Raw genomic sequence first — 56,134 nt, forward strand, 5'->3', positions numbered from 1 at the left:
CCGCCGGCGCTGCTTCAACCGCCGCCGGTGCCGCGCCGGATGGGGCGGGCATGCGCAGCACCTGCTGCGTGCTGCCGGATGGGCAGGGTGTGCGCTGCAGGGTAGGGACGTCGCTGCTGCTGGAGGTGCAGCGGTAGATCACGCCTTCTTCGGCCAGTGCCGCGCCGGGCAGCAACGCCAGGGCCAGCCAGATCAATCGGTTCATGCGCACAGCGTACAGGCTGCGCCGGCACGCCGCGCTCAGCGCTGGCAATCACGCGACAGGCGCGCGTCGATGCCGCGCTGCTCCTTGCTGATGGCGGTGCGCTCGCTCTGCAGTGCGCTGTTGTAGCGACGGTCCAGCTCCCAGCGGCGGTCGCGCAGCCGCGCGCAGACGTCCTGGGGCGGCAGCGCGGTGCAGCTGTCGCGGACCAGCACGTTGCCGGCCGGGACCTGCACGCCCACGCCGACCGACGGCGGCCGATAACCGGCGCCTTCACCCACCGGCGTGCCGATGGCCGGGCGAGGGCCGGGTGGCATCGGGCCGTGATGCCGGTGCGGCAGCCAGACACTGGTCCACAACGGTACCCAGCGTGGATTGCCCTCGTTGTTGTCGCTGGTATAGCGCTGGCCGTCGTCGCTCACGCACTCGTACATCGGCTGCGGCGGCTGGATGTAGACGTGGCGGACTTCGCGTTCACGGAGGGCGGGTACGTCGCTGGGCGGCGGCGGTGTGGCATCGCTGCGCACCACGCGCGGAGCCGGGTCGCGCGGGCGCTGCAGGTCGCGCACTTGCTGGCGTCCACCGTTGCAGGGCGTGTCCTGCAGTGCGACGGCGCCGTTGCTGGCGACGCAGCGGTACACGCGCACGTCTTCGGGCTCGGCGGCGGATGCCACCAACGGCAGCAGCAGGCTCAGGCTCAGGACGGCACGCAGCAGGCTCATGGCGGCAGGGTGCGGGATTGTCCGCGGCAGCGCAATCGTGGGCTCAGGAGCGCAGCACGTTGCCGCTGAGTGCGTCGCGGATCGGGGTGGGCTGGGCCAGGCCGCCGGTCTGGCCATCGAGGATGCCGTCGAGCAGGCGCAGCAGGCGGGGATCCAGCTCTTCGCGGCTGCGTGCCGGCGGCTCACCGGCCAGGTTGGCGCTGGTGGAGACCAGCGGGCCGCCCCAGGCGCGGCACAGCGCGGCCACCAGCGGGTGCGCGCTGATGCGCACGGCAATGCCGCTGTGCTCGCCGGTGACCCAGGGCTGCGCGCGGGGGCCGGCCGGCAGGATCCAGGTGTTGGCGCCGGGCCAGCTGGCCAGCACGGCGCGCTGGCGGGCGTCGGGCAGCGCCTGCAGGCGCACCCAGCCCTCCAGCTGCGGCAGTTCCGCGGCCACCAGGATCATGCCCTTCTCGATCGGGCGCTGTTTCAGCCGCAGCACCATGTGCACTGCTGCTTCATGCGAAGGGTCGCAGCCCAGGCCCCAGACCGCTTCGGTCGGGTAGGCGATCACGCCGCCGGAGCGGAGCGTGGTGACAGCAGAGTCCAGGGTGAGTTCTTTCATGGCGGCGACCGGCCCGGCGTGGGCCTTCATTATCCCCCCACTGCGTGCACAGCGGGTGGAGCGGTGGGTGCGTACCGTTGGTCCGCACACCCCGGCAGATCATCCACGCATGGCGTGGATCTACTTCGCGGCCTTCTTGACCGCCTTCTTGACTGCTTTCTTGGCAGGTGCCTTCTTCGCCGCTGCCTTCTTCGCCGGGGCCTTCTTGGCTGCGGCTTTCTTCGGCGCCGCTTCCTTCTTCACCGCCGCCTTCTTGGCCGGTGCCTTCTTCGCGGCGGCCTTCTTGGCGCCGAAGCCCTTGCGCACCGGCTTGCCGGTTTCTTCCATCAGCTGCTGCACTTCGGCCAGGGTCAGCGATGCCGGTTCACGATCCTTGGGGATCTTGCCGTTCATTTTGCCGTCGCTGATATACGGGCCGAAACGGCCGTTCAGCACCTGGATGTCGCTGCCCTCGAACTCCTTGATGATCCGGTTGCGCGCGATCTCTTCCTTTTCTTCGATCAGGAATACGGCGCGGGCCAGGTCGATGGTGTAAGGGTCGTCTTCCTTCTTCAGCGAGGCATAGGTGCTGCCACGCTTGGCGAACGGGCCGAAACGGCCGATGCCGACGCTGACCGGCTCGCCGTTGTCCTCACCCAGCGCGCGCGGCATCAGGAACAGTTCCAGCGCGTCTTCCAGGGTGATGGTGTGCATCGACTGGCCCGGCCGCAGCGAGGCGAACTTGGGCTTCTCCTCGGCGTCCTCGGCGGTGCTGCCGATGGCCGCGTACGGCCCGAAGCGGCCCAGGCGCACGCTGACCGGCTTGCCGGTCTTCGGGTCGGTACCGAGCTCGCGCGCGCCACTGGCCTCGGCACGGTCGACTGATTCCTTCTTGTCCTCGACCAGTTCCTTGAACGGTTCCCAGAAGCGCGACATCAGCGGGATCCACTCTTCCTCTCCACGCGAGACGGCATCGAGCTCGTCCTCGAGCTTGGCGGTGAAGTCGTAGTCCACGTACTGGGTGAAGTGGCTGGACAGGAACTTGGACACCGCGCGGCCGACATCGGACGGGCGGAAGCTGCGGCCTTCCATTTCCACGTACTTGCGGAACAGCAGGGTCTGGATGATCGAGGCGTAGGTCGAGGGACGGCCGATGCCGTACTCTTCCAGTGCCTTCACCAGCGCCGCTTCGGTGTAGCGCGGCGGCGGCTGGGTGAAGTGCTGCTCGGCCTGGATGCGTTCCAGCGGCACGCGGTCGCCGGGCTTCATCGCCGGCAACTTGCGGCCTTCATCCTCGTCCTCGGCGCTCTTGCTGTCCTTGCCTTCCTCGTAGACGGCCAGGAAGCCGGGCACGACCACGGTGGTGCCGCTGGCGCGGAACACATGCTCGCTGCCAGCGGACAGATCGACGCTGACGGTATTGAGCGTGGCCGGAATCATCTGGCAGGCCACCGCACGCTTCCAGATCAGTTCGTACAGGCGGCGTTCGTCGTCGGTCAGGAAGCGCGCCACCTGGGCCGGGGTGCGCAGGGCCGAGGTCGGGCGCACCGCTTCGTGCGCTTCCTGGGCGTTCTTCGACTTGGTCTGGTAGGTGTTCGGCTGGTCCGGCAGCGAGGCAATGCCGTAGTCGCGGGCGATCACGTCGCGGATCTCGGCCAGCGCGTCCTGCGACAGGTTCACCGAGTCGGTACGCATATAGGAAATCAGGCCGACGGTGCCCTCGTCGCCGATCGCCACGCCTTCATACAGCTTCTGCGCCACCTGCATGGTCTTGCGGGTGGTGAAGCCGAGCTTGCGCGAGGCCTCCTGCTGCAGGGTGGAGGTGGTGAACGGCGGAGCCGGTCGGCGCTTGCGTTCCTTGCTGGCCACGTCGGTGACGTGCAGCGAGCCCTGCGCGGCCTGCTGGATGCGCAGGCGGGCGGCCTCGGCAGTGTCGCCATCGGTGATGGTGAACTGCTCGAACTTCTGCCCGTCCAGCTTGATCAGCTTGGCGTTGAAGTGCTGCGACGGGTGCGCGCACTCGGCGGCGATCGACCAGTACTCGCGGGCGATGAAGGCTTCGATCTCTTCCTCGCGCTCGACGATCATGCGCAGCGCCGGGCTCTGCACACGGCCCGCGGACAGGCCGCGCTGGACCTTGCGCCACAGCACCGGCGACAGGTTGAAGCCCACCAGATAGTCCAGCGCGCGGCGCGCCTGCTGGGCATCGACGAGGTCGCTGGCAATCGCGCGCGGCTGGCTGATCGCTTCCTTGATGGCGCGCGGGGTGATCTCGGTGAACACTACGCGCTGCATCGGCTTGTCCTTGACCAGCCCGCGTTCCTTCAGGATCTCGGCGATATGCCAGCTGATCGCCTCACCTTCGCGATCCGGGTCGGTCGCCAGCAGGATGTCGTCGGCGCCCTTGGCGGCCTTGGCGATCGCATCGACGTGCTTCTCGTTCTTGTCGATCACGTCGTAGTGCATGGCGAACCCGTTGTCCGGGTCGACCGCGCCTTCCTTCGGAATCAGGTCACGCACATGCCCATACGAGGCCAGGACGGTGTAGTCCTTGCCGAGGTATTTGTTGATCGTCTTGGCCTTGGCCGGCGATTCGACGATGAGCAGGTGCTTGGGCATGGCAGCAGGTCTGTGGGGCGAACCGTGGGGAAGGGGCCGCTAGGGTGGAGCAAACGGCCGCATTAGTGAAGCGGCCACGGGCAAATCCATAAACTGAACGCCCGGTAATGTGCCGGGCGTTCAGGTTTCACCTTATTAGAGGAATCACGGCCGGCCAGCCCCTGTCAAGCAGCCAGGCGTGATGATGGCCGTTCAGGAGGCCATCTTGGCGATGAATCCGACCGCGAAGACCAGCATCACCAGGCCCGCCAGCGACAGCAGCGCGGTCAGCACCAGCACCAGCAGGGCGACCGTGCCCAGCTCGCGGCGCTGCAGCTGCGGCTGGTCGGTGTAGGCCCAGCGGTCGACCACCAGGGTGTCGCAGATCATGTCGTGCAGGCCCTGCTTGCGCTCGGTGAAGGCCGCCATCAGGAAGCCGATGCCGAGCGTCAGGCTGCTCAGCAGCATCGCCCAATAGCGACCGAATGCGCGACCCTTGGTCAGGCGCTCGCCATTGCTACGCACGACCTTGATGCCGACCGCCATCTTGCCCAGCGTGGCGCCGCCCTTGGAGGCATGGAACCAGGTGTAGTAGGTCAGGCCGATGGCGAAGTTGATCAGCGCGCTGGACAGCTGGGCGACCACTTCGATGGCCGATTCACCGCTGCCCACCGCGCCCATGCTGGCGCCAAGCACCACGCCGATGATCGCGCCGATGATGCTGCCGGGAATGACCAGCACGAGGTAGTCGATCATGTAGGCCGCCACGCGCTTCCAGAAGCCCGCGTAGACCACTTCGCCGCCCATTACCGGCTGCGCATGGCTGCCGCCGGCCAGTGCCGCCGGCGCGCTGTAGGGCGAACTGCTGAGGGCACCGGTGCCGGGCAGCGGTGCGCTGCCATTGTCGATCGCGGCATAGTCGCCGCGCAGGTCGAAGCCACCGCTGGCGGTGGTCGCGCTGGCGTCGGCCAGGGTCTGCAGGCCGAGCTCGTCGACCACCTGGCGCAACGCCGCCCACTGCGCCATGCCTTCGCGCCAGACCAGGGTGTCCAGGTTCAGTTGGCCGCGCTGGAAGCGCTGGCGGATCTCCAGGACCGGCAGCGGGCCCTGGCGTTGCTGTCCTTCGGCGTAGTACCACTCAGTCATTGCATGTTCCCTGTTGGATCGTCCTTGGAAGTGCCGGTACGTGCGCGGCTCAGCCGCGGCACGACGGCGGCAGGTACTTGTCGTCGCTTTCGCCGCTGCATTCCCAGCGGCCACTGTCGCGGTCGTACTCCAGCCACAGCAGGTCGCCGTCGATGCTCTTGCCGGGCACGGCCAGCGTGGCTTCGATGCCGCAGTGGCCGTTGTTGAAGCGGCCGATGTTCACCGCCGACAGGCCGGCGTGGGCGAAATCGCCCGGTGCCGGGAAGCCGGCGTCATTGGCGCCCGGGCAGCGGCCTTCGTCATCGGCGAAATGCTGCACCTGGTCCTTCAGCGGCTGCAGCACCGCCACCGCACCGGCGACTTTGCTGCGCAGGGTGTATTCGTTGTAGGCCGGGAACGCGATCGCGGCCAGGATCGCCAGGATCGGCACCAGCACCAGCAGCAGGCCTCCGCCGATGATGGCGGTGAGCGCGCAGCCGGACAGCTTCTTCTTCGGCGGCAGCGCAGTGGCCGATGCGGCGGCGGTGTAGGGCGTGGATGGCGGCAGCACCGGCGGCTGCGGCGGAGGCGGTACCACCGGTTCCGGTTCGGGCTCGGCTTCGAGCGGCGGCGTGGCGGCATCCAGTGCCGGCACGATCAGGCCGAGTTCGTCGACGACGGTGCGCAACGGCTGCCATTGCGGCAGGCCGTCACGCCAGACCAGGGTGTCCAGGGAGATCTGATTGTTGCGGAACAACTCGACCAACTGTTCCGCCGGCAGCGGGCCTTGCTGCCGGTTGCCTTCTGCATGGAACCACTCGCTCACGGGGACGCTCCTGAATGCGCTATGCCCCCAAGTGTACGGTCAGTGCAGGGGTTCTGGCTCGTCCATGAACATCTGCGTCTCCATCCAGGCATAGGCCGCTTCGGAGCCGGGCTGGTTGAACAGCACCATCAGCACGACCCACTTCAGGTCGTCCAGGTCCAGTTCGTCCTGGTCCAGCGCCATCGCCCGGTCCAGGACCAGCTCGCGCTGGTCGGCATCGAGGATGCCGTGCTGTTCCAGGTACAGCAGGAAGCCGCGGCACTCCACATCCAGCTTGTCCAGCTCGGGGCCGTGGTAGACGCGCACGGGGCCATCGACCCGGGCCTGGGACATGCTCGGCCGCTGCGCGGCCAGGGCGTCGAGCCAGTCGAACGCCTTGTTGATCTCGGTTGGGCTGAAACCGGCCTGGATCAGGCCGTTCTGGAGCGAATCGCGGTCACGGATCAGGTCCGCATCTTCGCTGAAATAGTGTTCAAACAGGTACAGCAGTACGTCCAGGATGCTCTCTTTCATTGCCCCTCGGCCTGCGTCGCGCGACGCTGTGGAGGTGAAGAAACTAGGGAGTTCGACAGTAGCGGCCGTGTACGCACACCACGATTCCCGCCAGTTCCATGGCCAGCAGCATGGAGGACACCTCGGGCGCCGTCAATCCACAGCGCGTGATCAGTGAATCCATACTGCTTGGGTTGTGCTCCAGCGCCCGCCACAAGCACTGGTAGTCAGGGTCGTCGGCCCAGCGTGCCGGCAGGAACGCCGGCGGTGCCTGTTCAGTGGGGGTGGCCAACCGTGATTGCAAGCCCGGCAGCTGCTGGCGGAGCGCGGGGGCCAGCAGTTCCAGGACGTCCTCCGGGCGTTCGACCAGCGCCGCGCCTTCACGGATCAGCCGATGGCAGCCCGCCGCGCGTGGATTGAGCACCGAGCCGGGCAGGGCACACACCTCGCGGCCGGCCTCGGCGGCCAGGCGCGCGGTGATCAGGGCGCCCGAGCGCTGCGCGGCCTCGATCACCACCGTTGCCAGCGCCAGGCCGGCCACCAGCCGGTTGCGCGCCGGGAAATGGCCGGGGCGCGCCGGCGTACCCGGCAGGTATTCACTGAGCACCACGCCCTCGGCCGCGATCTTCGCCTGCAGCCGGGCATGGCTGTCCGGAAAGGCCCGGTCCGGTCCGGTACCGATCACTGCCACGGTGCAGCCGCCCGCCTCCAGCGTGGCCAGGTGGGCCGCCGCGTCGATGCCGGCGGCCAGTCCACTGGTCACCGCCAGCCCGGCCTCGACGAAGGCACTGGCAAAGCGGGCGGCCAGCGCCCGCCCACCCGGCGTCGGCGAGCGGCTGCCGACCACCGCTACCGAGGGGCGCCAGGCCAGGCCGGGATCACCGTCGACGAACAGCGCCAGCGGTGGGTTGGGGGTGTCCAGCAGGGAGGGCGGGAAGGCCGGGTCGGTGAACGCCAGCAGGGCGCGGTTGTCCTGCTGCAGCCAGTGCAGGGCGGCGGCCCGGGTCCGGGTATCGGGGCGTTGCAGTGCCGCGCACTGTTCTGCCGTGCAGCCGTGTGCGCGCCATTCGCCCGCGCCCCGTGCCAGAGCCGCTTCGGCGGTCCCCGCGCTGTGCAGCAATGCCCGCCGTGGTGCCAGCGCGCCTGCCGCCATTACCAGGCGCAGCAGCGCCTCATCCGTGTGATTGGCCATGGCCCACTATTGAACGCAGACAACAAAGGCGCCCTAGGGCGCCTTCGCGTGTAGCGGTCAGGATTTCCCGCAGGTGGCCCCGGGCAATGGAGGCCGACCTGCCGTCGGTGCTGCCTATCGGGCGTCGGGATGCAGTGCGCTGTAACCCACGCGCACCGGCTTCACGCCCTGCATCACCAGGGCATAGCTGACGTTGTCGAAGGTGCGGAACACCATCGCGTGCGCGGCGTATTCCTCCGGCAGGGCCACCCGGCCGACGCTGCCGCCGAGCGCATCGTCCATGCGCGAGGAGGACGGGTACTTCAGGCGGTTGGCCACATGACGGCCCGGACGCCATAGCGAGAACACGGTGCCGTTGTCCACGCCCTGGCTGCGGCCGGCCGAGATCGCGACCACGTCGCGCGGACCGCCGGCGCTGAACATGTCGGTCACCGCCAGCACGCGCACGTCGAGGCCCTCGATACTGGCGGCCGGCACGTGCGGAACGAACTGCAGGTCGTACGGCCTGGCCTCGACCGGGACCAGGCGATCACCGACGCGGACTTCGCGGCCGCCCAGGTTCTTGTCCAGCACCAGCGTGGAGGTTTCGGCCTTGCCGTCGGCGACCCGGGTGATGGTGCCGGTGGCGAGCTGGGCCAGCTCGTACCCCAGCACGCCGCGGCGTGCGTTGGGCGCGTTGTAGGCCTTCCACAGGTTGCCGCTGCCGGGGGTGATGTCGCCGTTGGCGGCCAGGTCCTCGCTCGGCTTGGGCTGTGCGTAGCGCACGGTCGGGCGGACCACGGCCCAGCGCTGGCCCAGCTCGGACCCGGCCAGGCGGACATAGACGGTGTCGCCACCGGACACGCGCAGGCGGTTGTCTTCCAGCCCGACCACCTGCGGCAGCGGGTCGATGCTGTCGACCACGCTCAGCTGCTTCAGGAACGGCTCGACCTGGGCCAGCGGAATGGCATCGATCGGGGCCTCCTGGCGCGGGCCGGGCTGCGCCGCCACGGTCACCCGGTCCAGATAGGCCAGGCTGAGCACGTCACCGGGATAGATCAGGTGCGGATTGGCGATCTGCGGATTGGCCTGCCAGATCTCCGGCCACAGCCACGGCTTCTGCAGGAAACGTGCGGCGATATCCCACAACGTATCCCCTTTTCGGACCACATAGGTGTCCGGGTGCCCGCCATTCACTTCCACGGCGGTAGCATAGGCAGCCACGGTCAGCATCGCCGCGGCGACGACCGTACGAAAACGAAGCAACATAGGTGTGAAGCCCTGATTCCCCAACAGGTTCGCGCACTATAGTCCAGAAACCGGGGCGCAAGGCAAGCGTTGGAGCTAGAATCTGCGACGTATGCCGGCGTGCCGGCCCCCTATCCGGAAACAGCCATGGCCCTTCTCCCCATCCTCGAGTTCCCCGATCCGCGCCTGCGTACCAAGGCCGCGTTGATCGACGCCGCCGAAGTCACCACGCCGGCCTTCCAGGAACTGATCGACAACATGTTCCTGACCATGTACGACGCTCCGGGCATCGGCCTGGCCGCCACCCAGGTGGACGTGCACAAGCGCTTCATGGTCATTGACGTCAGCGAAGAAAAGAATGAACCGCATGTGTTCATCAACCCGGAAATCGTCGCCAAGGACGGGGGCCGGGTGTACCAGGAAGGCTGCCTGTCGGTTCCGGGCATCTTTGCCGACGTGACCCGTGCCGACACCATCACCGTGAAGTACCTGGACCGCAATGGCCAGCAGCAGCAGCTGGAAGCCGGCGAAGTGCTGGCCACCTGCATCCAGCACGAGATGGATCACCTGGACGGCAAGCTGTTCATCGACTATCTGTCGCCGCTCAAGCGCGAGATGGTGCGCAAGAAGCTGGCCAAGCAGCGCAAGCACGTGGCGTGACCGCCCATCCGGGCCGCCCTTCGGGTGGCCCGTGCCTGCGCACCACGCGCGGGCTGTACGGCGCCGGCCGACGGCGCCGTTTTCTTTCCTGCACGAATCCATCCTGCAAGTGGGGTAGCCATGAGGATTGTCTTTGCCGGTACGCCGGAGTTCGCGGTGTCATCGCTGCGCGCAGCTGCGCGCCACCATGAGGTCGTGGCCGTCTACACCCAGCCCGACCGCCCGGCCGGGCGTGGCCGCGGCCTGGCGCCGTCGCCGGTCAAGCTTGAAGCGGTTGCCCGCGGCATTCCGGTCTACCAGCCCGAATCGCTGAAGGACGAGGCAGCCCAGCGCCAGCTGCGTGACCTGCAGCCGGACCTGATGGTGGTGGTGGCCTACGGCCTGATCCTGCCCAAGGCGGTGCTGGCGATCCCGACCCACGGTTGCTGGAACGTGCATGCCTCGCTGCTGCCGCGCTGGCGCGGCGCGGCACCGATCCAGCGCGCGATCCAGGCTGGCGACGCCACCACCGGCGTCTGCCTGATGCAGATGGAGGCGGGGCTGGATACCGGCCCGGTACTGCTGCACCAGGAGCTGCCGATCGCTGCCACCGATACCGGTGGCCAGCTGCACGACAAGCTGGCCGAACTGGGCGCACAGGTGCTGTCCGATGGCCTGGGCCTGCTGCGTGCCGGCCTCAAGCCGATCGCGCGGCCGCAGCCGGAGCAGGGGGTCACCTACGCGCACAAGCTGGACAAGGCCGAAGCGAAGCTGGACTGGGCACGGGATGCAGGCGCGCTGGCGCGTACCGTGCGTGCGTTCAATCCGTGGCCGATCGCCGAGGCGGCGCTGGCCGGTGAGCGCGTGCGCATCCACGGCGCGGTGGCGCTGGAAGTGGACCACGGGCAGGCACCGGGGACGGTGCTGGCCGCCGGCCGCGACGGCATCGACATCGCCTGCGGCCAGGGTGCGTTGCGACTGCGCGTGCTGCAGCGGGAAGGCGGCAAGGCGATCACCGCGGCCGACTACCTCAATGCCCGCCGCGACCTGCGCGCAGGAGCATAAGCGGTGTCGAAGCAGAACGATTTTTCCGTCGCCAAGGCGGCGCCGGGCGCAGCCACGCGCATGCTGGCCGCGCGCGTGCTGGCGCAGGTGTTCACGCGTGGCCGTTCGCTGAAGGCGGAACTGGCCTGGGCGCTGCCGAAGCTGGCCGACAGCCGTGACCGCGCGCTGCTGGAAGCCCTGTGCTTCGCCGTCCTGCGCCGTCGCAGCACCTATGACGCGGCGCTGCAGTCGTGGATGCAGAAGCCGCTGTCGGCGCGTGACGCCGACCTGCGCACGCTGCTGATGGTCGGCTTCGCCCAGCTCGATGTGCTGGAACTGCCGGCGCACGCCGCGCTGTCGGCCACGGTCGATGCCGCGCGTGCGCTGGGCCGCGAGCGCCAGGCGGGCCTGGTCAATGCGATCCTGCGCCGTGCACAGCGCGAAGGCTTCCCCGATCAGCCCGCGCGTGATGCCTTCCCGGAATGGCTGGCCGAGGCGATCGAGCGTGACTGGCCGGCACAGGCCGAGGCGGTGTTCAGTGCAAGCCTGCAGCCGGCGCCGCTGTGGCTGCGCGCCAACCGCCAGCACGGTGGCCGCGACAAGGCGCTGGCGGCGCTGGCCGAGGTCGGCATTGCGGCTGAAGCCAGTGCGCTCTGCAGCGATGCGCTGCGCCTGGCGGCGCCGGTGGCGGTGAACCAGCTGCCCGGCTTCGTCGAGGGCGCGATTTCGGTCCAGGACCTGTCGGCGCAGTGCGCGGCCGATGCGTTGGCACCGGCGGCCGGTGCGCGCGTGCTGGACGCCTGCGCGGCGCCCGGTGGCAAGTCCGCGCACCTGCTGGAACGTGATCCGAGCCTGCGCCTGCTGGCGCTGGACATCGATGCCCGTCGCCTGGCCCGTGCGCGCGATACCTACACCCGGACCGGCGTGGGCGCGAATGCGCAGACCCTGGCCGCCGATGCCAGTGACCCCGGTGCGTGGTGGGATGGCGTCCCGTTCGATGCAATCCTGCTGGACGCGCCCTGTTCGGCAACCGGCGTGATCCGTCGCCAACCCGACGTGATGTTCCACCGCCGCGCCGAAGATATCGATGCGCTGGTCGGTGTGCAGGCGCGCCTGCTGGAAGCCTGCTGGTCGATGCTGCGCCCGGGCGGCGTGTTGCTGTATGCGACCTGCTCGATCCTGCGTGCCGAGAACATCGACCAGGTGCGCGCGTTCCTGAAGTGGCATCCGGATGCGGTGGCGCAGCCACTGGGCGATGCGTTCGGCATGGATTGCGAGGGCGTGGCACGCCAACGGCTGCCGGGTGACAGCGATGCTGACGGTTTCTTCTACGCGCGTCTGATAAAAGCAGCCTGACTCCCGCTGCCGTTCCGAGCCCCATGCTGAAAACCCAGGCGTCGCGCCAGACCTGGTTGTTGGTGGTGATGGCCCTGCTGGTGCTGGGGGCCGGTCTCGGCCTTCGCGATCCGTGGCCGTCCGACGAGCCGCGCTTCGCGCTGGTGGCCCGGCAGATGGTCGACAGCGGTTACTGGTTGTTCCCGCACCGTGGCACCGAGCTGTATTCGGACAAGCCGCCGATGCTGATGTGGTGGCAGGCCACCCTGTATGGGGTGGTCGGCCACTGGCCGGTGGCCTTCCTGCTGCCTTCGCTGCTGGCCGCGCTGGGTACGCTGTGGTGCGTGGTCGATCTCGGCCGCCGGCTGTGGACACGGCAGGTGGGGCTGTACGCAGGATGGACGCTGCTGTTCGCGCTGCAGTTCACCTTCCAGGCAAAAAAGGCGCAGATCGACCCGCTGCTGGTGCTGTTCATCACCTTGGCCAACTACGGCCTGCTGCGCCATCTGCTGCTGGGCCCGGCCTGGCGCTGGTGGTGGCTGGGCTGGTTCTTTGCCGGCATCGGGGTGATCACCAAGGGCGTGGGCATGCTGGCACTGCTGATGATCGTGCCGGCCGCGATCGCCTCGGCCCTGCATTGGCCGCGTGTGTCCCTGCATGCGCGCGATGGCCGCTTCTGGCTGGCACCGCTGGCGTTCGTGCTGGCGCTGTCGCTGTGGTTGGCGCCGATGCTGCTGGCCGCGCTGGGCACCGGCTCGGACGAATACCGCGCCTACATCAACGACATCCTGTTCCGGCAGACAGCCCGTCGCTACACCCATTCCTGGGACCATCACCAGCCGTGGTGGTACTTCCTCGGGGTGATGCCCGCGATGTGGATTCCGGGCTTCCTGGCGCTGCCGTGGGCGATTCCGGCCTGGTGCCGGCGGTTGCGCCGGCGCGACGCGCGCTACCTGCTGCCGTTGGCCTGGTGCGCGCTGGTGCTGCTGTTCTTCTCGATTCCGCAGGGCAAGCGCGATGTCTACATCCTGCCGGCGTTGCCGATGTTCTGCCTGGCGCTGGCGCCGCTGTTGCCCGGGCTGCTGAAGCGGCGCGACGTGCAGTGGGTGCTTGCCGGGCTGGTTACGCTGCTGGCGGCGGGGCTGGCCCTGACCGGCGGCTTGGCGCTGCTGGGTGATCCGGGTTTCGAAGTGCGCCTGACCCACGGGCGTGGCCTGGCGCCCGGCGCGAATGACGCGCTGGCAGGCGCGATCCTGGCGATGGGGCTCTGCGGCGGCGTGAGCCTGTGGCTGGCCGGGCGTCGCCGCAGCCATCTGGCGCTGGTCTCGACGTTGACCGTGGCCTGGGTGCTGTACGGCCTGGTCGGCTACCCGTTGCTGAATGATTCAAGCTCCGCCCGCGGGCTGATGCGCCAGGTCGGTGCGCGCATCGCAGTGGATGCGGAACTGGGGCTGGTGGCCTGGAAGGAGCAGAACCTGCTGATGGCCGACCGCCCGGCGGCAACGTTCGGCTTCGAGAACCGCTGGCATGAACAGCTGCAGGCGGCGGTGCGCTGGCAGCGGCTGGTACCCGCGCGGCGCTGGCTGCTGGTGAACGACGATGCCATGCAGGACTGCATCGACCGTTCACGGGCGCAGATGGCGGGTATCTCCAACCGCCGCCGCTGGTGGCTGGTCCCCGCGGGGGCGATCGCAGGCGCGTGCACGCCCACGGCGGCGGACCTGGAGCGCGAGTACCAGCTGCAGGGGCCGCCGGATGAGGACTGAACGAATCAGCGACAAACAGGGCCGGTGCAGGTCAACCGGCGGCCTGCTCTGGCCTAGAATGACCCTCGCTCCCGGCACCGTGCCGGTCTACCGCTACCGATCTGCCGACCGCACCACGTGACCCAGCTTTCCCTGCCTACCTCCCGCACGACGGGCTTCCTGGCCGGCGCCTACGCCGTGGTGCTGGGTGCGCTGCCGACGCTGTTGATGATCACCATGGAGGGGGGCAGCGCAGGCTTCTACCTGGCCATCCTGCTGTCGATCGTGGTGCTGCTGGTGCCCTCGGCGTCACCGGCCCTGTTGCCCGGCTCCGCCCGCCGCTACGCGTGGATGGGGGTCGGCATGGCGGTGATGCTGGTGGGCGTGCTGATCAGCCAGGGCGTGCATGGCATCTGGAAGGGATCGGAAGTCGAGAAAGCCGCGCGCTTGCTGTCGATGCTGCTGATCCTGTTTGCCGCGCTGCGGGTGCCGCGCAGGATTCTTGCGCGTGCGCTGCTGGGAACATTGCCTGCGGTGTGGTCGGCGGCGGCCATCATCGGCTGGCTGGCGCTGGAAACCGGCGTGCGGCCCGCCACCCAGCAGTTCAATGCGGTGACCTACGGTGACCTGACCCTGCTGTTCGGCGTGCTGAGCCTGTTGTCGCTGGGTCTGCCGGTGACGCGCTTCACCCGCGTCGAGGCCACGCTGAAGCTGTTGACCGGCATCCTGGGCGTGATTGCCTTCCTGTGGACGCAGACCCGTGGTGGCCTGCTGGCGATCCCGTGCTTCCTGTTGATCGGCCTGCTGGTGATGGGCCGGCGGCTGGGACGCGCGAAGATCCTGCTGGGCCTGGTGCTGGCGACGGCGGTGGGGGTCATCGCCACCCATGATGGCGCGCTGCGCGAGCGCATCGATGCCGGCGTCAGCGAGTACGGCGACTGCAGTGCCGATCACCTGGCCGATACCTCGGTGTGCATCCGCCTGCAGTTGTGGACGGCGGCGGGCTACATGATCCGCGAGCAGCCGGTGTTCGGTGTTGGTGGCGGCGATCGCTTCCGCCAGGAACTGGAACGGCTGGCCGAACAGGGCCGGGTGTCGGCGATGGTCGCGCGTGATTTCGGCGAGACCCACAACGACCTGCTGTACTTCCTGGCCACCTACGGCGTGCTGGGCGGGCTGGGCCTGGTGCTGGTCTACGTGGCGCCGGCGCTGGTCTTCCTGCCACGCCTGTGGCGCGGCGACGAGCGCTCGCGGCTGCATGCCGCGGCGGGGCTCAGCATCTGTGTCGCCTTCGCCGTGTTCGGGGTCACCGAGATGATGCTGCGTGACATGCGCACCGCTTCGTTCTATGCCGCCTGGGTCGCCCTGCTGCTGGCGCTGTCCGAGCCGCGCGGCGTGGATCAGGCCGACGCCAGCGCCGCTTCGTAGCTGGCCAGGGTCGATTCGGCGAAGGTCTGCAGGCCGAACCCGGCCTCGGCATGGCGGCGTGCGGCCAGGCCCATCGCCGGCAGCGCCGCGCGCTGTTCATACATTGCCTGGACCTGCGCCGCGATGGCGGCGATATCACGGGTCGGCACCACCCAGCCATCGACGCCCTGTTCGATGTTCTCCGGCAGCCCGGCGTAGTCGCTGACCAGCATCGGTCGGGCACTGGCCATCATTTCGCGGCAGGCGAAGGAAATGGTCTCGACGTCGTGGGACAGCACGAAGCCGGCGTCGCCGGCCGCGATGAGCGGGCGCGTATCGGCCAGCAGGCCGGTGAAGTGCACCTGCGCCGCGACCTCGCCCAGGGCCTGCACCTGCTCGCGCTGCTGCGCGCTGGGCAGGTGCCCGGCCACCGCCATGTGCACGTGCGGGCGGATCGTTTCCGGCAGCAGGGCGATCGCCTGCGCCAGGTCGATCCAGCCCTTGTAGTCGTCACTGCCGGCATTGCTGACCAGCACCAGCGCCTGCGGGTCCTGGGTCCACTGCTGCCGCATCGCATGCCCGGCCTCGGCGGGCAATGGCGCGAAATGGGCCAGGTCGACGCCGTTGCGGACCACGTCGATCGGGCAATGCCGGTACGGCCCCTGCTGCAGCAGGCGCCCGGTGTGGGCCGACACCGCGATCACCCGGTCGGTCGCCCAGCGCGCGCGGAAGACGTTGCCCAGGGTATTGGTCGGCTTGCTGTTGTGCTTGGTCAGGACGATCGGCGGGCGCCGCATGCCGAGCAGCCCCTGCATCACGAAGCGGTGGTCGCGCGCGCCATTGACGTGGACCAGGTCGATGCCCTGGTCGCGCACCAGCCGGCGCAACGCGCGCTGTTCGGCCAGCTGCTGCGGCAGGGTCGGCAGGCCGCTGCCGAAGGCCATCGGCAGCGGGGTGGCGATACCTTCTTCGGTCACGGTGCGCAGCAGGCGGCTGCCGGCGGGAGCGGCGACATGCAGCGTGTGCCGGCCGTGCAGGGCACGCGCCAGGGAAACGATGTACGTGGTGTGGCCGCCACCGTCGCCGTAGTGGAAGTTGGTGTACAGGATGTTCATGGGGGACCTTCAGGCAACGCGCGGTGAGTGTGACACAGCAGGCTCAGCAGCGGTCCGCGGGCGGCGGCGGGTCGGCCACCGCCTGGCCGTTGCCCAGCATCCACAGCATGATGGTCTTCTGCCGCACGTAGTTGGCGCGTACGTAGGCGTAGACCAGGCCATGCCAGCCATCGCGGAAGCCTCCGCGGAACAGGAAGCCGCGCCAGAACCGCCAGGCCGGAGCCAGTACCAGCTTGCCCAGCGTGGCCCGCTTGCCGCGTGCGAATTCGTGCTCGGCCATCATCCGCGCGTACTTCTCGGTCTTGGCCAGCTGCTGCTGCAGTGACCGGTACGGATAGTGGATCAGGTCGCCGCGCAGGGTGCCGACGCTGCCGTCGACGCTGGCGGCCTCGTGGATCTCGCGCTTGCCACGCCAGCCGCCCTGGCGGCGGTCGAACAGGCGCATCACCCGGTCCGGGTAGGCGTTGCCGTGGCGCAGGAACCGGCCGAAGTACTCCGACAGGCGGGCGAACCGGTAGCCGGCATGGCCACTGAAGCCGCCGTCACGGGCCTGTTCGATGGCGCTGCGCAGCTCCGGGCTGATGCGTTCGTCGGCATCCAGGCACAGGACCCAGTCGTGGCCGGCCTGCTCCACGCAGAACGCCTTCTGGCTGCGGAAGCCTTCGAACGGGCGCTGCAGCACGCGCGCGCCCGCGGCCTCGGCGATGGCGGGGGTGGCATCGGTGGAATAGGAGTCCACCACTACGATCTCATCGCAGAAGGCCAGCGAGGCCAGGCAGTCGCCGATGCGCCCGGCCTCGTTGAACGCGATAATGCACGCCGAGATGCGAGGCCGTTCGATGGGAGCGGTCGTGGAGGACATGATGGCCGGGTACCTGTTGTTTGCGACGGAGCGCTATGCGCTGCCTATTCTCGCCCCGTTGGCGCAGGCCTTGCACGCTTCCGGGCAGGATGTTGCGGCCTGGTTCGAAGACGGCGCGGCCGGCAGCCGCCTGCCGGGGGTGCCCGGCATCGGCCTGAAGCAGGCCCTGGCGATGCGTCCGCGGGCGGTGTTCAGCGCCGCCAACTGGGTGCCGACCTTCCTGTCCGGGGCCAAGGTGCAGCTGTTCCATGGCTTCAACGTGGAGAAGCGCGACAGTGCCCGTGGCCACTTCCGGGTGCGCGGCATGTTCGACCTGTACTGCACGCAGGGGCCGGCCACCACCGCCCCGTTCCGCCAGATCGCCGACCAGCAGGGCCACTTCGCGGTGGCCGAGACCGGCTGGCCGAAGCTGGACCCGCTGTTCCGCGACGACGGTGGCGAGAGCGCCGCGCTGCGCGCGCCGGCCGGTGATCGCCCGGTGATCCTGTTCGGTTCGACCTTCACCGAGCGGCTGAGCGCGGCACCGCACCTGCATGCGCAGATCGCCGCCGATATCGCTGCCGGTGACCGCTACTGGCTGCTGACCCTGCACCCGAAGTGCGCGCCGGAGCTGTTCGAACGATACCGCGCGCTGGCCGGCGCCAATGCCCGCTTCATCGAGCCGGAGCAGGTGATGGCCGCGCAGCGCGCGGCCGATGTGCTGGTGTCGGATACCTCGTCGATCGTTTCCGAGTTCATCGTCCAGCACAAGCCGGTGGTGACCTTCCGCAACCGCGTGCCCAAGCCGCACATGATCGACTTCGATGACCCCGCACAGCTGCCGCAGATGCTGCAGCGCGCCCTGCACCCGGATGCCGCGCTGCGCGCCGAGATCGTGCGCTACGCCGATGCCATCCACCCCTATCGCGATGGCCTGTCCAGCGAGCGGGTGATCGCGGCCACCGAGCAATTCCTGTCCGGCGGGATGGGCGTGCTGCGGCGCAAACCGTTCGGCAGCTGGATGCGCGACCTGCAGATCCGCAAGGACCTGGGCTACTGGGGCCCCTCGCAGCGCTGACCGTCATGCTGTAGAGCCGAGTCCATGCTCGGCTTGCCGGAAGCCGGGGTCAGATCCCTCGAAGGTAGTGCCGGCCGCTGGCCGGCAATCCCGGAAATGTCGGCGGTTGCCGGCCAGCGCCCGGGCACGACCTGTGCCGTGTCCGCGATCCGACCCTGCATCACCAGCGCAGCCTGCGCCGTGCCAATGCCGCGGCCAGCTGCTCCATCACCTGCTGGGCCTGCGCCTGCGGAAGGTAGTGCAGGGTCAGCGCCACATCACCGTGCGCGCCAGCGGTGTCCAGCTGCAGGCTGCTGGTGCCGAGCAGTTTGTCCAGCGGCGAGCGCTGCAGGCGCAGGCCCTGCACCTTGTCCAGTTCGGCCCAGCGCCACCAGCGCTTCCACCAGCCGCCACGCACCGCCACATAGTCGCCGTCCAGGTACCAGCCCATGCGTGCCATCTGCCGCCGCGCGACCCATAGCGCCATCGGTAGCCAGGCCAGCACGAGCAGCCCCCACGGCCCCCAGCGCCAATAGCTGGCGGCGGCCAGCAGCGGCACCAGCAGCAGCGCGCCCAGGCACAGCCGCCACCAGCCGCGTTGCGGAATCGCCTGCCACTGCGGCGGTGGCCAGTGCAGCTGTGGCAGCAGGTGTTGCACCAGCTGCGTGCAGTGCGTGCGGGTGGCCAGCGGCGCCAGTTCGCGCAGGGCGCGATCCTCATCGCGCGAAGGCCCGCCGGCGGCACTGTCGATGCGCAGCTGGCGCAGGCCGAACCAGCGCTGCAGCGTGCCTTCGCGCAGCGTCCAGGCCTGGATGCGGCGGCGTGCCACGCTGCTGCGGGTGCGGCTGAGCAGGCCGGCCGACACGGTCAGGCGGCGCTCCTGCTCGCTGAGCGTGAAGCCGTGATAGCGCAGCAGGGTCAGCACCACCGACAGCACGCGCAGCCCCAGCCAGCCCAGCAGCAGCGCCGCGGCCAGCAGCAGGATCGCGCCGGCCACGCCCGGATGCAGGTGGCTGGCATAGCCGAAGGCTTCGCGGCCGCCGCGTTGCAGGGCGTCGTCCATCACCGGGCGCGGCACGGTCTGGAACAGCACGCCGAATGCGGCCACTGCCAGCGCCCAGCCGCGATTGGAAAGCAGGCCCATGCGCACCACGTCCCAGCTCGACAGGCGCAGCAGGACCTGCTCGCTGTCGGTGGCGGCATCCGGCAGCGGCGCGCCGGACGCGGTCACGTGTGCCGCCGCAGGCGCCTGCCCGCGTTGGCGGACCAGCCGTTCCAGGGCCAGTGCCTGATCCAGCTTCAGCACCCGCATCTCGGCTTCCGGGCGCGTGCCGCCGGCCGATTCCAGGCGCAGCTCGGCCACCCCGAACAGGCGATGCAGCGGGTTCTGCCGCACTTCCACGTTGTGGATGCGGGCGAACGGGATCTCGCGCCGGTTGCGCGCGAGCAGGCCGCTGCGCACGGTGATCGCATCGCTGCCGATGCGGTAGCGGTAGCTCAGGTACTGCAGCACCGATACCAGCACCAGCGCGGCGATCGCCGTCAGCGGGATCAGCTGCGCCCACATCGGATCGCGGTCACCGCGCTGGCCGAACACCAGCAGCGCAACCAGCGGCAGGAAGTAGTGGCGGAGCTGCATCAGCAGCACGAACAGCCACGACCACGGATGCAGGCGATGGTCCTCGCCGCCGGCAGGCAGCGATGCGGGCAGGGGCGGAGGCAGGCTCACAGGGCGTCGGCGTCCTGGTCGAGCTGGTGGGAGAGCGTGTCGCGCAGCCGCTCGGCGTCGGCATCATCCAGCCCGCTGATGGTGACCGCACTCATGCGGGTGCCGGCGGTGTGCACGATCAGCGTGGCGAGGCCGGCGCGGCGCTCCAGCGGGCCCCGGCGCAGGTCCAGGTGCTGCACGCGCGAGATCGGAATGCGCGTCTCCAGCTGCCACATCAGGTCGCGGCGCAGGCCCAGGCCCTGTGCATCCAGCCGCCAGCGGGTACGCAGCAGCCGGCGACGGCCCAGCCAGGCACCGAAGGCGACGCCCGCCAGCAGCCCGGCCGCAGCGGTCCACAGCCCACCGGGCAGATCGAAGAACCACGCGGCCGCCGCCAGCGGCAGGCCGGGCAGGAACAGGCCGCCGAAGGCGCCGGCCAGTGCCGCCAGGCGTGCCGCACGTTGCGGGAGTGCCTGCCAGTCAGCGGCAGGCGGTACAGGAATCGAGGCGTCGGTCACGCAGGCTCCGTCGGGCAGCAGGGCGGGCGGTGGCGGTCACCACCGCACCGCGCAGACGGTAGCAGGTCGGCCGTGTTACTGGGCAGCCTGGATCAGTGCGTCCACATCCAGCATGTGGCCCGCGCGATCGGCCTTGGTGCGCAGGTAGTGCTCGTTCTCGGCGGTGATCTCGCCGGTGACCGGAATGCAGTCCAGCACCTCGATGCCGGCGTTGCGCAGGCGCTGCGCCTTGGTCGGGTTGTTGCTGAGCAGGGCCACGCGGGTGATGCCCAGGCCGCGCAGCATCGCCACCGCGCTGCCGTAGCGGCGCTCGTCCGCACCGAAGCCGAGCTGCGCATCGGCATCGATGGTGTCCAGGCCGTCGTGCTGGTAACCGTAGGCGCGCATCTTGGCCGCGATGCCGGTGCCGCGTCCTTCCTGGTCCAGGTACAGCAGCACGCCGCCGCCCAGTTCCTTGAGCTTGCGCAGTCCACGCCGCAGCTGGTCACCGCAGTCGCACTTGAGTGAACCGAACAGATCGCCGGTCAGGCACGAGGAGTGCACGCGTACCGGTACCACCGCCGACAGGTCGGGTTCGCCGACGATGATCGCGACCTGGTCACGCTGGGCGACGCCCCCCCGGAACACCGCGAAGGTGGTCATGCCGACGTCGCGCAGCGGCACCGGCGAACGCGCCACCAGTTCGTAGTCGTGGGCGGCGTGTGCGGCACCTTCGGCGAGGTCGCACAGGGCCACTTCGGCGGCGCCTTCGAACGTGCGGTCATCCGCTTCCAGGCGCACCGCCACCATTGCCGGCAGCAGCAGGCCAAGGCGGGCCAGTTCCACCGCGCCGGCATCGAAGGCGTCACCGGCGCTCCAGCCGTCCGGCATCGGGCCCGGCTCGCGCAGGTAGCCGAGCGAGGGCAGGGCATCGAAGGCGACACCGGCCAACGGCAGGCGCGCGCCCGCCGGCGCCTCTACACCGAGTACGCGGGCGCGGGTGGCGGTCAGGAACAGGTAGTGGTGCTCGCGCGCAGCGCTGGCGAAGGCCGCGAAGCTGCTGGCGGTGGCGCTGTCCAGCGCGATCACCGCCAGGCGCTGGCCCTGGCCGTCGTGGAGCAGGACCGGGCGACCGGCGCGCAGTTCGGCAACCGCGCGCTCGCAGCGGATCGCGGCCGGATCGCCGAACAGGGAAGAAGCAGCAGGCATGGCAGGACCGGGGGAGGCGGACATCGCAGTCTCTATGGGGGCGCCGGCGTCGTATTCAACGTGGTGCGGCCGCCGGTCGCAGGGACCCGGCGGGCGTCAGTGCGGGTGTTCCTCGGTGGCGTAGGGGTCTTCCTCGCCACTGCCCGGTGGTCGCAGCGTATAGCGCTTGTAGGTCCACTGGTACTGCGCCGGGTCGCGGCGGGCGATGCGCTCGATGCCGGCATTGAGCGCGGTGGCGGCCACCTGCGGGTCGGGGTCGGCCACGGCCGGGTCGGTCGGCTCGATGTGCAGGGCGAACTCCATGTCCGGGCCGATGCGCTCGCACCAGCCATACAGAACGGTGGCACCGGTGCGCTCGGCCAGCCGGTTGACCAGGGTCATGGTCAGCGCCTGCACGCCGAAGAACGGCACGAACACGCCGTCGCCGGCCTTGGGCTGCTGGTCGGGCAGGATGCCGGTGGCGCCGCCGTCCTTGAGCACCTTGAACAGCTGGCGCACCGCCGGGCCTTCGGCGCGCACCTGCTGTACGTTCTGGCCGCCCCGTACCAGCTGCAGGAAGGCATCGCTGGCTTCGTCCTCCGGTGGCTTGTAGACGATGGCGATCTGCCCGCGCGAGGCCAGCCACTGGTTCAGCAGTTCCCAGTTGCCGAAGTGCGGGGCGGCCACGATCACACCCTTGCCGCTGGCCAGGGCAGCGTCGTACAGCGCCTCGCCGTGGCGCTCCTTCAGGTGCAGGCGCAGGTTGTCGGCCGGTGCCTGGCTCCACAGGCGCAGGGTCTCGATGGCCTGCAGTGCGGTGGAGCGCAGCAGGTCACGGTGCAGGCGGTCGCGTGCGGCGCCCTCCAGCTCGGGGTAGGCCAGTTCCAGGTTGCGCCGGGTGACGCGGCTCTCACGGGCATTGAGACTGATCCATGCCCACGCCAGGGCACGCGCGAAGCCCCGCAGCAGGGGCCAGGGCAGGCGGGCGAACAGGGTGGTGGCGCGGTAGACCAGCCGGGCTTTGCGTTGCGGATTCATCGGCGCCAGTTTAGCCAAGGGCGCTGCTATCGTGGCCGGCCCTGTTGATTGGAAGCCCACGATGCTCGTCCTGATCCAACGTGTCAGCCAGGCCGCCGTGCATGTCGACGACGAAGTGGTGGGGCAGATCGGCCCCGGGCTGCTGGCCCTGGTCGGGATGGAACCGGGCGACACCGAACCGCAACTGCGGCGGATGGCCGAGCGCCTGCTGGGCTACCGGGTGTTCGCCGACGAGGCCGGGAAGATGAACCGGTCGCTGCGCGACACCGCGGGCGGGCTGCTGCTGGTCAGCCAGTTCACCCTGGCGGCCGATACCCGCTCGGGCATGCGCCCGAGCTTCACCAGCGCCGCGCCGCCGGACGAGGCTGAACGCGGGTTCAATCGTTTTGTCCGGATCTGCCGTGAAAATCACGCGCCAGGGGTGGAAACGGGCCGATTTGGTGCCCATATGGTCGTCAGCCTGGTCAATGACGGTCCTGTGACCTTCCTTCTCAGGCCCTGAGCCTGCGGGACCACCGCCCGGCAGGCGGGGCCCCGGGCTGGTATAATGCTACGTTCCCTATTTCCTACCCAGCCGGTGGCGCGAGCACTACATGGCCAACGAACGTCCTGCCCAATCCGAAATCAAGCAACTGATCAGCAAGGGCCTGGAACAGGGCTACCTGACCTACGCCGAAGTCAATGACCATCTGCCGGACGACATGGTCGACCCGGAACAGATCGAAGACATCATCGGCATGATCAACGGCATGGGCATCGATGTCCATGAAGTTGCGCCGGATGTGGAAACCCTGCTTCTCAACGACGGCAACACCGGTAACCGCGAAGTCGATGACACCGCGGCCGAAGAAGCCGCCGCCGCGCTGAGCGCGCTCGACACCGAAGGTGGCCGCACCACCGACCCGGTGCGCATGTACATGCGCGAAATGGGTACCGTCGAGCTGCTGACCCGCGAAGGCGAAATCGCCATTGCCAAGCGCATCGAGGAAGGCCTTTCGCAGGTCCAGGCCGCGCTGGGCCAGTTCCCGGTCTCGGTCGAGTCGCTGCTGACCGATTACGAAGCCCACAAGGAAGGCAAGAAGCGCCTGGCCGAAGTGATCGTCGGCTTCAACGACCTGGCCGACGAAGAGCCGGCGCCGCCGGCGGCGGCTGCCGATGACAGCGGCGACGCCGACGCTGAAGGCGACGAGGACGAGGACGATGATGTCGAGGGTGGCGAGGAAGAAGCCGCACCGACCGGTCCCGATCCGGAAGAAGTCGCTGCACGCATGCAGGCGCTGAGCGATGCCTTCAACGCCTTCAAGAAGGCCGCGACCAAGGGCGACAAGAAGAACCTGCCGCGCCTGCGCGAAGAGATGTCGGCGGTGTTCGTCACCCTGAAGCTGCCGCTGCCGCTGACCGACGTGCTGACCAAGCAGCTGCGCGACACCATGGCCGAGATCAAGGCCCATGAGCGTCGCGTGCTGAACCTGGCCACGGTCACCGCCCGCATGCCGCGCAAGGACTTCATCCGTTCCTGGGAAGGCAACCAGACCAACCTGGAATGGGTGGAAGACGCACTGAAGCGCAAGCAGAAGTGGTCGTCGGCCCTGCGCGAAGTGAAGGACCAGATCATTGCCGAACAGCAGGCGACGATCGACATCGAGAAGCTGACCCAGCTGGACCTGGAAGAGCTGAAGGAAATCAGCCGTGCCATGGCCTACGGTGAAGCCAAGGCGCGCAAGGCCAAGAAGGAAATGGTCGAGGCCAACCTGCGCCTGGTGATCTCGATCGCCAAGAAGTACACCAACCGCGGCCTGCAGTTCCTCGACCTGATCCAGGAAGGCAACATCGGCCTGATGAAGGCCGTGGACAAGTTCGAGTACCGCCGCGGTTACAAGTTCTCGACCTACGCCACCTGGTGGATCCGCCAGGCGATCACCCGCTCGATCGCCGACCAGGCGCGCACCATCCGTATTCCGGTGCACATGATCGAGACGATCAACAAGTTGAACCGCATTTCCCGCCAGATGCTCCAGCAGTACGGCCGCGAGGCCACGCCGGAGGAGCTGGCCAAGGAAATGGACATGCCGGAAGACAAGATCCGCAAGGTGATGAAGATCGCCAAGGAGCCGATCTCGATGGAAACCCCGATCGGCGACGACGAGGATTCCCATCTGGGCGACTTCATCGAGGACACCAACGTGGAGTCCCCGATCGAGAACACCACCAACATCAATCTGTCTGAAACCGTGCGCGACGTGCTGGCCGGCCTCACCCCGAGGGAAGCCAAGGTGCTGCGCATGCGCTTCGGCATCGACATGAATACCGACCACACGCTGGAAGAGGTCGGCAAGCAGTTCGACGTGACCCGCGAGCGCATCCGCCAGATCGAAGCGAAGGCCCTGCGCAAGCTGCGTCACCCGAGCCGTTCGGAACAGCTGCGCAGCTTCCTGGATATCGATTGATCTCCGGTACGTGCTGATGCGTCGAGAAAAACCCCGCCTGGTGCGGGGTTTTTCTTTGCCTGCCACGCCCCTGTAGCGCCGAGCCCATGCTCGGCTGATCATGATAATTACGTAACATTTAATGTAACCAATGTCCGCGCCTGGGTCGTGGCTGGGTTAAATATATCCAGTATTTTCAAGCGTATATGCGCAAGCCGGTGCTTGCAGTCTCGATTTTTTGATGCTAATTACGTAACACACTTCGTATTACGTAATGCACATGGCACGCGCGCAACGCCCACAGGTCCAGGATCTGATCGCCCAGCTGGTCCCCGGCCAGCCGCTACCTGCCGCGGTGTTGGCCGAGCGCCTGGGCGTGGACCGGATGGCGCTCAGCCGGCTGGTGGCGGCCAGTGGCCCGCAGGTGGTGCGCATGGGCAGCACCCGCGCGACCGCCTATGCGCTGCGGCAGACGACCCGCGCCGGCAGCGAATGGCCGCTGTACCGGCTGCGCGAAGACGCGACGCTGGAGGAGCTGGGGCGGGTGATCGCACTGGCCGGCGGCTGCTTCCACGTGGATACCCGGCGTGACCGCCCGAACCTGCGGCGCGCCCCTGACGGCGACGTTGCCGCTTTCTTTCCGGACCTGCCCTGGTACCTGGACGACCTGCGTCCGCAGGGCTTCCTTGGCCGCAGCTTCGCGCACGGCCGCGCGCAGGCGCTGGGCCTGCCGAAGGACCTCAAGGGCTGGCAGCTGGACGATGTACTGACGGCGCTGGTGAGTGCCGGTGGCACCGAGGCGGGCGATCTGCTGCTCGGTAGCGGCGCGGCGGACGCAGCGCTGGCAGAGCTGCAGGCGCCGCCTGACCGGGTCGCGGTCGACGACCGCCTTCGCCAGTACCCCGAACGTGCACGCGCCGCGCTGGACGGAGAAGACGTGGGCTCCTCGCCAGGGGGCGAGCAACCCAAGTTCACCGCCACCGTCGAGGCCAGGGGGGCGCGCCGTGCGGTGCTGGTCAAGTTCGCCCAGCCGGATGGCGGTGCCGCCGCCCAGCGCTGGAGCGACCTGCTGGTCTGCGAACACCTGGCGCTTGGAACCCTGCGCGAGGCGGGCGAGGCAGCGGCGTACAGCGAACTGCTGCAGTCGGCCACGCACACCTTCCTGGAAGTCGAGCGCTTCGACCGCACGCCCACTGTGCTGGGGCGGCGCGGCCTGGTCTCGCTGATGTCGCTGTCGTCGGCCTTCGTTGGCGACGTCGGCTCGGCGTGGCACGTGGCAGGCGCCGCGTTGCAGGCGCAAGGCTGGCTGACCGCCGATACCGTGCAGGCAATGGGCCGGCGCCACGCGTTCGGGCGGCTGATCGGCAACAGCGACATGCACCACGGCAATATCGGCTTCCACTTCATTGATCGCGGACCGCTGCCGTTGGCGCCGGTCTACGACATGCTGCCGATGTCGCTGGTGCCCTCCAAGCTGGGCGTACTGCGTGCGGATGAACCGCTGGCGCCGATCGAGCTGCTGGGTAGCGGCGACCTGCAGCATCTGCGCTGGGCGGCACCGGTCGCCGAAACCTTCTGGCAACGCGTGGCGGTTGATGACCGGATCCAATCGCCCGCCATGCGCGCGCTGGCGCAGGCAAATGCCGAGCGGGTGCGGCAGATGGGCGCGCGCTTCGGGTGAATCCGCTGTGGTGGCTGACAGCGTTCGCGCGCGCTGCCTGCGGCGGGTGCTAGCCGGTTGAGCGCCGGCTCCACTACACTGTGATGCTGCGCCGGGCCTATAGCTCAACGGTTAGAGCAGGGGACTCATAATCCCTTGGTTCCAGGTTCGAATCCTGGTGGGCCCACCAATTGATGATCCTATGTCGTCCTATGAAGGCTGAAATATCCTGAAAAAACAGGGGTTTCGGCCTTTTTTGCGTCTGATTGCGTCCTAAGTGATCCAGCAGAATCCAGACTTCTCTGGCGGTATCTTTGGCGGTAACCTCCACCTGCTCTACACCTGTTACCGCCAAACCAGTTACCGCCACCATGTCATTGACCGATACCGCCATTCGCAGGACCAAGCCCACCGCTGCCGTGCAGAAGCTGCGAGACGGTGGAGGCCTGTACCTGCTGCTGAAACCTGATGGCGCCAGATGGTGGCGCTGGGACTATCGGCGTCCTGTGACCGGCAAGCGCAACACGCTGTCGCTTGGCACCTATCCAGAGGTGAGCCTGGCGTCTGTGCGCGAGCGCCATGCTGCTGCGCGAAAGCTGTTGGCCGAAGGTGTTGATCCGGGCGAGCAGCGCAAGGCGCAGAAAGTGGCCAGCTTGGAACTGGCCACCAACACATTTGAGGCGCTGGCGCGCGAGCACTTGGCGATGAGAGCCAAGAAGCTGTCTGCCGGGTCGGTGAAACGAGAGACGCGCTTGATCGAAAAAGATCTGACGCCGTACATCGGGCAACGACCCATTGCAGCGATCACAGCGCGTGAACTGTTGGAGACGCTACGCAAGATCGAAGGGCGGGGCGCTGTCGAAACTGCACATCGGGCGCGGATGCTGGTCAGCCAGGTTCTTCGATACGCGATAGCGACAGGACGTGCAGACAGGAACGTGGCAGAGGATCTGAAAGGAGCGCTCACTTCGCCCGAAGGTCGTCACTTCGCCAGCATGACTGAGCCCAAGCAGATCGCAGAACTGCTGCGCTCAATACATGGCTATCAAGGATCACCGATTGTCATGGCGGCTCTGTGCCTAGCGCCGCTGGTATTCGTTCGCCCTGGTGAGCTTCGTCGTGCACAGTGGTCGGACATCGACCTGGACAATGGCGAATGGCGGTTCACGGCAAGCAAGACCGGCCAATCGCACGTTGTTCCATTGGCTTCGCAGTCTGTGGCGATTCTTAGGTCTGTGCACCCGCTGACTGGACGGAAAGAGTTCGTGTTCCCCAGTGTGCGTGGCAAGGGGCGCCCGATTAGCGAGAACACGATCAACGCAGCGCTACGTCGCCTTGGCTACGACTCCGACACGATGACCGGGCATGGCTTCCGCGCGATGGCACGAACTGTGCTGGATGAGGTGCTGGGTTTCCGCCCGGACTACATCGAGCACCAGCTGGCACACGCCGTGCGTGATCCAAACGGACGTGCATACAACCGTACGGCTCACTTGGTCGAACGGGCGAAAATGATGCAGGCTTGGGCGGACTATCTGGACGGCCTGAGGACCTCCCGCTGACCTCCCGTTCTTCCCTCTTTCATTTCTGACTTACTGTTTTTTCTGGTTACAGCGGTACCACTGGTTACACCGCTGCGAAATGTCTTGTAAATCATTCGGTTGCGTCCATTGTCGGAGCGCCGTATTCACTGGTTACAGCTGGTTACGCTGGTTACATCGGCGCCCTATCGATCCGTATTGGACACATGCGGGTCGATGGCGCGCGCCGATTGAATGGCTCTGCCGCAGCCTCTTTCCGGCCAGCGGGTTGCTTTGAAGGTCGCCGAGCGGTCGCCATGACGGCCGATGACCAGACCCAACCCGCCAGTAGTCGATAGTTCGCTCGTCGCACATTTTGCGCTACTGGCCTGGATCAGCAGATTGCCAGGCGCGTCCGTTTGTCCTGCGCAACCAGTCGAGCGGCCTGACTGCTGCGCTCGCTTGTCAGCTCCCGCCAGTTGGCTGGAACGGAGCAAGGTTGCGCCGTCAAGGGGGATTCGTCATGTGTAATTTTACAAAATACTGTAAAAATTTTCCCTACACATCGAGCTGCGTGAGTTGAGCGGCAGCTGTCTCTAGCCTTCTAACCAAGCCCACAACACAGGGCGGCGGTTGACGAAACGTCAGCCCCGCGACCTTTCACATGCTTGGTTCCCCAGCCCCTCAGGCGACCGCACCTGGTCAGCCTGCCGATCATTCCCGGCCTGACGCCGCACGCGGTGAACGCTTCCTGCGCAAGCCCGAAGTGCTCAGTCGCACCGGCATTTCCCGCTCGCACCTGTACTGGCTGATGAAGCGCGGCCGGTTCCCCGCATCGATCCCCCTTTCCCCGCGCGTAACTGTCTGGTTGGAGTCGGACGTGGACGCGTGGATTGCCACCCACATTCCCGATACCCACCTGCGAGCGCAGCCATGAAAGACACCATCGTCCTGACCATCTCCGATCAGAAGTTCACCCTGAGCCCGGCAGAAGCCAAGTTCCTGGCTGAGCATCTGCGAACGGCTGTGGCACAGCCGAATCTCGCGCTGAATTTCTCCCAGAGCCGGACTGCGCAAGGCGGCCGCATTGCACTCTCGCGTGGTGTCGCGGGTAGCCGTTCCACCACTGACTGCTGAGGCATTGCGATGACCAGTTCAAGAGCCTTCCTGCGCTGCCCGCATTGCGATACGCCTGCCATCGTGCGCACCAGCGTGCTGCATTCCAAACTGCTGCGCGAATCCGTGCTCCAGTGCCGCAATGCGCTGTGCGGTCACACGTTCTCGGCCTACACCGAGATCGTGCGCACGCATGTGCCAAGCGTCTGCCCGAGCGCCGAGATTTGCCTGCCCCTCAGCGATTCGGCAGAACGCCGCGCGCTCAGTGAGAACGCCACTGAAGCACCGCGCGCCAAGCGCAGCACGCGGCGATGACGCGCGTGTTGACAGCACCGGCTCATCCGATGCAGCATTGCCCCGTCGCCGCACAATCGGCGACCGGGTTTAGCAGCCCGAACCCTGAGGCGCACCAGCGCCCATCGACCGATGCACGGCGCTTTTTTATTGCCTGCTGTGTCGTCGCGGGCGATTGCTTGCCAGTTCTATGGCGGGCGGTGCGCGGAGACCGAAAGGTCTGCCGGTCCTCAGGCCGGTCTGCTAACCGCGTACCGTCCGTCACCTCGTTTAGCAGCGCGGTGGTGGACCTCAACTTACCTGAGGACCCTGCCATGTCTCATGACACCCTGGCCGCGCCGTCGCGCTTTGCCGCCCGTATTGCTCACCACCTCGGCGAAATCGCCGACACCCTTGATTGGGACCATTGCCGCTGGCTGACGCTGACTGCGCGCTTGGAGGCCACCGGCAAAGCGCCTGATGCGCTGACGCTGGGCGAGGTGCAGCAGGCCATTGCGGCAACCGTGCAGGGGGCTGCGCGATGAACGCTCTCTCCCTGAACATGGTCGCCGTCAATGACGATGCGGCCACGCATGACCTGTTCAGCGCCGCGCGCCAGTTGCAGCGCATCCATACGATGCCGATGGCCGCGCTGTCGCAGCTGGTAGGCGCACTTGAGTGCTGCCCTGGTGCACTGGAATCCCTGTCCGTAGGTCAGCTGTTGGCCATGGTCCGTGATGCGGAGGTGGCTGCATGAGCCTCGATACCGTGAGTGTGTCCGGCGTGCCGGGTGTGGCCGATGGGGTGCTCAGCGCCACCATCACCGATACCTGGTTCGATGCCGAGCGGACCGGCCATATTGTCGAGGTGGCTCGCCGTATCGAGCGGCTGCACAACAAGGCCTCGCGGCGTCTTGCCCTCCTCAATGGTGAATTGGATGAGGCGCTGGAAGGCCACCCCTTGGAAGACCGCCTGCGCGAGCGTCTGCTGTGGCCGCTGGAGCGTGATTGTCTGGAGCTGGCCACTGTCGCAGCGCGGGTGCGCGTGCGCCTGTCGTTGTTCGTGCCTGCGCAGTCGCAGGAACAGTTCGATCGAGGCATGGCCTTGCAGCTGGAAGACCTGCAAGCCGAGCAGGCTGCTGTCGAGCCGCCACAAGAGCGCGCGCCCGGCGCTGCAACCATGCCGTATGGCTACTGGATCAGCGAGGACAGCTTCAATCGCGTGGAGCGTGCACGCTCGGCTGCACTGCTGCTGGCCAGCGTCGATGAGCGCATGGCGGTGCCCTTTGGCGCTGTAGCGTTCAGCGCCGCCTACGTGCATGAGGACCTGGCCGCCGTGGTGGCCAGCGCCCGGCACAGCAGCCAGCTGGAGGCCGACGATGACGCGGCCTGAGGGATTCCTTGCCACCCTGCGCGCAGCGGGGCTGATGCTGGATGTGTCGGTGGCCGATGGCCGTCTGCGACGCATACGCGCCGAGGGCGATGGTAGCGGCCAGCGCAGTGGTTGGTATGTGCTGCACGCAGGCCCGCCGCAGGCCGGTGCCTACGGCAACTGGAAGACCGGGCTCAATGAGTCCTGGTGCGAAGTTGGAAGCGAGGCGCTCAGCGAGGCCGACCGCGCGATGCTGCGCGAGGCCGTGGTGCGCGCACAACGGCAGCAGCAGGCCGAACGCGCCCAGCGCCACGCGGTGGCCCGGCAGCAGGCGCGTGAGCGCTGGCAGCGCGCCAGCGCCGCTGCCCCGGATCATCCCTACCTAGTGGCTAAGGGCGTGGGCGTGCACGGCCTACGACAGCTGGAGGGCCTGCTGCTGGTGCCCTTGCGTGATGCACAAGGGCGGCTGTGGAGCCTGCAAACCATCGCCGCCGATGGCAGCAAGCGCTTCCTGGCCGGTGGCCGTAAACGCGGGCTGTACTACGCCGTGGGCCGTACGGTCAGCGACGTGGTGTGCATCGCCGAAGGCTATGCCACTGCCGCCAGTATCCATGAGGCCACGGGCCACCCCACTGCTGTGGCCTTCGATGCCGGAAACCTGGAGCCGGTGGCCTGCGCCCTGCGCGCCAAGTTCCCCTCGGCGGTGATCGTGGTGTGCGCCGATGACGATGCGGCCACCGCCGCGCGGCTGGGCATCAATCCGGGCGTAGCCAACGCCCAGCGCGCCGCCGATGCCGTGGGCGGGGTCGTGGCCATGCCGCCGCGGCCACGCCATGAGGCTACTTCCTGATGATCCCTCTCTTTATCCCGAAGGCGCAGTGCGCCGGCGCGGCACCGGAGCCCCGTGCATGAGCAACGTCACCTCTGTCGATTTCAATGATGCCGCCAAGGACGCCGGTACCGGCGCCGTACGCGGCTCGATTCAGCGCGCCGTGCGCAAGGGCGCCAAGGGCAAGACCAAGAGCAACAAGGACGCCGCTGACTGCACCAGTGGCAGTGCCAGTGGCGGTGCGGCGCGAGCCCACTACCAGCTCAACGAGACCGGCGTGTACTACGTCGGTGTCACCGAGGACGGTGAGCCTGCCGAGCCGGTGTTCGTCTGCTCGCCGTTGAAGGTCGAGGCCAAGACCCGCAACAGCCAGAGCGAGGAATGGGGGCGGTTGCTGACCTGGACCGATGCCGATGGCCATCCCCACCAGTGGGCGGCACCTGCGGAAATGCTGGTGGGCGATCCACGCGAGTTCGTGCGTCAGCTCGCCGCTGGTGGCGTGGAAATGTCGGCCCACCGCAACACTATGCAGCGTCTGCTGGCCTACATCATTCAGGAACGCATCGACACGCGCGCCCGCAACGTGGCCGTGCCGGGCTGGCATGAGGGCCGCTATGTGCTGCCCAATGGCGAAAGCTACGGAAATGGCGCGGAGCGGCTGGTCTATCAGCACAGCGGGGGATTGCAGCACCACTATGCGGCGGTTGGCACGGTAGACGATTGGCGACGTGACGTGGCCCGACGCTGCCAAGACAACTCGCGGCTGGTGCTGGCGGTGTCGGCGATGTTCGCAGGGCCCTTGCTGCACTTCACCGGCGCTACGGGCGGTGGCTTCCACCTGGTCGGCGGCAGCAGTAGCGGCAAGAGCACGGCGCTGCGCGTGGCGGCCAGCGTGGTCGGTCCCCCGGACTATGCCCGCGAGTGGCGCAGTACGGCCAACGGCCTGGAAGGCGTGGCCGTGCTGCATAACGATGCAACGCTGATTCTGGATGAACTGGCGCAGATCGATCCCAAGCAGGCCGGTGATGCCGCCTACCTGCTGGCCAACGGCAACGGCAAGAGCCGCGCCAACCGGGCCGGTGAGGCCCGTGCGGCGGCACGCTGGCGGGTGCTGATCCTGTCGGCCGGCGAGGTCGGGTTGGCCCAGCACATGGCCGAGGCGGGCAAGCAGGCACGGGCGGGCCAGTCCGTGCGCTTGGCCGACGTACCCGCTGAGGCCGAGGGCGGGCACGGCGTGTTTGAGCGTCTGCACGATGCCAGCGACGGCGCGGCGCTGTCGGCTCTGCTCAAGGACGCCGCCGCGCGAACCTACGGCGCACCTTGGCCGCTGTGGATGGGTTACCTGACCCAGCAGGACAGCCCGACGCTGACCGCCCAGTTGCGCGAATCCGCCGACCGGTTCCTGGCCACCTACGTACCCGAAGATGCCTCGGGCGAGGTGCGCCGGGTGGCCGAGCGCTTTGCTGTTGTCGCCTTTGCCGGGGAATTGGCCAGCAGCTGTCGCCACCGCATCACCGGCTGGCCAAAGGGTGAGGCCACACGCGGTGTCGCCGCGTGCTTTCAGGCTTGGCTGCAACGTCGGGGCGGTTCCGGCAGCGCCGACACCGACGAACTGCTCTCGCGCGTGCGTGCGTTCTTTGAGGCCCACGGCGAAAGCCGTCTTGAGCCGCTGCGCAGCCCTGAAGGCACTGTGCCGGTGCGCGATCGCGTAGGTTTCCGGCGCTTCGATGAAGTTGGATTGACGGAATACCTGGTGCTGCAGGAATCGTTCAGACGGGAGCTATGTGCGGGCTTCGATGTGCGCTTGGCCGCACGCACGCTGGCTGAGGCCGGATGGCTTAAGCGCAGCGCTGACGGCAGGCCCTCCCAAACCGTACGTGTCCCAGGCTTGGGCGCCATCCGCGTCTTCGTCTTCGACCCCCGCAAGGTTCACGACAGCGGCCTGTGAGCGGCGCTGTCTTTCATACAGCTCTCCGACACATTGTCGGGTGAGCCTACCCCCGCCAGATCTTTTCAATGGAGATTCAACATGAGCGACAACCAGAGCATCAACACCACTACTTCCGAACCGGCCATTCAATTCGGCGAAGGGAGCGAGGCTGCGCCGGTATCGGAGAACAGGCAGCGGCTGAACGAGCTGGCACAGCAGTTGGCCAGTGAAGTGCAGCGCAAGCGCGCACTGGTGGCCAAGGTCGATACGATGCAGCGCGCCAAACAGGCTGCACAGGGTGATGCCGCCGCTGCTCGTCAGCAGTGGGGGACCAAACTGCGCCAGAGCGATGGCACGCTGACCCGTGATATTCAGAAGCTTCGCGCGAATGAGCGCTCGGCGCTCTCATTGGCTGAGGAATATGAGGCAATGGAGGGTGAGATTTCGGCCGAGCTACCGCGCCTGGAGCTGGAATTGGCCGAGGTGGCGGACCGTTGTCTAAGCACGGCGAACGGTGTCATCAGCGAGGCTGCCAGTCAGGCCTATGAGGAGTTGCTCGTGAACCTTGGCGACAGCCTGGCGGTGGCCTTCGCGCTGTTCTCGAAGGCGGAAAATGCGGGCGTGAACTGGCGGCAGTCGGCGAATGCTGACGAATTGGCCAGCAAGTTCTTCGGTCGCCTCGGCAATGCGGCGCGCCAGCGCCTTGACGATGCCACGGTGACTGAGCAGGTTGCGGAGCGCTTGGCATTTCCGGCGATGGATATGAGCGAGGTGGATATGCAGCTGGCGGGCAGTGTTGCCGCCCGTATCCGGCGGCGCGCCGAACTCAATGCAGAGGCGCGGCGTGACTGATTTGCATGCCGATGCCGCTATCGGAGAGGTTGTGCCCGCGCCTGGTGCGAGCACTGCGGGGGCAGTCACGACCTTTTCCTTTGGCGATCCAATGCCCGTGCTGGACTCGCGCGGGTTGTTCGATTATCTGGAATGCTGGCGTAAAGGGCGCTACTACGAACCGCCGATCACCCTCAGTGGTCTGTCGCGCACCACGCGCTCCAATCCGTTCCTGCACAGTGGCTTGATTTTCAAGCGCAACATGCTGGTGCGTACCTTCGTGCCACATCGACTGCTGGACCGCACCGCGTTCTCGCAGTTGGCTTTGGATTACCTGGTGTTCGGCATGGCCTACCTAGGGCGGGAAACAACGCACTCCGGGCGGCTATTGCAGCTGCACCCGCTGATGGCGCAATACATGCGTCGTGGTGTGCAACCCGGTGAGTTCTTTCAGGTGCGAGCCGGACGGGCCGAGCATGAATTTGCACCTGGCTCTGTGCACCAGCTGCGCGAGGCCGATCCTGATCAGGAAATCTACGGGTTGCCGGAGTGGCTGGCCGTGGTTCAGTCGGCGCTGCTCAACGAATCGGCCACGTTGTTCCGCCGCAGGTACTACACCAACGGCTCGCACGCTGGGTTCATCCTCTACATGACCGACCCGCAGCCGGAGGGCATGGACGTGGATGCGCTGCGTGAGGCCCTGCGAGACTCGCGTGGGCCGGGCAATTTCCGCAACCTGTTCGTGCACTCGCCCAACGGCAAGAAGGACGGATTGCAGCTGATCCCGATCAGCGAAGTGGCCGCAAAGGATGAGTTCACCGGAATCAAGCGCGTGACCCGTGATGACATTCTGGCCGCGCTGCGTATCCCCCCGCAGCTGCTGGGTATCGTCCCCCAAAATGCGGGGGGATTCGGTTCGATTCGGGATGCGGCCACGGTTTGGGCGTCGATGGAACTGGCACCCCTGCAATCGCGCATGGCCATGGTCAACGAGTGGCTCGGCGAGGAGGTCATTACGTTCGCCCCGTTTGACCTGGTGCCTGTAGCACCCTGACGGCTTGCCAGGTGAGCTGGCGCCGATCCGAGCTGACCAAGTAGGCCGCCCAGGGGCGGCCTACTTGCGTTTCGAGGGAGCAATTCGTAATGGGTGCAGCTGTAGTGACGCTGTGCCGGGGGAACGGCTCGTCACGTCATTCCGTCAGTGCGATGCCTGGGCCGCACCCGCAGGTCATGGGCTTCTACGGCGATGGATGTAACCAGTGCAACCAGCATTGCTCAACGACTGGTACGCACTTCAATCATGCGTAAGTTATTGATATATATGAGTTGCAATCGCGCTGTAACCAGCGTACCAATGTAACCAGCAAAAACAGTGAGTCAGAATTCTCAAGCAGGAAATGGCAGGCGGCAAGGCAGCAGTGATACCGGCAAGACCGTTGGGAGACAGGAGAAGCGGCAGCGGGGGAGGAGCGACAGTGCCCGGACAGGGGCTGTAACCAAAAAAGTGTTCCACAACCCCATTTCATAGCTTTTCTGAAACACTGTAAGTAGTGGTGCTTTCTTCTTGGACGCTATTGGATGGCCTCTTGCCTCCATTCTTTGGCGCCTTCACGTCTCGCATCCATCCGACGCCTCAACTCCTCACCAATCACCCCCTTTGGTGCAGGGATTCGCAGGTGGCCGCACGACCCCTCAGTGCCCCCAATAGCCTTGCTGGGCCTGCCACTGGCCCGTGTGCAGGTAGCGCAGAAAAAGCACCCTATGAAGTGCGCAGGCGTGGCGGGGAGACGAGTGCGCGCGCCAAGGTTGGTGTAGTCTCCGCATTCAGGAGGGCGCCCGCTCGGTCTAGCCGCGTGGTGTCCAAAGGATCTGGCCGTGCAAAGGAGGCAGTCTGATGCGGGAAGTCAAGTACAAGGTGGTTAACCTAGCGGATGTCTTTCTGGACAATGACAACCCGCGCCATGACCCAATCGATGCTGAGCCGGAGATCATTGCCCGCTTGGTCTCGCACGAGCGTGTAGCCAAACTTGCGGGGAGCATCGCCAAGCACGGCACCAGTCCCCTGGAGCGTATGGCGGTAGTTGCTCACCCCAGTGCAAAGGGGAAGTACACCGTTGTAGAGGGGAATCGGCGCCTCTGCGCGCTGAAGCTGTTGCGTGATCCACGTCGCGCGCCCACCCCAACAAGCAAGCGGCAATTCGAGGCGTTTAACGCAAGTGGACAGTCGGTACCTGCGACGCTTGAAGTTGTGGTCTTTGCCGACCGCCAAGCCGCCCGCTATTGGCTATCGCTTCGCCACGAAGGCGAGTTGGATGGAGTCGGCACGCGCACTTGGAAGTCTCCGGAGAAGGCTCGCTTTAACGCGCAAGGATCGGTAGCGGTTAACCCAAATACGCAAGCATTGGCCTTGCTGGACTACGCCCAGAAGGAGGGGGTGATCACGCCCGAAGAACGCGCCGGACTGGCACTCACAACGGTCACGCGGTACCTATCCAACCCGGTGATGCGCTCAACCATGGGGCTTGTGAACAACCGCGACCTTGTAATCGACGTTGAGCAAGCTGCATTCGACAAGGTGGTGGGTCACTTCCTCAAGGATGCCCTTTCAGGCGAAGCTCACTCTCGTACAAAGAGTCCAGACCGGGAAAAGTATGCAAAGGCTCTGGTGAAGAAGGGTATTGCGCCTTCAGAGCGGGTTGAGCCGGCTGTCGCCATCGCATCCCCACCTGGAAAGAAGAAGGTCGAGCGCAATTCTCGCCACCCTGATCGCCGTCCATACATCGTCCCGTCGGACTTCAAGCTCAAGTCGAAGGACACTGTTCTTCTGAGGGTCTTTCGTGAATTGAGCTCAATAGATCCGGACGTATTCCCATTCGCTGGCGGCTATTTGTTCCGCGCGTTCGTGGAAAAAGCTGCGTACGGTTATGCCAAAGCGAATGGCATTGGCACAAATGGAAAGAAGCTCCACCAGGTGATTTCGGCAGCATGCGACAAGCTTCGTTCTGAAGGGATTACTGAGAAGCAATTGAAGCCATTTCGTGTAATGGCGACTAAGATCGACGAGCCGACATCGCCTGAGACGCTCGGGGCGTCAGTACATCTAACGCTTCTGCCCACTGCTTCAAGTCTGAAGGCCCGATGGGAGGAGCTTGCGCCTTGCATCAGACTTCTGCTCGACCGAAGCCCCTGATCATGGCCAAGTCTGTAGCGAGAGCGTATAGTTTCGCGTCCAGTAAGGCGGGCTGAACCATGCCAGTAACCGACTCTCCACTGCGCTATCCTGGCGGAAAGACGCAGCTTTCTGATTTCGTTATCGACCTCATGCGAGAGAATGATCTCTTCTATGGCGCTTACGTCGAGCCGTTCGCAGGTGGTGCAGGAATCGCTTGGAAGCTGCTCTTGGAGAACTATGTTTCGGAAGTGGTGATCAATGACATTGATGCTTCCGTTTACTCCTTTTGGGCATCCGTGCTTCGTCATACGGACGAACTGTGCGAACGTATCGAGAATACGCCGGTAACTATTGAAGAGTGGCAGCGTCAGCGGCTTGTGCAGTCGCAGTCCAGGACCCGAATTGTTGATCTCGGGTTTTCGACGTTCTTCTTGAACCGGACCAATCGCTCAGGGATCTTGAAGGCTGGTGTGATTGGCGGTGTTAGGCAAGATGGCAACTACCTTCTTGATTGCAGATTCAATAAGCCTGATCTGATCAATAAGATTCGGCGCATTGCGATGTACAAGGATCAGATCCGTCTCACAAAACTGGATGCGAAGGTCTTCCTGCAAAGCATCCATAAGTTGGTAACCAAAAGATGTTTGATAAACATCGATCCTCCCTATTACAAGCGTGGTCCTGAGCTGTACTGCAGCTTCTATAACCATGACGATCATGCGGAGCTTTCCCGCGCAGTGAAGAAGCTTCGCCGTCCATGGATGCTCACGTATGACGACGCGCCCGAGATCGCCCAGCTTTACAGCTCGCTTCGGACATATCGAAAGGAGTTGAACTACTCGGCGCAGACGAAGCGCGTGGGTGTGGAACTCCTCGTTCTTGCGAATGGCCTAGAGCTGCCTGCATGCCTGGATCAGGCAAGGAAAACCGGTTGAGCCTTCCTGTGGGTGCCTTGCAGGTGTTGGATGGGTTGTGAGGGCGCGGTAGCGGCGCTGTATGCCGACCTTGGGCGTAGGTAAAGGGTATGCCTGCGATAGAGGGCGGGGCCCCAACGTGGTGGCTCAGGGGCGCAGGCGCCACACGCCGCCACGATCATCGCCGTGCTGCTACATTGATCCCATGACCATCGTGCTTGTGTCGCTCGTCGTTCTTGGGGTTTTTGCCACTGTGGGGGCGCTTTGGCTGTGGGGGCTGAGCGCGCTGTGTGCATTAGTAGGCGTCCTGCTGGGGAACTCCGACGTGCGAACGCCTGATTGAATCCTGCCCAGTTATCAGCGCCACGTCGAAGCTGTGGACCTCTGGCGGTAACTTTGACGGTAACTAATGAGGGTGCTTACGTTAAAGTCATTGTCCGGCAGTCGATCTGGAGTGGTTTGTGACTCCTGGTGGGCCCACCATCGAATCAGCCACTTGGCATCATCTGGGCTGCCTTCATCGTCAAGCCGGCGCGGCCCGGTGACCGTTCGGTGACCATTTTTCCTACAGATATCTCTTCCTGCTGTCGTCGGTGCTGATTGCCACCAGGATTGGCCCGGAATCTGCATCAGGAAGGACGCAGGGGGCAGGCGGCAGAGCCTTGCGGCAGAGCGGAGTGCCGGGTTTCACTCCATGTGGCCTTGGCCTTACGCGCCCGAGTGGCCACGCACCCTGTCATGGATCTTCAAGTGACCTCTAAACGAGCCCCAAATGAAAAAGGGGCGCACTGCACCGCCAAGCGTCTTCGCAGGGGCGCCATGCAGCAGTGAATCGCCTGGTCAAGAGCAGTTTCGTGCCAAGAGATAAGACATCATCATCCTTTTCACTTCTGCTTTCACGACAGGCGACATCAGATCATTCCGGCGAGAGGCGGAATGGACGATGCCCTCCAACGCATCCGCGAGGATGCGAGCGGGAAGTGAATGGTCCGACCTCGCGTCGTCCAACGGGGCGGCTGCCCGGATGAGAGCTTCGTAGCGAGCGTGATATTCGCGCTCAAAATTCTCATAGAACTCTCTGGGTGCGAGGGGAACTTCATCCATAAGAACGCGATGCAGATTCTGGTTCTTCGCGTGAAGCGCGATGACCCCGTCAATCAATCGGACAACAATTTGTTCGAGCGGAATCATCTCCTCCTGGCTATCAATGTCAGGGAGCACGCGCAGGACTTCATCGAGATGCCGTTTCCGAACAGCCTCCGCAATCGCCAGGTTGTTTGGGAAGTACTGATACAGCGATCCGATGCTGACTCCGGCAGTACGTGCCACCTCGTTGGTCGTGAATTTTGCCCAGCCCCTTTGGGCCAGAACGCGAGCGCCTGCCTCGACGATACTCTCGACCGTGCTCTGCGAACGTCGCTGTTTGGGGTCTTTCCGCATTGCGCGGTGCCCAGGGGAAATGCGAGTAGGCATGTGCGACCTCTGTCAATAATATGAGCATTCGCTCACATCTTGCATTCTGCCAGAAAGGAGCGCGGCTATTTTTCGGAGCGCCCGTAATGTCTGCACGTCCATCGAAGAACCGCGAAGTCAAACTCGTCCGTCATGTGCGAGGAGAAATTCATCCCGAGGACTTCACCGTCCTGGAAACTGCGATTTCTGCGCCAGGATCGCATGAAGTCGTGGTCCGCAATCGTTGGTTCCGTGTCTCCATCTCGACACGACTGATGGCTCAGGAGGATGCAACGGCTGCTGAGGGAATTCCGTTCCCGCCTCTCAACCCCGGCGATACTCTGGCTGATGGCGCCATCGGGGAAGTGGTCCAAGCCGGACCGGCCTGCGCCATCCCTGTTGGCAGCCTTGTCATGCATCCGTTCGGTTGGCGGGAATATGCCGTCGTCCGCGAACAGGACTGCAGGCTCATCGACTGCACCGAACCTGATCCAGTTGCTTATCTTGGTCATGGCTGGACGGCGTATGCCGCGCTGACCCGGGGTGTTCAGGTGAAGGACGGTGACACCGTGTTCGTTTCCAGCGGAGCGGGCGCGATCGGCTCGATGGCGGGGCAGATCGCTCGACTCCTTGGCGCGGCACGCGTGATTGGCAGCACCAGTAGTTTCAGCAAGGCCCGCTGGATGCAGGACGAACTGGGCTACGATGCCGTCGTCACCCGCGACGGCGGGCCGATGATGGAGCAACTTGCGAAAGCCGCGCCCGAAGGCATCGATGTCATCGTAGACATGGTCGGCGGCGAACAGCTTGCGGCGGCCGTCAAGTTGGCGAGGGACGGTGCCCGTGGCGTTCTGCTCGGTGCGTTGACAGCCGAGTTGAACGCGGAAAAGGCCTCTTTGCAGGCTCCGGTTACATTGGACAGCTTTCACATCATCTTCAAGGGCATGACATTGCGCGGATTCAGCGCAGATCATTCACCCGATGCATTTGAGTCCTGGCTGCGTGATCTGAAGATCTGGCAGCGAGACGGGCGCATCAATCTGCCATCGGCGACCTTCAAGGGAATCGAAAGTGCGACCACTGCTTTGCAGGAAGCATGTGCTGGCCGTCTCAGGGGCGTGGTTCTGACCGAGCTGTAACCCGGAAGCCCTGGCATGGGCGAAGGTCATTCCTGCATGGCACCAGTTCCCGCCGCTATATCCATGGGCAAAGGCCCCGATCGCGATTCCTCGCAACCGGGGCGCCTGGTTCAGCGGATCCCGGTGTGCAAGCGCCAGCCAGGGTTGTAGCGGGTTGTGGAAGCCGGTGAGAACAGCAAGCCATCGGCTGCCTGCCCGTATCGGATTTCCACATCATCATTCGCCGACTGGATGAGTACGTCGGTGCGCCCGTCGCCATCGAAGTCGTTGGTCAGCAGGTGATGCCCAGGGCTCCAGTTGGAGACGCTCTGCGCGGAGAACCGAAGACCGTCACTGGCCTGGCCGTAGCGGATCTCCGAGTGTCCGTTCGTCGCGTAGATCAGGACGTCGTCTCTGCCGTCGCCATTGAAATCACCGGTCAACAGCGTGTGCCCGGTGGACCAGAGATCGGCCGTGCTCGGTGCAAAGCGCAAACCGCCGTTCATCTGCCCATAGCGGATCTCAGTGGCTCCGTCGGCTGCATAGATCAGTACATCGCTGTATCCATCGCCGTTGAAGTCAGCGATCTTCAGCGTATGGCCCGCCCGCCACTGATCATGCTGGCCGGGTTCCGCACGCAGTCCATCGGTGGTCTGTCCGTAGAACAGGTCAACCTCACCATTGGGCCCATACAGCAACAGGTCATCAAGGCCGTCGCCATTGAAGTCGCCCACATGTGGGCGGCTGCCCAGAGCGACCTGTCGTTGCGATTGTGGTGCGAAGCGCAACCCGCGATCACTGCCTCCGTAGCGGATTTCCAGAGCACCGCTGTCCTGCAGGATGAGTACGTCGCTGCGTCCATCACCGTTGAAATCCCCGGCCATCAATCGACTGCCCACATTCCACGCAGTGCGTGATGGAAGATGCTCGCTGAACCGGGCATCGGGCCGCCCGTACTGGAGTCGCACGCTGCCGTCGCTGCCGTGAACCAGCAGATCAGAGAACCCATCGGCGTCGAAGTCGCCACTGACCAGTTTGGCCGAGGTTGCCCATGGCGCCGAGGGGGCATCCGTCAGCGAATGGACCACCAGGCCCGCATGGGGGGCCAGTTGTCCGGTTGCTACCGAAGCGCTGCCAGAAGAGGGGTTGTACAGGATGACATCGCCGCCACCATCGCCGTTGTAATCCACCGAGCGCACCGCGGCGCAGCTGCCATTGGCGCGGCGGAGACTTCCTGCATGATCGCCACGGGCGGGGCATGTTCGCGGTGCCAACTGTTCCACCTTGACCCAGTCGACATGAAAATCTGCAGGAAGAACGGTGTTGGATGTCATCCGATTGTTGATGCCTCCAGGTGTTGTCGTCGGAGGCGCAAGATTGGTATTCAGATTCACGAGCATTGGGACGCTCGGAATATTCAGCGTTGTTCGATAGAACTCTACTCCGTCCACAAAGTATGCGATGTGGACGGGGCTCCATTCTGCAGAGAACACATGATAGTTGCTGGAATAGTCGACAGATCCCAGCTTGGTATAGGCTGAAAGCGCGGCATCCGCCACAGCGGTGGAGCAATCGGTAGGGTTCGTAAACCAGTAATGTTGCACATTGATCGTGCGGGGGTCGGACTTCTGCAGCCCGGTGGCCTCAAAGATATCGATCTCACCGCATGCAGGCCCGTATGACACCAGCCAGAATGCGGGAATGACGCCTGGCGTGTTGGTCATCTTCACGCGGGCAGAGTAGCGGCCATAGGTGAAGTACCTGGGGTAGTAGATGCCACCTGTCTGATAGAACGGGAAGGTGTCCTGGACGTCACCGCGCAAGACAGCATCACCCTGGGCCACAAATGCATTTCCAGGCTTGTAGGTGTACGACACTTTCCCAGACTTGTCGGTCACATCCCCTGCCCACGGAACCCAGTAGCTGAGGCTAGGGTCATCGAAATGATCTTCCATGACGGTGATCCACGCATTCTCTGCATTCTGCGCTTGCGCAGCTGACACGACCGAAGTCGCAACCGATGCGGCGAGTACAAGCTTCCTTAACATTGCCAATTCCCTGATGTAGGGCCGCGAGATGCGGCCGCCAGTGAGTCTGACAGTTTGGCGGCGACTTCCCACACGCTTGCCTGGCTTGAGGGGCGCCACCCGAATCGTCATCCGGTCTTTGAGACGCTGCATGAATCCTCCAGCTTCACGAGCGGAATCAGCGCGTCATCGGCTTGCGCGGTGCAGTCGCTATCGGCACTGTTGTTCATGGATATCCGCGGCTACAACCCATCAACGATTGCCTGCATCTGATTCGAGAGGACCACAATGAAGATTGCCGCCGCCCAGATCCGATCAGCGCCCGGTGATATCGAGGGCAACATCGAACGGCATGTGCGATTGATCGAGCGGGCCGCCTCTCGCGGCAGTGCCGCCGTGTTCTTCCCAGAAATGTCACTGACCGCCTATGAGCCCCGCATGGCGGAGCAGCTGGCCATGACGGAAGCGGATGCCCGGTGGGATGTGTTGCAGGCGCTCAGCGATCGTCACCGGATGCTGATTGCCGTCGGCGCGCCGTACCGTGGCGTTCAAGGGCCGGAGATCGGCATGTTCATTTTCCGAAACCGTCAGGCGCGGGCGGTTTACAGCAAGCAGATGCTTCACGCTGACGAGCGTCCCTACTTCACACCGGGAACCAGGATCCTGCCGCTGACGCTCGGGGCAGACACCCTCGTTCCAGCCATCTGCTTCGAGTCGCTTCAGAGGGAAACGGTGCTGGCGGCGAAGCAGGCCGGGGCGACGGTGTACGTTGCCAGCGTGGCGAAACACTCGCTTGGCATGCAGCGGGCTTACCCTCACTACGCGACGGTTGCGCGGGAACATGCGATGGTGGTGATCGTGTCCAATGGCGTGGGTCACGCCGATGGGTTTGAGATGTCGGGCCAGTCGGCAGCCTGGGGCCAGGACGGTGCACTGGTGTGCAGCGCTGGCAATGAAGACGAGGCCTTGGTGGTGTATGACCTGGCGACGCGAAGCGGCAGTACGTTCGCGCCCTCAGCGGTAATCGCCTGACAGGGGGAAGGACGGGACATCAGCCAGTCGCGTACGCGGCCAGTGTGCGGGCATCTGCCGTTGCCATGCTTCATATCCGACAGGCAGCCTGGCCTTGATCGCATGCTGGCGCGAACGCCCGAGCAGGGCGCGCAGCGCATGCCAGGGGCAGGGTCGGGACAGCCGGGCAGCGGCATAGCGCTGCAGGCGATCCTCGGCAGACGGTACGACCACGCTGGAAAGAATGGCATCCAGGCCACCGCCCAGGCAGCGAAGGCCGGGCGCCACCGCATCGGCTTGAGCCGGCGCTGCGTGCGCCGTGCCAGGCCACCTCATGAAGTGGCACTGCGCGAGATCGTATAACCCTGGCCGCGCGTTGCATGGATGCTGTAGTGGTGCGGCGCCAGCTTGCCGCGCAGGCGGCAGATGGCGACCTCGATGCTGTTCGATCGACGCCCATCGGAGCCATACAGCTGCTTCTCGATGCGGCTGCGGCTGAGTGGCGTGGCGCCGGCGGCGATGATCAGTTGCAGCAGCTTCGACTCGGTGGGACTCAGCGGCAGGCGTTGGCTGCCGATCAGGGCGCCGTGCGGTTCGGTGCGGATATCGCCTGGGAAGGGGGTGGACAAGGGCATCATGGGTCTCCATTTGCCGCCGTGGCGGCTACCCCTCAATGAAAGCATGCTTACTTGGTCAATGCAAGCAGGCTTGCTTAATCCGCTTTCATCGTGCCCGCCCACGCCGTGTCTGCCGGAATCAGACTTCCTGCGCGCTGCGCAGCAGCGCCAGCCCGAGGATCTTGCCGCCGACGTGCAGCTGGTCGGCCTCCTGCGGCGACACCACTTCGCTGAGGTACTTGCGGTTGGTGCTGATCACATGCAGCCCATCGCGTAGCAGCTGCAGCCGCTTCACGTAGGTCAATCCGTGCAGGTTGATCAGGTAGAGCCCGTCGCCGTCGAAATAGTCCTTGGCGACGTCCACGAACACCACGTCGCCGTTCTTGATGTCCGGGTACATGGAGTCGCCACGGACGGTGACCAGGCGGACGCGATCACCTTCTGGAACGAAGCCCAGCTGCTGCCGCACCTGCCACTCTGCGATATCCAATTCCCGCAGCACATCCGGGAAATCCTGATTCATGGCGCCAAACCCCCCTGATGCTTCGCCTTCCATAACGCGAAGGCGAACATAGCCGGGTGGCGTCTCACTGGTTGATATCCCCACACCCTGGGTGTCGTCCCAGCGCTCCGGCAGGTCACCGGCAATCAACCATTCCACGCGGAAGGGACGATAGACGCGGGCCAGCTTCACCGCGGTCTCTCCGCTGAGCGACTTGGTCTTGCCATCTTCCAGCTGATACAGCGCCGAGGCGGTGATGCCGGCACGCCGTGCCGCATCGGCCGGTTCGTTGATGCCGCATTCGGTACGGGCGCGCCTGAGGCGCGTAGCGAGAGCAGTGGTCATGTTAGCAAGCTTATTCGGCGGGAAAGAAAGCGTGCTTGCACGCTATTTGAAAGCGAGCTTACACTGTGGCGGCGATGAAGAGGTCATTTACGACAAAGAAAGACGCCACCGGCGCCTTGCCGGGCCTGGCCCGGGAGCGGGCAGAAGCGGCCGATGGGTGCACATGGGGTATGGCCTGCGCTTGATTGCCAACGTCCTTCCCAGGGTCACCCGGTATCCCCCACGTGCGTCGAGCGATCCGCAGCCATGAACTACTTCGAGCTCTACCCCGGCGACTATCTGCGTGACACCAGCCGGCTGTCATTGGCCGACCATGGCGCCTACCTGCGCCTGATGCTGGCCTACTACGCCGAGGAATCGCCGCTGCCGGAAGCGCTGACCGAGTTGTACGTCATCGCAGGTGCAGTCACCACGGCCGACCGCAGTGCAGTGCGCAAGGTGGCCGAGCGCTACTTTCCGGTTGCCGATGATGGGCTGCGGCACAACCCGCGTGTCGATGCCGAGATCGGCAAGGCGCAGGGGCGCATGGCGGGCGGCGGCGAGCGTCGTGGGGTGAGGAAGAACAACGAGGCGGAGCGCCAGGCCCGTACCCGCGCGCGGCGCACGCTGTTGTTCGATGACCTGCGCAAGGCCGGTATCACCCCCAACGGCATGGCCAGCATGGCTGAGCTGAAGGCCCTGCATGTCACCCACGTCACCGGCGCGGAGGAGGTGACACAGCACGCGCTGTCACGCGTGACGGACGCTGATCCGTCACGTGCATCTGCCGCTGTGAACACGGCTATCCATGTACCAGATCCCAGTGTTGCTCCAGCAGCATCACGGCATGCCCTGCGGCATCCCGAGGCCGTGACGGAAGCCGTGCGGGCCTGCGAACTGATGCGCCGAGCCGGATGCACCGGCATCGGTCCGGGTCACGCCGGGCTGCGTGCCGCCCTTGCCGAAGGCGTGACCGCTGAAACGCTGCGTGACATCGCCATTGAGGCGGTCTCGCGATCGCCCCCCATCCGCAACCCGTTCGCCTGGGCCATCCAGGCCGCACGCCATCGCCATGCCGGGCGCGCAAGCAGCCCGCACATCAACACCACCGGAGGCCACCATGCACCGTCTCGCCCAGGTTCTGCCGACTACGTCGCCGAACAACGAAAGCACTACCAACAGCGCATCGCCGGTGGCGACGCGGGCGCACGACGCCTTGACGTCATCGAGGCGGAGTACCTTCCCAGCAACTGAACCGGACCCACGTACCGTTACCTACCTGTGGGAAATCTGGCAGCAGATGGCCGGCATGTTCCCCGGCAAGTGGGTGCGTGAGAACGGTGCTGCACCGCTCGCCCATGACGGTCAGCTCTCCGCCGCAGGGGAGATCTGGCGTCAGGTGCTGACCGGCATCCATCCAAAGCAGATCGCCGCCGGCCTGGCGGCATGCCTGCGCTCGGCGCTGGAATGGCCGCCCAATCCGGGACGCTTCCGCGCACTGTGCCTGGGCATTCCCGGCCTGGCCGAAGTCGAGGCCGAGCTCCGCCCCTACCGCCTTCAAAGCGCGTTCGCGCTGCTGGTCGGTTCGCTGCTCGACCGGCATGCCTACAACAGCGCGACGGGCGCCTACGCGCAGCGGCAGTTGCTGATGGACGCCTACGATCGTGCGGTGAAGCACGTGATGGAGGGCGGCGCACTGCCGGAGCTGCGCGACCCACTGCCGCCGCCGCGACGCGCACCGCTGCAGGTGCGGGATCGTGGTGCGGCGCGCGCGGCGATGGCGCGCGCCGCCGCCGATCTCGGATTCGGAGGCGACCATGACGCCCGCTGACATTCGGAGTTACCAGCGGCAGCTGGTGCTGTTCTGCCTCGGCATCCACGGTGAGTGCACTGCCGGCGAAGTACTGGAGCTGGCCGGGAACGCGGCACTGGAGGCCAGCGCGCCGCGCGAAGCGATGTTGATGACGGCCGCCGCCACCGCCGGCCTGCTGCGCGAAATGGACGGCGAAGGCCTGGTGTGCCGGGGCGAGAACCGGGCCAGCGGCCGCGACGGACGCGCCGTGGCGACCTGGAACGTGACCGACGCGGGTCGCATCAGCGCCGCACCGGTACCGCCTGCCAACGCTCCGGCGCCGTCCTTGCCAGCGGCCCCGGCGACCGCGCTCGCTGCACCGCCGGCGATGCCGGGCGGCGTGCCGCTGCCGGACCTGCTTGCACTGCTTGGCGCTGAACTCGACTGCCTGCTCGACCAGCTGGAACGCGACCATCAGGCCGCGCAGCAACGCGCCCGCAGCGAATTCGAGGGCTTCCGCCAGCGCGCCGTGCGGATGTGGAACCTGTCCGGGAGCGCATCGCGATGACGCCGGCACATGCACTGGCGTCGCCGACGCCGACAGAACTGAACACCGACCAGGAGGGTCCTGCATCCATGCATACATCCATCATCATCGAACCGTCCAACTGCGCCCATTGCGGCAGTGGCAATGTCCGCACGCGGCTGCGGCCCGGCCGCGCCGCCAGCAGCAGCGCGCAGGTCGTCTGCCAGGGCTGTGGCGCGCGCGGCGGACTGTTCACCGGCCCCAACGCGGTACAGCAGGCCATGCTGGAATGGCAGCGGCATCCGCCAGCAGCGCCCGATCGCGTACAGCCCGCGGCTGCCCCTGGCGGAGCCGTGAACGCTGCGGCAACGCACGGTGGCCGCGGCGCCGATCGTGATCCATTGGAGCTGCTGGCACGGATGCTGGTGGGCGGGAACTATCGCGTTCCCGATGCGGGGCGCAGCAACGCGCCGACACTCACCCCCGCCGACGTGGCCGGCGCGGTGGGTCTGATGCGCAATCCCGTGGCCCGGCAGGCCGCGATGGCGGTGGCAATGCGGGGAGAAGGAGACACCCTGCTGCAGTTGGGACGCAGTGCGGTGCGCCGGCTGCTCCGGGCGTGCCGGCAGGTAGGGCCAGGGCAGCCGCTGCGCATGGACGAACCGGCCGATCGCTGGCGCATGCGCCTGGTGCTGCAGGACGCGGTCAACGATCTGGTGTGGCCGGAGCACAAGCGCTCGGCGCAGGTTGCTGCGAAGGCGGCGAAGATGAGAAAGGGAGATTACCTGCAGGTCCACCGCCTCGCGACCGCGGTGCTGAACCAGGCCGTGGAAGAGGGCCGGGAAGAGTTCCGCATCCGCCTGTTCGCACGCCAGTGAGCGCCGTCGGCACGAACATTACCGCGCTCGCTGCCAGGATTACCGCAGCGATGCGGATGCGGTAAGCAACATTACCGCAGTTGCATCGGGAACCACCGCTCATGCATTCTTTCTACCGTGGGCAAGGTTGCAAGCGACCTGAGGCCCGAACCACCGCGCTGTGCCGGAATCCGGCGCACGCCACCGGGTGATCCCGGAGCAATCATCAGTCAGGCCCCGCCAGCAATGGCGGGGCCTTTTTCGTGGGCGTTCATGCAGCGTCCGCATCTTCCCAGCAGAGGGACCCGTGAACGCACACAGCGACGCCACGCTTGCAGCAGCAGGAAAGACCGCGACCGTGGTGGGCGGAGGCACCGCCTTCATCGGCGGACTCTCGGCCAACGACATCGCTGCGATTGCAGGCGTGGCCGGCGTGGTCGTGGGCCTGCTGATGCAGTGGTACTTCAGCCGCCGCAAGGATCAGCGCGAGATGGACGAGCACCGCGCGCGCATGAAGGAGTTCAGCGATGGCCACTAGTACAGGCATCCGCCCGCTGCGCGTGGCCGTGGCGGGGCTGACCCTGAGCGCGGTGGCATTCGCGGGCTGGATCAGCCACGAAGGCTTCTCGGCGCAGCCGGTGATCCCGACCGTGGGCGACGTGCCGACCATCGGCCACGGCTCCACCCGCTATGAGGATGGAACGCCGGTGCGGATGGGCGATGCACCGATCACGCGCCAGCGCGCAGCAGAACTGGCCCGCAACCTGCATCGCGAAGAGGAGAAGCGCTTCGCGGCGTCGCTGCCCGGCGTGAGGCTGACCCAGGGTGAGTACGATCTGTACCTCGATTTCACTGGCCAGTACGGCATCGGCACCTGGCAGCGATCGACGATGCGGCGCGAACTGCTGGCGGGCCGGTATCGCCCGGCCTGCGATGCGCTGCTGCTGTATCGCAGGGCGGCGGGCTACGACTGTGCCACGCGTATCAACGGCGCACCCAACACGCGATGCTGGGGCGTCTGGCAGCGGCAGCTGGGCCGGCACGCGCAGTGCCTCGCCGAGCAATGACCATGGGCTACCCACAGATGGTCAGGATGTTGATGGTGGCCGCGCTGTTTGCCGGCGTGTTCGTGGCCGGGTGCCAGCAGGGCGTGCAGCAGCAGGCCGCGCGCAGCCTGGCGCAGGTTGCCAGGATCGAAAAGGCGCGCGCCGAGGCCGAGGCTACGGCCGCGGAGAACCTGCGGGCCGCAAACGCCTGCACAGGGGTGCTGGCCGAGGTCGACGCACGGACCCGCGATGCCATTGACGAGGCCGCGCGGCAGAAGACGCTGGCACAGGAACAGGCCCGCCGGGTGCAGGCCGCTGCATCGGCGGATCGAAAGCGCGCAGCGGCAGCGACCGCCACGCTGCAGCAGGCACGACAGCAGGCCGCATGCCGGCAGCAACTGGAGCAGGCGCTATGCGATGCCATTCCCTTGTTGTGATCGCGGCGGCCCTGCTGTGTGCGTGGGGCGTGGGCGGTTGCACCCGCCTGTCGCGGCCCGCAGCGCCGATCCTGGTGCGCGTGCCGGTTGAAAAGCCGATGGACCTGCCTGCGGCACTGACGCAGGACTGCCCCATTGCCCGGCCTGCGGACCGCAGCGTGCAGCAGGTGGTGGCGGCATACAACGCCAACATCGTCAGCCTTGAGCACTGCAACCGGCAGCTGCAGTCCCTTCGCGCCCTGCAGGCCGAGACGATCGAACGCTGAGCAGACGCCGGCGTCGAACCACCGCATCACGTCCGTTCCCCGGGCGTGGATGCGGCTATCCCGAATGACCAAGGGCTGGACCGGGATTCCCCCACCAGCTCCGTCGTACGACCCGGGCCAGCACTGGCCCGGGTCGGAGTACCCGTTGCCGCACCGTGCGGCATTTTTTTTCATCAAAGGAGCCCAACATGGCCAATAACGAAGCAATCTCGGCACAGAACTCTGCGCTTTACGTCAAGATCGGCACCGCGCCGACCACCCCGAACGATCCGGCCGGCTACACCGAAGTGGATGGCCTGACCGGCTTCCCGTTCGGCCCGGGCCAGTCCAACACCCTGGATGCGACCAACCTGAAGTCCAGGCAGGTCGAGAACATCGCCGGCCTGGCCGGTGGTCAGACCGTGCAGGTTGCAGGCCACCGCTGGCCGGTGGGCAAGTCGGCCGGCCAGGAGATCCTGCGCGATGCCAAGTCGGACGAGGACCTGCACTTCCTGATGGTCCTGCCGACCGGTGATGCGGCGACGTTCGTCGGCAAGGTGGCAGGTTTCAACGTCACCCCCGGCACCAACGCGGTGCTGACCTTCACCGCCGACCTGCTGCCGCGCGACTTCGCGCTCGTCACCCTGCCGACCGGTCCGTAAGCCATGACCCTGCTCAACAAGAACCAGATCCTGTCGGCGGTTGACCGCAAGGCGGAAGATCTCGAAGTGAAGGAATGGGGCGGCGTTGTCCGCATCTCGACCATGTCTGCCAGCGACCGCGACAAGTGGGAGCAGGACACCTATGGCGGCGAGAAGACCCGGACCGAGGACTTCCGTGCCCGTTTCGTCGCACTGTGCCTGGTCGACGAGCAGGGCGAGCGGCTGTTCACCGACAAGGATGTGGCCCAGCTGGGTGCAAAGTCGGCGGCGGCCCTGGACCGCGTGTTCCGCGCAGCGCAGAAGCTCAACGCGCTGGGCGACGCCGCGGTCGAGGATGCGGAAAAAAACTGACGTGCCGGCCTGAGCGCCGGCTGCAGTTCCGGATCGCGTGGCGACTTGGCTACGCGCATCCGGACCAGATGCTGGCGGGAATGAGTTCCCGCCAGCTGACGGAGATGTACGCGTTCGCCCGGCTGGAACCCTTGGACCAGCCGCTGCAGGAAATGCTCGCGCAGCTCACCGATGTGCTGGCCCGCGTGCATGGCAACAAGACGACGCTGCAGGATTTCCTCATCGTCAAACCGGCGATTGCCCACGTCGACGATACCCAGGCCAGGTCGCAGCAGATCAGCGAACTGTTCCTGCGCGCGTCGGCAAGGAACGCCAAGGACTGAACCACGCCGATCGCCCTTCATGGGCGGGAGTATCGCCCGCCGTTGCGGCGGGCGATGCGACGGGACGCGTGGCAGGTCCATTCAAGCAACCGACACGGCCACCGGTAACGGTGGCCTCATCATTTTCTGGAGAACTCCGTGAGCTCAACCGTCACCCAGATTGACGTGACGCTGCGGGCGAACACGGCCGCATTCCGCGCCGAGATGGCGCTGTCCGGTCGTGTCAGCTCCCAGCAGCTGGCGCTGATCCGCAAGGAAGCGTCACAAACCGCAGCATCGATTTCCAACTTCAACAAGACGGCGGTGGGATTCCCGGGGTTCGACTCAGTCAAGACCGGTGTCACCTCGCTGATCGAAGCACAGCGCTCGATCCAGCAGATCCACCAGGGCCTGCGCGGCGCAACCGGCTCCGCGCAGGCGGCCGACAAGGCCTACGGTTTCATCGCGCAGACCTCGAAGAGCCTGGGCCTCAACCTGGAAGAGGCCAGCCGCAACTTCACCCGCCTGTCCGCCGCGGCTACCGCCAACGGTGTCGCAATGGAGGATCAGCAGGCGCTGTTCCTGCAGTTGTCGCGCTCGGCCACGGCGATGAACCTCAGCAGTGACCAGGTCGGGCGCGCGACCGACGCGCTGGGTGCATCATTCAGCAGCGGCACGTTCCAGGCGGACGCGCTGCGCAAGCAGCTGGGCGAGGTGATTCCGGGCGTCATGCCGCGCTTCATGCAGGCGGTGGCACAGATGAACGAAGGAACGGCGCTGGCCGGAAAATCCTTCGACACGATGCTTCGCGATGGCGATCTCGGCACCCGCCAGTACCTGCCCGCAATGATCCAGGCGCTGACCGCGACCGGGGCCGGCGCCGAAGATGCCGCCGCGACGCTGGACGCAGAGCTCAATCGCCTGTCCACGGCGTGGTTCAACTTCAAGGTCAAGGTCAGCGACGGGCTGTTCAGTGACGCCGCGATCGCCTCTGCACGGTTCATGGCCGACAACCTGGAAGGCGTGGCCGGCGCGGCACAGCTGGCCGTAGGAGCACTCGCCGGCCGCATACTCGGTGTGGGTGCCGGCAAAGCCTATGGTGCTGTCTCGGCGCCGATCTCCGAGCGGTCTACCGCCGCCAGCCAGGCCGCGGAGATGGCCGGGCTGGCGCGGGAACGCGCACGGGAAGCCGCCGAACAGGTCAACCAGGCGCGCGAGTCGATCCGCCTGACCACCACCTGGAAAGCGCAGGCGGCTGCCGCGCAGGATACCGCCCGCGGGCAACTGCAGGTGGCTGCATCCGCGCAGGAGGCTGCGCAGCGCACGCTGGAGCACCAGCAGGGTGCAGCCACCCTGTCGTCGAACCTGCGTGCCCAGCAGGAAGCGCAGGTCGCGGCCGCGATCGCGCAGCGCAACCTGGCCCGCGCGCAGGCCGAGTACAACGCGGCGACCGCATCCGGCGTACGTGCCGACGCCGCGGCCACGGCCGCCAAGGGGCGGCTGATCCTCGCGCAGGAAGCCGCCGCAGTCGCCACCCACAACCTCGGTCTTGCTCGTGGCCGGGAGTCGGCTGCATCGTCGGCTGCGTCCGTGGGTGGCATGGCCATGGATGGCTTGCGCGGCGCAGGCAGTGGGCTGCTCGCGCTGGCCGGCGGTCCCTGGGGGGCTGCGGCGATGGCGATCGGCGCGCTGGGGGTTGCGTATGCGGACGCGCAGCGCAAGGCCGAACAGGCGCGCAAGGAGTTCGATGCGCAGGTGCGCTCGATGGCGACGCTGCGGGTGGAGATCCAGGACACCACCGATCAGCTGGGCCGCATGGATGGCTCCAAGTCCCTGGGAACGGCGGCGCAGGACTGGAACCGGTTCGGTGTCGATGTGCGCGCGGCGGATGCCAAGATTTCCCAGCTGAAGTCGGAAATCGCCGGCTATGAAAGCAAGGTGGCCAGCGCGCGGTCGAAGGCGGAGATCGGAGCCGGTGGTGGCCCCGACCTGGTCCACTACGGCAACCTGCTGCAGGATGCCAAGGACAGGTTGAAGAACTTCGCCGACGAGGCCGCGCCAGCGCGTGAGGCCTTCGTCAAGCTTGAAGCACAACTCCGCACCTCGATGGATCCGGAGTTGTTCGAGAAGATGCGTGCTGCATCGATCAAGGCCAACGACGTCGATTTCAGCAAGCTGCTGGCAGGCCTGTCCGATGTGGAACGCCGTGGCCTCTCCGCGACCATCGCGATTGCTGCGATCAGCTCCGCAGGTCAGGATGAGGTGTGGAAGCGGCAGGTTGCCCGGCTCCGGCGCGAGAAGGGAGACTATCAGGCCTGGCTCGCCGAGCAGGCCAAGGGCTACAAGGCCGCCACCGGCGCGTCCAGCTACGAGGAAGCATTCGCGCGGCTCAAGCCTGAAGAGCTGGCTGACTTCCAGGCGCGTGCCAAGTTCATCCGCGAGGACATCGCGGCGGAGAAGGCCTGGAACGCGCAGCGCCAGGCCAGCGCAAGGCAGGCACCCGCAGCATCCGGTGGTGCAGGCAAGCCGGCGGACGCGTATGCGACCCTCCTTGATCGGATCAAGCGCCAGATCGATCTCGACAAGCAGCAGATGCTGGTCAGCGATGACATGACCGCCGTGCAGAAGCTGCAGGTGAATACGCTGGAAGAGTTGCGCCAGGCCAAGAGCAAGCTCTCCGACGAAGAACAGCGCAGCATCCTGCTGATGCTGGACAGTGCGGTGGCCGGCGGCCGCCAGCTGGCGGCGATGGAGGCGCAGCGCAAGGGCGCCAAGGATCTGCAGCAGCTGCAGATGCAATTGGACGAGTCATCGAAGGCACGCGACGCCAGCAACAGCGCCGACCTGTTCGCGCTGGGTCATACCGCCGGGGAAGTGGACAAGCGGCAGCGCCGCCAACGCATCGAGGATGACTTCAGCAGCCAGACCAAGGCGCTGAACGAACGCAATGTGTTCGGGCAGTCCGACATGGCCAGCTACTGGCTGCAGTTCGGCGAACTTGAGAAGAAGCGCGATGCTGATCTCGCCGCCGAGAAGGCCTACCAGGCCAGTCGCAGTGAGGCGCTGGGCAGTTGGGCGACGGGTGCAGGCAAGGCGTTCCGCGAGTACGCCGAGCAGGCGGCCAATGTCGCCGAACTCAGCAACCAGGCCTTCACGAAGGCGTTCCAGGGCATGGAAGACGCCCTGGTCAGCTTCGTCACCACCGGCAAGATGGATTTCGGCAAGCTGGCCGAATCTATCATTGCCGACCTCACGCGGATTGCCGCCAAGCAGGCCATCAGCGGAATGATGGGGGCGATGGGCGCCAACGGTGAGAACACCGGAACCCTGTTCACGCTGCTCAGGGGGTTCATGAAGTTCGACAAGGGCGGCTATACCGGGCCCGGTGGCCGCTTCGAGCCTGCGGGCATCGTGCACAAGGGCGAAGGTGTCCTCAACCAGGATGACATGCGTGCGCTCGGCGGGCCGTCGGCCTTCCATGCGCTGCGCCGCTCCCTGCACAGCAGCGGCGGCGGCAGCGCCACGGTCGGGCAGGTCGCCTCGCCGTTGTCGCTGGGCGGTACGTCCACGGGCATCGCGGTCGAGATCAACAACTACGGTAGCGGCCAGGTCAAGGCGCGCGAGGAGACACAGGACATGGGTGATGGAAACACGCTCCGCAAGCTGGTCATCGACATCGTCGGTGAGAGCCTTGACGGTGGGCAGCTGGGCAACGTCGGTCGTCGCCGCTACGGCTGGAGCGAGGTGGTCGGATGAGCAGCTGGCCAACCTACGCGGAAGTACGCTTCGCTGACTACGCCGAAGAATTCGATCCTGCAGTGGAGCGTACCGAGATGGAGCGCGGTGTGCCCAAGCAGCGGCTGCTCAACACCGACGTGCTGCAGACCATCATCGCTTCGGTGCAGTTCCGTTCGGCGCAGGCCGTGGCCGACTTCGAGGCCTGGTACTTCAACGAGATCCGCCGCATCGGCTGGTTCTCGATGGAGCATCCGCGCACGGGTGAGCTGATCCGTGCGCGCTTCCAGGGCGGAAGCATCGGGCGCCTGCAGCCGTTGAACACGCAGTTCCGCTTCGCCAAGCGCGATCTGGTGATCGAGTACGTGCGGAGCCCGGACTCGGCCGCCTGAGTGCCGCTGCGTCCTCCTTCTCAACGACATGCCCCGCCACGCGCGGGGCGCTTTGCATGGGCAGATCATGACCACCTTTACTGAACGCCGGCAGCGCGTTACCGACCACGACGGC

56 protein-coding genes, 1 tRNA gene and 1 pseudogene (1 of these 58 cut by a window edge) are annotated in these 56,134 nt (G+C 66.1%); 39 read left to right on the forward strand and 19 right to left on the reverse strand.

Features of this window, described 5'->3' with window-relative positions:
- From Q0P60_RS08920 to Q0P60_RS08960, 9 genes and pseudogenes are all read right to left on the reverse strand, one after another.
- Nucleotides 1–205, reverse strand: a pseudogene (locus Q0P60_RS08920) (hypothetical protein); the annotation flags it as partial.
- A gap of 35 nt (nt 206–240) precedes the next feature.
- Nucleotides 241–924 (reverse strand): DUF4124 domain-containing protein, encoded by a 684-nt coding sequence (locus Q0P60_RS08925; protein ID WP_294991383.1) that lies wholly within the window; start codon nt 922–924, stop codon nt 241–243.
- A 43-nt stretch (nt 925–967) separates the two neighbouring features.
- The gene (locus Q0P60_RS08930; protein WP_294991386.1) at nt 968–1,558 is read right to left on the reverse strand and encodes a Sua5/YciO/YrdC/YwlC family protein; all 591 of its coding nucleotides are present in this window, start codon (nt 1,556–1,558) and stop codon (nt 968–970) included.
- A 90-nt stretch (nt 1,559–1,648) separates the two neighbouring features.
- Nucleotides 1,649–4,126, reverse strand: a complete 2,478-nt coding sequence (locus Q0P60_RS08935; protein WP_294991389.1) for a DNA topoisomerase I — start codon at nt 4,124–4,126, stop codon at nt 1,649–1,651.
- Nucleotides 4,127–4,318: 192 nt separating this feature from the next.
- Nucleotides 4,319–5,251 carry an RDD family protein gene (locus tag Q0P60_RS08940; RefSeq protein WP_294991392.1) on the reverse strand — a complete coding sequence of 311 codons (933 nt, stop codon included), beginning with the start codon at nt 5,249–5,251 and terminating at the stop codon, nt 4,319–4,321.
- A gap of 49 nt (nt 5,252–5,300) precedes the next feature.
- Nucleotides 5,301–6,056 (reverse strand): pilin, encoded by a 756-nt coding sequence (locus Q0P60_RS08945; protein ID WP_294991395.1) that lies wholly within the window; start codon nt 6,054–6,056, stop codon nt 5,301–5,303.
- A gap of 39 nt (nt 6,057–6,095) precedes the next feature.
- On the reverse strand, nt 6,096–6,569 hold the full coding sequence (locus Q0P60_RS08950; protein ID WP_006472770.1) for a DUF494 family protein: 474 nt from the start codon (nt 6,567–6,569) through the stop codon (nt 6,096–6,098).
- Between the two features lie 43 nt (nt 6,570–6,612).
- Nucleotides 6,613–7,740, reverse strand: coding sequence for a DNA-processing protein DprA (dprA, locus tag Q0P60_RS08955; protein WP_294991400.1), 1,128 nt, complete (start codon nt 7,738–7,740; stop codon nt 6,613–6,615).
- A 114-nt stretch (nt 7,741–7,854) separates the two neighbouring features.
- A complete protein-coding gene (locus tag Q0P60_RS08960; protein WP_294991403.1) occupies nt 7,855–8,988 on the reverse strand; it encodes a LysM peptidoglycan-binding domain-containing protein in 1,134 nt (377 codons plus the stop codon).
- 126 nt (nt 8,989–9,114) lie between these two features.
- Here Q0P60_RS08960 and def point away from each other — a divergent pair, with 126 nt between their 5' ends.
- The 5 genes from def to Q0P60_RS08985 all read left to right on the forward strand — a co-directional run bounded on the left by def (nt 9,115) and on the right by Q0P60_RS08985 (nt 15,158).
- On the forward strand, nt 9,115–9,627 hold the full coding sequence (gene def, locus Q0P60_RS08965; protein ID WP_294991406.1) for a peptide deformylase: 513 nt from the start codon (nt 9,115–9,117) through the stop codon (nt 9,625–9,627).
- Between the two features lie 120 nt (nt 9,628–9,747).
- Complete coding sequence (gene fmt / locus Q0P60_RS08970) at nt 9,748–10,671, forward strand: methionyl-tRNA formyltransferase (protein WP_294991408.1); 924 nt, start codon at nt 9,748–9,750, stop codon at nt 10,669–10,671.
- A gap of 3 nt (nt 10,672–10,674) precedes the next feature.
- Nucleotides 10,675–12,006 carry a 16S rRNA (cytosine(967)-C(5))-methyltransferase RsmB gene (rsmB, locus tag Q0P60_RS08975; protein WP_294991411.1) on the forward strand — a complete coding sequence of 444 codons (1,332 nt, stop codon included), beginning with the start codon at nt 10,675–10,677 and terminating at the stop codon, nt 12,004–12,006.
- Nucleotides 12,007–12,029: 23 nt separating this feature from the next.
- The gene (locus tag Q0P60_RS08980; protein ID WP_294991413.1) at nt 12,030–13,751 is read left to right on the forward strand and encodes a glycosyltransferase family 39 protein; all 1,722 of its coding nucleotides are present in this window, start codon (nt 12,030–12,032) and stop codon (nt 13,749–13,751) included.
- A gap of 117 nt (nt 13,752–13,868) precedes the next feature.
- A complete protein-coding gene (locus Q0P60_RS08985; RefSeq protein WP_294991416.1) occupies nt 13,869–15,158 on the forward strand; it encodes an O-antigen ligase family protein in 1,290 nt (429 codons plus the stop codon).
- On the opposite strand, the gene Q0P60_RS08990 is transcribed toward Q0P60_RS08985, so the two are convergent.
- Nucleotides 15,131–16,252 carry a glycosyltransferase family 4 protein gene (locus Q0P60_RS08990; RefSeq protein ID WP_294991417.1) on the reverse strand — a complete coding sequence of 374 codons (1,122 nt, stop codon included), beginning with the start codon at nt 16,250–16,252 and terminating at the stop codon, nt 15,131–15,133. The genes Q0P60_RS08985 and Q0P60_RS08990 overlap by 28 nt on opposite strands.
- A gap of 43 nt (nt 16,253–16,295) precedes the next feature.
- Nucleotides 16,296–17,114, reverse strand: a complete 819-nt coding sequence (locus Q0P60_RS08995) for a glycosyltransferase family 2 protein (protein WP_294991420.1) — start codon at nt 17,112–17,114, stop codon at nt 16,296–16,298.
- On the opposite strand from Q0P60_RS08995, the gene Q0P60_RS09000 reads away from it, so the two are divergent.
- Nucleotides 17,113–18,171, forward strand: coding sequence for a CDP-glycerol glycerophosphotransferase family protein (locus tag Q0P60_RS09000; protein WP_294992072.1), 1,059 nt, complete (start codon nt 17,113–17,115; stop codon nt 18,169–18,171). The two genes, Q0P60_RS08995 and Q0P60_RS09000, sit on opposite strands and share 2 nt — an antisense overlap.
- Before the next feature lie 160 nt (nt 18,172–18,331).
- Here Q0P60_RS09000 and Q0P60_RS09005 read toward each other — a convergent pair whose 3' ends face one another.
- The 4 genes from Q0P60_RS09005 to Q0P60_RS09020 form a co-directional block, all read right to left on the reverse strand.
- Complete coding sequence (locus Q0P60_RS09005; RefSeq protein ID WP_294991422.1) at nt 18,332–19,879, reverse strand: PH domain-containing protein; 1,548 nt, start codon at nt 19,877–19,879, stop codon at nt 18,332–18,334.
- Complete coding sequence (locus Q0P60_RS09010; protein WP_294991425.1) at nt 19,876–20,376, reverse strand: PH domain-containing protein; 501 nt, start codon at nt 20,374–20,376, stop codon at nt 19,876–19,878. Before Q0P60_RS09010 ends, Q0P60_RS09005 begins: the two co-directional genes overlap by 4 nt.
- Before the next feature lie 75 nt (nt 20,377–20,451).
- Entirely contained in the window at nt 20,452–21,588 is a 1,137-nt protein-coding gene (ribA, locus tag Q0P60_RS09015; protein WP_294991428.1) for a GTP cyclohydrolase II RibA, read from the reverse strand.
- A 72-nt stretch (nt 21,589–21,660) separates the two neighbouring features.
- On the reverse strand, nt 21,661–22,581 hold the full coding sequence (locus tag Q0P60_RS09020; RefSeq protein ID WP_294991430.1) for a lauroyl acyltransferase: 921 nt from the start codon (nt 22,579–22,581) through the stop codon (nt 21,661–21,663).
- Nucleotides 22,582–22,642: 61 nt separating this feature from the next.
- On the opposite strand from Q0P60_RS09020, the gene dtd reads away from it, so the two are divergent.
- From dtd to Q0P60_RS09105, 17 genes are all read left to right on the forward strand, one after another.
- Nucleotides 22,643–23,083: a D-aminoacyl-tRNA deacylase gene (dtd, locus tag Q0P60_RS09025; protein ID WP_294991433.1), complete on the forward strand. Its 441-nt coding sequence runs from the start codon at nt 22,643–22,645 to the stop codon at nt 23,081–23,083.
- Nucleotides 23,084–23,174: 91 nt separating this feature from the next.
- Complete coding sequence (gene rpoD / locus Q0P60_RS09030; RefSeq protein ID WP_294991436.1) at nt 23,175–25,028, forward strand: RNA polymerase sigma factor RpoD; 1,854 nt, start codon at nt 23,175–23,177, stop codon at nt 25,026–25,028.
- A gap of 259 nt (nt 25,029–25,287) precedes the next feature.
- Nucleotides 25,288–26,688, forward strand: a complete 1,401-nt coding sequence (yjjJ, locus tag Q0P60_RS09035; RefSeq protein WP_294991439.1) for a type II toxin-antitoxin system HipA family toxin YjjJ — start codon at nt 25,288–25,290, stop codon at nt 26,686–26,688.
- Nucleotides 26,689–26,781: 93 nt separating this feature from the next.
- A tRNA-Ile gene (locus tag Q0P60_RS09040) sits at nt 26,782–26,857 on the forward strand.
- A gap of 181 nt (nt 26,858–27,038) precedes the next feature.
- Nucleotides 27,039–28,229, forward strand: a complete 1,191-nt coding sequence (locus Q0P60_RS09045; protein ID WP_294991442.1) for an integrase arm-type DNA-binding domain-containing protein — start codon at nt 27,039–27,041, stop codon at nt 28,227–28,229.
- 622 nt (nt 28,230–28,851) lie between these two features.
- Nucleotides 28,852–29,124, forward strand: a complete 273-nt coding sequence (locus tag Q0P60_RS09050) for an AlpA family transcriptional regulator (RefSeq protein ID WP_081284528.1) — start codon at nt 28,852–28,854, stop codon at nt 29,122–29,124.
- The gene (locus Q0P60_RS09055; protein WP_049453498.1) at nt 29,121–29,324 is read left to right on the forward strand and encodes a hypothetical protein; all 204 of its coding nucleotides are present in this window, start codon (nt 29,121–29,123) and stop codon (nt 29,322–29,324) included. Before Q0P60_RS09050 ends, Q0P60_RS09055 begins: the two co-directional genes overlap by 4 nt.
- Before the next feature lie 9 nt (nt 29,325–29,333).
- Nucleotides 29,334–29,618 carry an ogr/Delta-like zinc finger family protein gene (locus Q0P60_RS09060; RefSeq protein WP_080353451.1) on the forward strand — a complete coding sequence of 95 codons (285 nt, stop codon included), beginning with the start codon at nt 29,334–29,336 and terminating at the stop codon, nt 29,616–29,618.
- A 293-nt stretch (nt 29,619–29,911) separates the two neighbouring features.
- Nucleotides 29,912–30,121: a hypothetical protein gene (locus tag Q0P60_RS09065; protein WP_294991450.1), complete on the forward strand. Its 210-nt coding sequence runs from the start codon at nt 29,912–29,914 to the stop codon at nt 30,119–30,121.
- Nucleotides 30,118–30,333, forward strand: a complete 216-nt coding sequence (locus tag Q0P60_RS09070) for a hypothetical protein (RefSeq protein ID WP_294991453.1) — start codon at nt 30,118–30,120, stop codon at nt 30,331–30,333. Before Q0P60_RS09065 ends, Q0P60_RS09070 begins: the two co-directional genes overlap by 4 nt.
- Complete coding sequence (locus tag Q0P60_RS09075) at nt 30,330–30,968, forward strand: hypothetical protein (RefSeq protein ID WP_294991456.1); 639 nt, start codon at nt 30,330–30,332, stop codon at nt 30,966–30,968. Before Q0P60_RS09070 ends, Q0P60_RS09075 begins: the two co-directional genes overlap by 4 nt.
- Entirely contained in the window at nt 30,955–31,797 is an 843-nt protein-coding gene (locus Q0P60_RS09080) for a toprim domain-containing protein (RefSeq protein ID WP_294991459.1), read from the forward strand. The genes Q0P60_RS09075 and Q0P60_RS09080 overlap by 14 nt, the downstream gene beginning before the upstream one ends.
- Before the next feature lie 28 nt (nt 31,798–31,825).
- On the forward strand, nt 31,826–33,724 hold the full coding sequence (locus Q0P60_RS09085) for a DUF927 domain-containing protein (RefSeq protein WP_294991463.1): 1,899 nt from the start codon (nt 31,826–31,828) through the stop codon (nt 33,722–33,724).
- A gap of 81 nt (nt 33,725–33,805) precedes the next feature.
- Complete coding sequence (locus tag Q0P60_RS09090) at nt 33,806–34,558, forward strand: hypothetical protein (RefSeq protein WP_294991466.1); 753 nt, start codon at nt 33,806–33,808, stop codon at nt 34,556–34,558.
- A gap of 91 nt (nt 34,559–34,649) precedes the next feature.
- Nucleotides 34,650–35,591 (forward strand): phage portal protein, encoded by a 942-nt coding sequence (locus tag Q0P60_RS09095; RefSeq protein ID WP_294992076.1) that lies wholly within the window; start codon nt 34,650–34,652, stop codon nt 35,589–35,591.
- An 840-nt stretch (nt 35,592–36,431) separates the two neighbouring features.
- Nucleotides 36,432–37,727, forward strand: coding sequence for a hypothetical protein (locus Q0P60_RS09100; protein WP_294991469.1), 1,296 nt, complete (start codon nt 36,432–36,434; stop codon nt 37,725–37,727).
- Nucleotides 37,728–37,786: 59 nt separating this feature from the next.
- On the forward strand, nt 37,787–38,644 hold the full coding sequence (locus tag Q0P60_RS09105) for a DNA adenine methylase (protein WP_294991471.1): 858 nt from the start codon (nt 37,787–37,789) through the stop codon (nt 38,642–38,644).
- Between the two features lie 819 nt (nt 38,645–39,463).
- Here Q0P60_RS09105 and Q0P60_RS09110 read toward each other — a convergent pair.
- Complete coding sequence (locus Q0P60_RS09110) at nt 39,464–40,096, reverse strand: TetR/AcrR family transcriptional regulator (RefSeq protein WP_294991474.1); 633 nt, start codon at nt 40,094–40,096, stop codon at nt 39,464–39,466.
- Nucleotides 40,097–40,182: 86 nt separating this feature from the next.
- On the opposite strand from Q0P60_RS09110, the gene Q0P60_RS09115 reads away from it, so the two are divergent.
- A complete protein-coding gene (locus tag Q0P60_RS09115; protein WP_294991477.1) occupies nt 40,183–41,214 on the forward strand; it encodes an NADP-dependent oxidoreductase in 1,032 nt (343 codons plus the stop codon).
- A gap of 110 nt (nt 41,215–41,324) precedes the next feature.
- Here Q0P60_RS09115 and Q0P60_RS09120 read toward each other — a convergent pair whose 3' ends face one another.
- Entirely contained in the window at nt 41,325–43,373 is a 2,049-nt protein-coding gene (locus Q0P60_RS09120; protein ID WP_294991481.1) for an FG-GAP-like repeat-containing protein, read from the reverse strand.
- Between the two features lie 135 nt (nt 43,374–43,508).
- On the opposite strand from Q0P60_RS09120, the gene Q0P60_RS09125 reads away from it, so the two are divergent.
- Nucleotides 43,509–44,252 carry a carbon-nitrogen hydrolase family protein gene (locus Q0P60_RS09125; RefSeq protein WP_294991484.1) on the forward strand — a complete coding sequence of 248 codons (744 nt, stop codon included), beginning with the start codon at nt 43,509–43,511 and terminating at the stop codon, nt 44,250–44,252.
- A gap of 311 nt (nt 44,253–44,563) precedes the next feature.
- Here the strand turns inward: Q0P60_RS09125 and Q0P60_RS09130 are convergent, their stop codons facing one another.
- Together Q0P60_RS09130 and Q0P60_RS09135 are read right to left on the reverse strand one after the other, a co-directional pair.
- Nucleotides 44,564–44,866: a helix-turn-helix domain-containing protein gene (locus Q0P60_RS09130; RefSeq protein WP_294991487.1), complete on the reverse strand. Its 303-nt coding sequence runs from the start codon at nt 44,864–44,866 to the stop codon at nt 44,564–44,566.
- A gap of 121 nt (nt 44,867–44,987) precedes the next feature.
- Nucleotides 44,988–45,695, reverse strand: a complete 708-nt coding sequence (locus Q0P60_RS09135) for a S24 family peptidase (RefSeq protein WP_294991491.1) — start codon at nt 45,693–45,695, stop codon at nt 44,988–44,990.
- Nucleotides 45,696–45,848: 153 nt separating this feature from the next.
- Between Q0P60_RS09135 and Q0P60_RS09140 the strand changes: the two genes are divergently transcribed.
- From Q0P60_RS09140 to Q0P60_RS09205, 14 genes are all read left to right on the forward strand, one after another.
- Nucleotides 45,849–46,928 (forward strand): YdaU family protein, encoded by a 1,080-nt coding sequence (locus tag Q0P60_RS09140; protein ID WP_294991496.1) that lies wholly within the window; start codon nt 45,849–45,851, stop codon nt 46,926–46,928.
- A gap of 55 nt (nt 46,929–46,983) precedes the next feature.
- Nucleotides 46,984–47,505, forward strand: coding sequence for a hypothetical protein (locus tag Q0P60_RS09145; protein ID WP_294991499.1), 522 nt, complete (start codon nt 46,984–46,986; stop codon nt 47,503–47,505).
- Nucleotides 47,492–48,034 carry a hypothetical protein gene (locus Q0P60_RS09150; protein ID WP_294991502.1) on the forward strand — a complete coding sequence of 181 codons (543 nt, stop codon included), beginning with the start codon at nt 47,492–47,494 and terminating at the stop codon, nt 48,032–48,034. The genes Q0P60_RS09145 and Q0P60_RS09150 overlap by 14 nt, the downstream gene beginning before the upstream one ends.
- A gap of 68 nt (nt 48,035–48,102) precedes the next feature.
- A complete protein-coding gene (locus Q0P60_RS09155) occupies nt 48,103–48,870 on the forward strand; it encodes a hypothetical protein (protein ID WP_294991505.1) in 768 nt (255 codons plus the stop codon).
- A gap of 286 nt (nt 48,871–49,156) precedes the next feature.
- The gene (locus Q0P60_RS09160; RefSeq protein WP_294991508.1) at nt 49,157–49,387 is read left to right on the forward strand and encodes a holin; all 231 of its coding nucleotides are present in this window, start codon (nt 49,157–49,159) and stop codon (nt 49,385–49,387) included.
- The gene (locus tag Q0P60_RS09165; protein ID WP_294991511.1) at nt 49,377–49,916 is read left to right on the forward strand and encodes a lysozyme; all 540 of its coding nucleotides are present in this window, start codon (nt 49,377–49,379) and stop codon (nt 49,914–49,916) included. Before Q0P60_RS09160 ends, Q0P60_RS09165 begins: the two co-directional genes overlap by 11 nt.
- Before the next feature lie 35 nt (nt 49,917–49,951).
- Nucleotides 49,952–50,332 (forward strand): hypothetical protein, encoded by a 381-nt coding sequence (locus tag Q0P60_RS09170; protein WP_294991514.1) that lies wholly within the window; start codon nt 49,952–49,954, stop codon nt 50,330–50,332.
- Entirely contained in the window at nt 50,308–50,598 is a 291-nt protein-coding gene (locus Q0P60_RS09175) for a hypothetical protein (protein ID WP_294991517.1), read from the forward strand. Before Q0P60_RS09170 ends, Q0P60_RS09175 begins: the two co-directional genes overlap by 25 nt.
- 188 nt (nt 50,599–50,786) lie before the next feature.
- A complete protein-coding gene (locus Q0P60_RS09180; protein WP_294991520.1) occupies nt 50,787–51,239 on the forward strand; it encodes a phage tail protein in 453 nt (150 codons plus the stop codon).
- A 3-nt stretch (nt 51,240–51,242) separates the two neighbouring features.
- Nucleotides 51,243–51,590, forward strand: coding sequence for a hypothetical protein (locus Q0P60_RS09185; RefSeq protein ID WP_294991525.1), 348 nt, complete (start codon nt 51,243–51,245; stop codon nt 51,588–51,590).
- A gap of 80 nt (nt 51,591–51,670) precedes the next feature.
- Entirely contained in the window at nt 51,671–51,913 is a 243-nt protein-coding gene (locus Q0P60_RS09190) for a hypothetical protein (protein WP_294991529.1), read from the forward strand.
- Between the two features lie 138 nt (nt 51,914–52,051).
- Nucleotides 52,052–55,648, forward strand: coding sequence for a phage tail tape measure protein (locus Q0P60_RS09195; protein WP_294991534.1), 3,597 nt, complete (start codon nt 52,052–52,054; stop codon nt 55,646–55,648).
- Nucleotides 55,645–56,019, forward strand: coding sequence for a hypothetical protein (locus Q0P60_RS09200; RefSeq protein WP_294991537.1), 375 nt, complete (start codon nt 55,645–55,647; stop codon nt 56,017–56,019). Before Q0P60_RS09195 ends, Q0P60_RS09200 begins: the two co-directional genes overlap by 4 nt.
- 67 nt (nt 56,020–56,086) lie before the next feature.
- On the forward strand, nt 56,087–56,134 hold the beginning of the coding sequence (locus tag Q0P60_RS09205) for a DUF1833 family protein (RefSeq protein ID WP_294991542.1). The gene runs 414 nt beyond the window's last position; the window shows 48 of its 462 coding nt (coding positions 1–48); its start codon is at nt 56,087–56,089; its stop codon lies off the right edge, out of view.

Origin of the sequence: uncultured Stenotrophomonas sp., from assembly GCF_945952405.1 — a bacterium.
Lineage (GTDB): Bacteria > Pseudomonadota > Gammaproteobacteria > Xanthomonadales > Xanthomonadaceae > Stenotrophomonas.

Coding starts and splice junctions, on each gene's coding strand:
- Q0P60_RS08925 (WP_294991383.1), bottom strand. CDS start 924: ATGAGCCTGCTGCGTGCCGTCCTGAGCCTGAGCCTGCTGCTGCCGTTG.
- Q0P60_RS08930 (WP_294991386.1), bottom strand. CDS start 1,558: ATGAAGGCCCACGCCGGGCCGGTCGCCGCCATGAAAGAACTCACCCTG.
- Q0P60_RS08935 (WP_294991389.1), bottom strand. CDS start 4,126: ATGCCCAAGCACCTGCTCATCGTCGAATCGCCGGCCAAGGCCAAGACG.
- Q0P60_RS08940 (WP_294991392.1), bottom strand. CDS start 5,251: ATGACTGAGTGGTACTACGCCGAAGGACAGCAACGCCAGGGCCCGCTG.
- Q0P60_RS08950 (WP_006472770.1), bottom strand. CDS start 6,569: ATGAAAGAGAGCATCCTGGACGTACTGCTGTACCTGTTTGAACACTAT.
- dprA (WP_294991400.1), bottom strand. CDS start 7,740: ATGGCCAATCACACGGATGAGGCGCTGCTGCGCCTGGTAATGGCGGCA.
- Q0P60_RS08960 (WP_294991403.1), bottom strand. CDS start 8,988: ATGTTGCTTCGTTTTCGTACGGTCGTCGCCGCGGCGATGCTGACCGTG.
- def (WP_294991406.1), top strand. CDS start 9,115: ATGGCCCTTCTCCCCATCCTCGAGTTCCCCGATCCGCGCCTGCGTACC.
- fmt (WP_294991408.1), top strand. CDS start 9,748: ATGAGGATTGTCTTTGCCGGTACGCCGGAGTTCGCGGTGTCATCGCTG.
- Q0P60_RS08980 (WP_294991413.1), top strand. CDS start 12,030: ATGCTGAAAACCCAGGCGTCGCGCCAGACCTGGTTGTTGGTGGTGATG.
- Q0P60_RS08990 (WP_294991417.1), bottom strand. CDS start 16,252: ATGAACATCCTGTACACCAACTTCCACTACGGCGACGGTGGCGGCCAC.
- Q0P60_RS09000 (WP_294992072.1), top strand. CDS start 17,113: ATGATGGCCGGGTACCTGTTGTTTGCGACGGAGCGCTATGCGCTGCCT.
- Q0P60_RS08995 (WP_294991420.1), bottom strand. CDS start 17,114: ATGTCCTCCACGACCGCTCCCATCGAACGGCCTCGCATCTCGGCGTGC.
- ribA (WP_294991428.1), bottom strand. CDS start 21,588: ATGTCCGCCTCCCCCGGTCCTGCCATGCCTGCTGCTTCTTCCCTGTTC.
- Q0P60_RS09020 (WP_294991430.1), bottom strand. CDS start 22,581: ATGAATCCGCAACGCAAAGCCCGGCTGGTCTACCGCGCCACCACCCTG.
- dtd (WP_294991433.1), top strand. CDS start 22,643: ATGCTCGTCCTGATCCAACGTGTCAGCCAGGCCGCCGTGCATGTCGAC.
- rpoD (WP_294991436.1), top strand. CDS start 23,175: ATGGCCAACGAACGTCCTGCCCAATCCGAAATCAAGCAACTGATCAGC.
- yjjJ (WP_294991439.1), top strand. CDS start 25,288: ATGGCACGCGCGCAACGCCCACAGGTCCAGGATCTGATCGCCCAGCTG.
- Q0P60_RS09045 (WP_294991442.1), top strand. CDS start 27,039: ATGTCATTGACCGATACCGCCATTCGCAGGACCAAGCCCACCGCTGCC.
- Q0P60_RS09050 (WP_081284528.1), top strand. CDS start 28,852: ATGCTTGGTTCCCCAGCCCCTCAGGCGACCGCACCTGGTCAGCCTGCC.
- Q0P60_RS09055 (WP_049453498.1), top strand. CDS start 29,121: ATGAAAGACACCATCGTCCTGACCATCTCCGATCAGAAGTTCACCCTG.
- Q0P60_RS09060 (WP_080353451.1), top strand. CDS start 29,334: ATGACCAGTTCAAGAGCCTTCCTGCGCTGCCCGCATTGCGATACGCCT.
- Q0P60_RS09065 (WP_294991450.1), top strand. CDS start 29,912: ATGTCTCATGACACCCTGGCCGCGCCGTCGCGCTTTGCCGCCCGTATT.
- Q0P60_RS09070 (WP_294991453.1), top strand. CDS start 30,118: ATGAACGCTCTCTCCCTGAACATGGTCGCCGTCAATGACGATGCGGCC.
- Q0P60_RS09075 (WP_294991456.1), top strand. CDS start 30,330: ATGAGCCTCGATACCGTGAGTGTGTCCGGCGTGCCGGGTGTGGCCGAT.
- Q0P60_RS09080 (WP_294991459.1), top strand. CDS start 30,955: ATGACGCGGCCTGAGGGATTCCTTGCCACCCTGCGCGCAGCGGGGCTG.
- Q0P60_RS09090 (WP_294991466.1), top strand. CDS start 33,806: ATGAGCGACAACCAGAGCATCAACACCACTACTTCCGAACCGGCCATT.
- Q0P60_RS09095 (WP_294992076.1), top strand. CDS start 34,650: ATGCCCGTGCTGGACTCGCGCGGGTTGTTCGATTATCTGGAATGCTGG.
- Q0P60_RS09100 (WP_294991469.1), top strand. CDS start 36,432: ATGCGGGAAGTCAAGTACAAGGTGGTTAACCTAGCGGATGTCTTTCTG.
- Q0P60_RS09105 (WP_294991471.1), top strand. CDS start 37,787: ATGCCAGTAACCGACTCTCCACTGCGCTATCCTGGCGGAAAGACGCAG.
- Q0P60_RS09110 (WP_294991474.1), bottom strand. CDS start 40,096: ATGCCTACTCGCATTTCCCCTGGGCACCGCGCAATGCGGAAAGACCCC.
- Q0P60_RS09115 (WP_294991477.1), top strand. CDS start 40,183: ATGTCTGCACGTCCATCGAAGAACCGCGAAGTCAAACTCGTCCGTCAT.
- Q0P60_RS09120 (WP_294991481.1), bottom strand. CDS start 43,373: ATGCAGCGTCTCAAAGACCGGATGACGATTCGGGTGGCGCCCCTCAAG.
- Q0P60_RS09125 (WP_294991484.1), top strand. CDS start 43,509: ATGAAGATTGCCGCCGCCCAGATCCGATCAGCGCCCGGTGATATCGAG.
- Q0P60_RS09130 (WP_294991487.1), bottom strand. CDS start 44,866: ATGCCCTTGTCCACCCCCTTCCCAGGCGATATCCGCACCGAACCGCAC.
- Q0P60_RS09135 (WP_294991491.1), bottom strand. CDS start 45,695: ATGACCACTGCTCTCGCTACGCGCCTCAGGCGCGCCCGTACCGAATGC.
- Q0P60_RS09140 (WP_294991496.1), top strand. CDS start 45,849: ATGGGTGCACATGGGGTATGGCCTGCGCTTGATTGCCAACGTCCTTCC.
- Q0P60_RS09145 (WP_294991499.1), top strand. CDS start 46,984: ATGTTCCCCGGCAAGTGGGTGCGTGAGAACGGTGCTGCACCGCTCGCC.
- Q0P60_RS09150 (WP_294991502.1), top strand. CDS start 47,492: ATGACGCCCGCTGACATTCGGAGTTACCAGCGGCAGCTGGTGCTGTTC.
- Q0P60_RS09155 (WP_294991505.1), top strand. CDS start 48,103: ATGCATACATCCATCATCATCGAACCGTCCAACTGCGCCCATTGCGGC.
- Q0P60_RS09165 (WP_294991511.1), top strand. CDS start 49,377: ATGGCCACTAGTACAGGCATCCGCCCGCTGCGCGTGGCCGTGGCGGGG.
- Q0P60_RS09175 (WP_294991517.1), top strand. CDS start 50,308: ATGCGATGCCATTCCCTTGTTGTGATCGCGGCGGCCCTGCTGTGTGCG.
- Q0P60_RS09180 (WP_294991520.1), top strand. CDS start 50,787: ATGGCCAATAACGAAGCAATCTCGGCACAGAACTCTGCGCTTTACGTC.
- Q0P60_RS09185 (WP_294991525.1), top strand. CDS start 51,243: ATGACCCTGCTCAACAAGAACCAGATCCTGTCGGCGGTTGACCGCAAG.
- Q0P60_RS09190 (WP_294991529.1), top strand. CDS start 51,671: ATGAGTTCCCGCCAGCTGACGGAGATGTACGCGTTCGCCCGGCTGGAA.
- Q0P60_RS09200 (WP_294991537.1), top strand. CDS start 55,645: ATGAGCAGCTGGCCAACCTACGCGGAAGTACGCTTCGCTGACTACGCC.